Source organism: Pseudomonas sp. GD04158, from assembly GCF_029834875.1.
Classification (GTDB): domain Bacteria; phylum Pseudomonadota; class Gammaproteobacteria; order Pseudomonadales; family Pseudomonadaceae; genus Aquipseudomonas; species Aquipseudomonas hydrolytica.
The window spans coordinates 1-52,063 of record NZ_JAODYT010000029.1 but is presented as its reverse complement, the minus strand read 5'-3'; the positions used below and the strand labels follow the sequence as shown (position 1 = coordinate 52,063).

Annotated in this window: 61 protein-coding genes; 34 read left to right on the top strand and 27 right to left on the bottom strand. The window is 65.5% G+C overall.

What is annotated here, in order from left to right; genetic code table 11:
• Together N7333_RS13140 and N7333_RS13135 are read left to right on the top strand one after the other, a co-directional pair.
• On the top strand, positions 1 to 362 hold a 362-nt coding region (locus tag N7333_RS13140), incomplete at its 5' end, for a LysR substrate-binding domain-containing protein (RefSeq protein WP_279858975.1).
• Between the two features lie 242 nt (positions 363 to 604).
• Entirely contained in the window at positions 605 to 1,603 is a 999-nt protein-coding gene (locus tag N7333_RS13135; protein WP_129481761.1) for an NAD-dependent epimerase/dehydratase family protein, read from the top strand.
• On the opposite strand, the gene N7333_RS13130 is transcribed toward N7333_RS13135, so the two are convergent.
• Positions 1,594 to 1,881 (bottom strand): hypothetical protein, encoded by a 288-nt coding sequence (locus N7333_RS13130; protein ID WP_129481760.1) that lies wholly within the window; start codon positions 1,879 to 1,881, stop codon positions 1,594 to 1,596. The genes N7333_RS13135 and N7333_RS13130 overlap by 10 nt on opposite strands.
• A 348-nt stretch (positions 1,882 to 2,229) precedes the next feature.
• Here N7333_RS13130 and N7333_RS13125 point away from each other — a divergent pair, with 348 nt between their 5' ends.
• Positions 2,230 to 3,078, top strand: coding sequence for an ATPase (locus tag N7333_RS13125; protein WP_129481759.1), 849 nt, complete (start codon positions 2,230 to 2,232; stop codon positions 3,076 to 3,078).
• Positions 3,079 to 3,268: 190 nt separating this feature from the next.
• On the opposite strand, the gene N7333_RS13120 is transcribed toward N7333_RS13125, so the two are convergent.
• Positions 3,269 to 4,318, bottom strand: coding sequence for an alkene reductase (locus tag N7333_RS13120; RefSeq protein ID WP_012017797.1), 1,050 nt, complete (start codon positions 4,316 to 4,318; stop codon positions 3,269 to 3,271).
• A gap of 28 nt (positions 4,319 to 4,346) precedes the next feature.
• Entirely contained in the window at positions 4,347 to 4,643 is a 297-nt protein-coding gene (locus tag N7333_RS13115; protein WP_177491034.1) for a helix-turn-helix transcriptional regulator, read from the bottom strand.
• A gap of 126 nt (positions 4,644 to 4,769) precedes the next feature.
• On the opposite strand from N7333_RS13115, the gene N7333_RS13110 reads away from it, so the two are divergent.
• Positions 4,770 to 5,345, top strand: coding sequence for an ACP phosphodiesterase (locus tag N7333_RS13110; protein ID WP_003246279.1), 576 nt, complete (start codon positions 4,770 to 4,772; stop codon positions 5,343 to 5,345).
• Between the two features lie 73 nt (positions 5,346 to 5,418).
• Here the strand turns inward: N7333_RS13110 and N7333_RS13105 are convergent, their stop codons facing one another.
• A complete protein-coding gene (locus N7333_RS13105) occupies positions 5,419 to 8,133 on the bottom strand; it encodes a cation-transporting P-type ATPase (RefSeq protein ID WP_129481758.1) in 2,715 nt (904 codons plus the stop codon).
• A 131-nt stretch (positions 8,134 to 8,264) separates the two neighbouring features.
• Here N7333_RS13105 and N7333_RS13100 point away from each other — a divergent pair, with 131 nt between their 5' ends.
• The gene (locus N7333_RS13100) at positions 8,265 to 9,113 is read left to right on the top strand and encodes a universal stress protein (protein WP_003246275.1); all 849 of its coding nucleotides are present in this window, start codon (positions 8,265 to 8,267) and stop codon (positions 9,111 to 9,113) included.
• A 29-nt stretch (positions 9,114 to 9,142) separates the two neighbouring features.
• Here the strand turns inward: N7333_RS13100 and N7333_RS13095 are convergent, their stop codons facing one another.
• From N7333_RS13095 to N7333_RS13060, 8 genes are all read right to left on the bottom strand, one after another.
• Positions 9,143 to 10,972: an SLC13 family permease gene (locus N7333_RS13095; protein WP_129481757.1), complete on the bottom strand. Its 1,830-nt coding sequence runs from the start codon at positions 10,970 to 10,972 to the stop codon at positions 9,143 to 9,145.
• Positions 10,973 to 11,004: 32 nt separating this feature from the next.
• Entirely contained in the window at positions 11,005 to 11,301 is a 297-nt protein-coding gene (locus N7333_RS13090; RefSeq protein WP_096825725.1) for a winged helix-turn-helix domain-containing protein, read from the bottom strand.
• A gap of 37 nt (positions 11,302 to 11,338) precedes the next feature.
• Entirely contained in the window at positions 11,339 to 12,715 is a 1,377-nt protein-coding gene (gene nhaD / locus N7333_RS13085; RefSeq protein ID WP_003246271.1) for a sodium:proton antiporter NhaD, read from the bottom strand.
• Positions 12,716 to 12,971: 256 nt separating this feature from the next.
• Complete coding sequence (gene nhaC / locus N7333_RS13080) at positions 12,972 to 14,405, bottom strand: Na+/H+ antiporter NhaC (RefSeq protein ID WP_279858972.1); 1,434 nt, start codon at positions 14,403 to 14,405, stop codon at positions 12,972 to 12,974.
• Positions 14,406 to 14,508: 103 nt separating this feature from the next.
• Positions 14,509 to 17,340 carry a valine--tRNA ligase gene (locus N7333_RS13075; protein WP_012019521.1) on the bottom strand — a complete coding sequence of 944 codons (2,832 nt, stop codon included), beginning with the start codon at positions 17,338 to 17,340 and terminating at the stop codon, positions 14,509 to 14,511.
• Positions 17,341 to 17,506: 166 nt separating this feature from the next.
• Positions 17,507 to 17,950, bottom strand: coding sequence for a DNA polymerase III subunit chi (locus N7333_RS13070; protein WP_129481754.1), 444 nt, complete (start codon positions 17,948 to 17,950; stop codon positions 17,507 to 17,509).
• Between the two features lie 60 nt (positions 17,951 to 18,010).
• Positions 18,011 to 18,430 carry a DNA polymerase III subunit chi gene (locus N7333_RS13065; protein WP_279858968.1) on the bottom strand — a complete coding sequence of 140 codons (420 nt, stop codon included), beginning with the start codon at positions 18,428 to 18,430 and terminating at the stop codon, positions 18,011 to 18,013.
• A gap of 110 nt (positions 18,431 to 18,540) precedes the next feature.
• Positions 18,541 to 20,028, bottom strand: a complete 1,488-nt coding sequence (locus N7333_RS13060) for a leucyl aminopeptidase (protein ID WP_003246262.1) — start codon at positions 20,026 to 20,028, stop codon at positions 18,541 to 18,543.
• A 142-nt stretch (positions 20,029 to 20,170) separates the two neighbouring features.
• Here N7333_RS13060 and lptF point away from each other — a divergent pair, with 142 nt between their 5' ends.
• Together lptF and lptG are read left to right on the top strand one after the other, a co-directional pair.
• Entirely contained in the window at positions 20,171 to 21,289 is a 1,119-nt protein-coding gene (gene lptF, locus N7333_RS13055) for an LPS export ABC transporter permease LptF (protein WP_003246260.1), read from the top strand.
• Positions 21,282 to 22,346, top strand: a complete 1,065-nt coding sequence (gene lptG / locus N7333_RS13050; protein ID WP_003246259.1) for an LPS export ABC transporter permease LptG — start codon at positions 21,282 to 21,284, stop codon at positions 22,344 to 22,346. The genes lptF and lptG overlap by 8 nt, the downstream gene beginning before the upstream one ends.
• Positions 22,347 to 22,406: 60 nt before the next feature.
• Here the strand turns inward: lptG and N7333_RS13045 are convergent, their stop codons facing one another.
• Together N7333_RS13045 and N7333_RS13040 are read right to left on the bottom strand one after the other, a co-directional pair.
• Positions 22,407 to 22,904, bottom strand: coding sequence for an RDD family protein (locus N7333_RS13045; protein ID WP_129481752.1), 498 nt, complete (start codon positions 22,902 to 22,904; stop codon positions 22,407 to 22,409).
• A 104-nt stretch (positions 22,905 to 23,008) separates the two neighbouring features.
• On the bottom strand, positions 23,009 to 23,221 hold the full coding sequence (locus N7333_RS13040; protein WP_003246255.1) for a cold-shock protein: 213 nt from the start codon (positions 23,219 to 23,221) through the stop codon (positions 23,009 to 23,011).
• A gap of 569 nt (positions 23,222 to 23,790) precedes the next feature.
• On the opposite strand from N7333_RS13040, the gene N7333_RS13035 reads away from it, so the two are divergent.
• Complete coding sequence (locus N7333_RS13035; protein ID WP_279858967.1) at positions 23,791 to 24,732, top strand: site-specific integrase; 942 nt, start codon at positions 23,791 to 23,793, stop codon at positions 24,730 to 24,732.
• Here the strand turns inward: N7333_RS13035 and N7333_RS13030 are convergent, their stop codons facing one another.
• Together N7333_RS13030 and N7333_RS13025 are read right to left on the bottom strand one after the other, a co-directional pair.
• Positions 24,733 to 25,056, bottom strand: a complete 324-nt coding sequence (locus N7333_RS13030; RefSeq protein WP_279858966.1) for a hypothetical protein — start codon at positions 25,054 to 25,056, stop codon at positions 24,733 to 24,735. It abuts the gene before it with no gap.
• On the bottom strand, positions 25,053 to 25,907 hold the full coding sequence (locus N7333_RS13025; protein ID WP_279858965.1) for a DNA adenine methylase: 855 nt from the start codon (positions 25,905 to 25,907) through the stop codon (positions 25,053 to 25,055). Before N7333_RS13025 ends, N7333_RS13030 begins: the two co-directional genes overlap by 4 nt.
• 74 nt (positions 25,908 to 25,981) lie before the next feature.
• On the opposite strand from N7333_RS13025, the gene N7333_RS13020 reads away from it, so the two are divergent.
• Positions 25,982 to 26,650 (top strand): hypothetical protein, encoded by a 669-nt coding sequence (locus N7333_RS13020; RefSeq protein WP_279858964.1) that lies wholly within the window; start codon positions 25,982 to 25,984, stop codon positions 26,648 to 26,650.
• A gap of 287 nt (positions 26,651 to 26,937) precedes the next feature.
• On the opposite strand, the gene N7333_RS13015 is transcribed toward N7333_RS13020, so the two are convergent.
• The 11 genes from N7333_RS13015 to N7333_RS12965 form a co-directional block, all read right to left on the bottom strand.
• Positions 26,938 to 27,549 (bottom strand): hypothetical protein, encoded by a 612-nt coding sequence (locus tag N7333_RS13015; protein ID WP_279858962.1) that lies wholly within the window; start codon positions 27,547 to 27,549, stop codon positions 26,938 to 26,940.
• On the bottom strand, positions 27,546 to 28,091 hold the full coding sequence (locus N7333_RS13010; RefSeq protein ID WP_279858960.1) for a phosphohydrolase: 546 nt from the start codon (positions 28,089 to 28,091) through the stop codon (positions 27,546 to 27,548). Before N7333_RS13010 ends, N7333_RS13015 begins: the two co-directional genes overlap by 4 nt.
• A complete protein-coding gene (locus N7333_RS13005) occupies positions 28,088 to 28,762 on the bottom strand; it encodes a hypothetical protein (RefSeq protein ID WP_279858958.1) in 675 nt (224 codons plus the stop codon). Before N7333_RS13005 ends, N7333_RS13010 begins: the two co-directional genes overlap by 4 nt.
• Before the next feature lie 71 nt (positions 28,763 to 28,833).
• Complete coding sequence (locus tag N7333_RS13000; RefSeq protein ID WP_279858957.1) at positions 28,834 to 29,082, bottom strand: hypothetical protein; 249 nt, start codon at positions 29,080 to 29,082, stop codon at positions 28,834 to 28,836.
• Between the two features lie 3 nt (positions 29,083 to 29,085).
• Complete coding sequence (locus N7333_RS12995; RefSeq protein WP_279858956.1) at positions 29,086 to 29,412, bottom strand: pyocin activator PrtN family protein; 327 nt, start codon at positions 29,410 to 29,412, stop codon at positions 29,086 to 29,088.
• A complete protein-coding gene (locus N7333_RS12990) occupies positions 29,409 to 29,867 on the bottom strand; it encodes a hypothetical protein (RefSeq protein WP_279858955.1) in 459 nt (152 codons plus the stop codon). The genes N7333_RS12995 and N7333_RS12990 overlap by 4 nt, the downstream gene beginning before the upstream one ends.
• Positions 29,864 to 30,070: a hypothetical protein gene (locus N7333_RS12985; RefSeq protein ID WP_279858953.1), complete on the bottom strand. Its 207-nt coding sequence runs from the start codon at positions 30,068 to 30,070 to the stop codon at positions 29,864 to 29,866. Before N7333_RS12985 ends, N7333_RS12990 begins: the two co-directional genes overlap by 4 nt.
• Entirely contained in the window at positions 30,060 to 30,350 is a 291-nt protein-coding gene (locus tag N7333_RS12980; protein ID WP_279858952.1) for a phage antirepressor KilAC domain-containing protein, read from the bottom strand. Before N7333_RS12980 ends, N7333_RS12985 begins: the two co-directional genes overlap by 11 nt.
• Positions 30,351 to 30,360: 10 nt before the next feature.
• Entirely contained in the window at positions 30,361 to 30,957 is a 597-nt protein-coding gene (locus N7333_RS12975; protein ID WP_279858949.1) for a hypothetical protein, read from the bottom strand.
• The gene (locus N7333_RS12970; RefSeq protein WP_279858947.1) at positions 30,954 to 31,256 is read right to left on the bottom strand and encodes a hypothetical protein; all 303 of its coding nucleotides are present in this window, start codon (positions 31,254 to 31,256) and stop codon (positions 30,954 to 30,956) included. The genes N7333_RS12975 and N7333_RS12970 overlap by 4 nt, the downstream gene beginning before the upstream one ends.
• A gap of 241 nt (positions 31,257 to 31,497) precedes the next feature.
• Positions 31,498 to 32,289 (bottom strand): helix-turn-helix transcriptional regulator, encoded by a 792-nt coding sequence (locus N7333_RS12965; RefSeq protein WP_279858946.1) that lies wholly within the window; start codon positions 32,287 to 32,289, stop codon positions 31,498 to 31,500.
• A gap of 111 nt (positions 32,290 to 32,400) precedes the next feature.
• Between N7333_RS12965 and N7333_RS12960 the strand changes: the two genes are divergently transcribed.
• The 25 genes from N7333_RS12960 to N7333_RS12840 all read left to right on the top strand — a co-directional run.
• Complete coding sequence (locus tag N7333_RS12960; protein WP_279858945.1) at positions 32,401 to 32,664, top strand: YdaS family helix-turn-helix protein; 264 nt, start codon at positions 32,401 to 32,403, stop codon at positions 32,662 to 32,664.
• A 407-nt stretch (positions 32,665 to 33,071) separates the two neighbouring features.
• A complete protein-coding gene (locus tag N7333_RS12955) occupies positions 33,072 to 33,587 on the top strand; it encodes a phage regulatory CII family protein (protein ID WP_279858944.1) in 516 nt (171 codons plus the stop codon).
• Entirely contained in the window at positions 33,580 to 33,798 is a 219-nt protein-coding gene (locus tag N7333_RS12950) for a TraR/DksA C4-type zinc finger protein (RefSeq protein ID WP_279858942.1), read from the top strand. The genes N7333_RS12955 and N7333_RS12950 overlap by 8 nt, the downstream gene beginning before the upstream one ends.
• Positions 33,795 to 34,073, top strand: a complete 279-nt coding sequence (locus tag N7333_RS12945; RefSeq protein ID WP_279858940.1) for a hypothetical protein — start codon at positions 33,795 to 33,797, stop codon at positions 34,071 to 34,073. Before N7333_RS12950 ends, N7333_RS12945 begins: the two co-directional genes overlap by 4 nt.
• Positions 34,074 to 34,313: 240 nt before the next feature.
• Entirely contained in the window at positions 34,314 to 36,554 is a 2,241-nt protein-coding gene (locus N7333_RS12940; protein ID WP_279858938.1) for a VapE domain-containing protein, read from the top strand.
• Positions 36,551 to 36,925, top strand: coding sequence for a hypothetical protein (locus N7333_RS12935; RefSeq protein WP_279858937.1), 375 nt, complete (start codon positions 36,551 to 36,553; stop codon positions 36,923 to 36,925). The genes N7333_RS12940 and N7333_RS12935 overlap by 4 nt, the downstream gene beginning before the upstream one ends.
• A 576-nt stretch (positions 36,926 to 37,501) precedes the next feature.
• Complete coding sequence (locus N7333_RS12930) at positions 37,502 to 37,864, top strand: phage holin, lambda family (protein ID WP_279858936.1); 363 nt, start codon at positions 37,502 to 37,504, stop codon at positions 37,862 to 37,864.
• Positions 37,857 to 38,231 (top strand): HNH endonuclease signature motif containing protein, encoded by a 375-nt coding sequence (locus tag N7333_RS12925; protein WP_347815290.1) that lies wholly within the window; start codon positions 37,857 to 37,859, stop codon positions 38,229 to 38,231. The genes N7333_RS12930 and N7333_RS12925 overlap by 8 nt, the downstream gene beginning before the upstream one ends.
• Positions 38,232 to 38,342: 111 nt before the next feature.
• Positions 38,343 to 38,867: a P27 family phage terminase small subunit gene (locus tag N7333_RS12920; RefSeq protein WP_279858934.1), complete on the top strand. Its 525-nt coding sequence runs from the start codon at positions 38,343 to 38,345 to the stop codon at positions 38,865 to 38,867.
• Positions 38,868 to 38,874: 7 nt separating this feature from the next.
• Positions 38,875 to 40,644, top strand: coding sequence for a terminase TerL endonuclease subunit (locus tag N7333_RS12915; protein ID WP_279858932.1), 1,770 nt, complete (start codon positions 38,875 to 38,877; stop codon positions 40,642 to 40,644).
• Positions 40,641 to 40,820, top strand: coding sequence for a hypothetical protein (locus tag N7333_RS12910; protein ID WP_275861415.1), 180 nt, complete (start codon positions 40,641 to 40,643; stop codon positions 40,818 to 40,820). Before N7333_RS12915 ends, N7333_RS12910 begins: the two co-directional genes overlap by 4 nt.
• Positions 40,821 to 40,822: 2 nt before the next feature.
• Entirely contained in the window at positions 40,823 to 42,094 is a 1,272-nt protein-coding gene (locus tag N7333_RS12905; RefSeq protein WP_279858929.1) for a phage portal protein, read from the top strand.
• Positions 42,091 to 43,053 carry a S49 family peptidase gene (locus N7333_RS12900; protein WP_279858928.1) on the top strand — a complete coding sequence of 321 codons (963 nt, stop codon included), beginning with the start codon at positions 42,091 to 42,093 and terminating at the stop codon, positions 43,051 to 43,053. The genes N7333_RS12905 and N7333_RS12900 overlap by 4 nt, the downstream gene beginning before the upstream one ends.
• 62 nt (positions 43,054 to 43,115) lie before the next feature.
• Positions 43,116 to 44,435 carry a phage major capsid protein gene (locus N7333_RS12895; protein WP_279858927.1) on the top strand — a complete coding sequence of 440 codons (1,320 nt, stop codon included), beginning with the start codon at positions 43,116 to 43,118 and terminating at the stop codon, positions 44,433 to 44,435.
• Positions 44,436 to 44,490: 55 nt separating this feature from the next.
• Positions 44,491 to 44,763 (top strand): hypothetical protein, encoded by a 273-nt coding sequence (locus N7333_RS12890; RefSeq protein ID WP_279858926.1) that lies wholly within the window; start codon positions 44,491 to 44,493, stop codon positions 44,761 to 44,763.
• Positions 44,763 to 45,320 carry a hypothetical protein gene (locus N7333_RS12885; RefSeq protein WP_279858925.1) on the top strand — a complete coding sequence of 186 codons (558 nt, stop codon included), beginning with the start codon at positions 44,763 to 44,765 and terminating at the stop codon, positions 45,318 to 45,320. Before N7333_RS12890 ends, N7333_RS12885 begins: the two co-directional genes overlap by 1 nt.
• A 2-nt stretch (positions 45,321 to 45,322) precedes the next feature.
• Positions 45,323 to 45,652, top strand: a complete 330-nt coding sequence (locus N7333_RS12880; protein ID WP_279858924.1) for a head-tail adaptor protein — start codon at positions 45,323 to 45,325, stop codon at positions 45,650 to 45,652.
• Positions 45,649 to 46,152 carry a hypothetical protein gene (locus N7333_RS12875; RefSeq protein ID WP_279858923.1) on the top strand — a complete coding sequence of 168 codons (504 nt, stop codon included), beginning with the start codon at positions 45,649 to 45,651 and terminating at the stop codon, positions 46,150 to 46,152. The genes N7333_RS12880 and N7333_RS12875 overlap by 4 nt, the downstream gene beginning before the upstream one ends.
• Before the next feature lie 57 nt (positions 46,153 to 46,209).
• Entirely contained in the window at positions 46,210 to 46,809 is a 600-nt protein-coding gene (locus N7333_RS12870) for a hypothetical protein (protein ID WP_279858921.1), read from the top strand.
• Entirely contained in the window at positions 46,806 to 46,988 is a 183-nt protein-coding gene (locus N7333_RS12865; protein ID WP_279858920.1) for a DUF2635 domain-containing protein, read from the top strand. Before N7333_RS12870 ends, N7333_RS12865 begins: the two co-directional genes overlap by 4 nt.
• A complete protein-coding gene (locus N7333_RS12860; protein ID WP_279858919.1) occupies positions 46,988 to 48,484 on the top strand; it encodes a phage tail sheath subtilisin-like domain-containing protein in 1,497 nt (498 codons plus the stop codon). Before N7333_RS12865 ends, N7333_RS12860 begins: the two co-directional genes overlap by 1 nt.
• 54 nt (positions 48,485 to 48,538) lie before the next feature.
• Complete coding sequence (locus N7333_RS12855; protein ID WP_279858918.1) at positions 48,539 to 48,886, top strand: phage tail tube protein; 348 nt, start codon at positions 48,539 to 48,541, stop codon at positions 48,884 to 48,886.
• Positions 48,886 to 49,230, top strand: coding sequence for a phage tail assembly protein (locus tag N7333_RS12850; RefSeq protein ID WP_279858917.1), 345 nt, complete (start codon positions 48,886 to 48,888; stop codon positions 49,228 to 49,230). Before N7333_RS12855 ends, N7333_RS12850 begins: the two co-directional genes overlap by 1 nt.
• 93 nt (positions 49,231 to 49,323) lie before the next feature.
• Entirely contained in the window at positions 49,324 to 51,285 is a 1,962-nt protein-coding gene (locus N7333_RS12845) for a phage tail tape measure protein (RefSeq protein WP_279858915.1), read from the top strand.
• 10 nt (positions 51,286 to 51,295) lie between these two features.
• A partial coding sequence (locus N7333_RS12840) for a DNA circularization N-terminal domain-containing protein (RefSeq protein ID WP_279858914.1) occupies positions 51,296 to 52,063 on the top strand: 768 nt, incomplete at its 3' end.

The following is a 52,063-nucleotide window of genomic DNA, read 5'->3' as shown; positions in this document are numbered from 1 at the left end:
TTGCTGCCGGGGTCACGGCCGAGGCGCTGGCGCGGGCGCCGGCCATCGTCTTCGGCCCGGACGATCAGTTGCAGCATCGCTACCTGGCCGGCCTGGGGGTGACCGGTGGCTTCGCCTATCACCTGTGTCCTTCCTCCGAAGGCTTCGTGCGCCTGACCGAAGGCGGCCTGGGCTGGGGCCTGGTGCCGGAACTGCAGGTGCGTGACGCACTGGCCAGCGGCAGGTTGGTGGAGCTGGTGCCCGAGCGCTTTATCGACGTGCCTTTGTACTGGCATCACTGGCGCAATGGCGGTGAACTGCTGGCCGGGCTTACCGAGCACCTGCGCCGCGCAGCCGGCGGCGCGCTGGTGCAGGCGCCGTAGGGTGCGCCGTGCGCACCAACTGCAGGGTGATGTGACGCAAGAAACTGGCTTGGATTGATTACAGGCGCTGGATGAAGAGGGGTGTCCCGCGATGGGCTGGTGCGCACGGCGCACCCTACGAGTTCATGCACCCGGGCGGCTGAGGCTTGCCGGGTCGTCGTTCTGGCCGCCGCCGACAGCGCGCAGCCGGGGTGGCGCTGCTAAAGTGCGGCAATTACAAGAATCCATGCAGGGGATGGCGGATGAAGATTCTGGTCACCGGCGCGAGCGGTTTCATCGGTGGGCGTTTCGCCCGTTTCGCCCTCGAGCAAGGCCTGGCGGTGCGGGTCAACGGGCGACGTGCCGAGGGTGTGCAGCACCTGATCAAACGCGGCGCCGAGTTCGTCCAGGGCGATCTGGCCGATCCCGAACTGGTCCAGGCCCTGTGCCAGGATGTCGAGATGGTGGTGCACTGCGCTGGCGCGGTGGGTGTCTGGGGCGACTACGCGCATTTCCATCAGGGCAACGTGACGGTGACCGAGAACGTCATCGACGCCTGTCTGAAGCAGAAGGTGCGGCGCCTGGTGCACCTGTCGTCACCGTCGATCTACTTCGACGGCCGTTCCCACGTCGATATCCGCGAAGGGCAGGTGCCCAAACGCTTCTCCAATCATTACGGCAAGACCAAGTACCTGGCCGAGCAGCAGGTGTTCGCCGCGCAGGAGTTCGGCCTGGAGGTCATCGCCCTGCGCCCGCGCTTCGTCACCGGCGCCGGCGATACCAGCATCTTCCCGCGGCTGATCGCCATGCAGCGCAAGGGGCGCCTGGCGATCATCGGCAACGGTCTGAACAAGGTCGACTTCACCAGCGTGCACAACCTCAACGATGCGCTGTTCAGCGCGTTGCTGGCCGCCGGCCCGGCGCTGGGGCAGGTGTACAACATCAGCAACGGCGCTCCGGTGCCGCTGTGGGATGTGGTCAACTACGTGCTGCGGCGGCTGCAGTTGCCGCCGGTGACTCGCCATGTGCCGTATCCGCTGGCCTACGCGGCGGCCTGTGTCAACGAAGGCGTATGCCGGCTGCTGCCCGGGCGCCCGGAACCGAGCCTGCTGCGCCTGAGCGTGGCGGTGATGGCCAAGGATTTCTCGCTGAACATCGACCGCGCCCGCGAATTTCTCGACTACGAGCCCAGGGCCAGCCTGTGGGACGCACTGGATGAGTTCTGCACCTGGTGGCAGGCGCAGATGGGGGCTCAGGCGTAGATGCGCTGACCGCGATAGATGCGCACCGAGCCGGTCTGCGGGGCTACCGGCAGTTCCACCGCGGCCAGCGGGGTGGCGGTCAGGCGTTGTGGCTGGTCGGACAGTTCCGCCAGGCGCCGGCCGACGCGGCGGGTTTCCTCGTCATTGGACTTGAGGCTGCCATCGAGCATGGCGCTGACGGCGTCGGGCTGGCTCAGGCGGATATCCACCGCCAGTTCCTCGCGCAGGCGACGGCGCAGCGTTTTCATGCAATCCAGGACTTCTTTGTTCAGTTCCATTGCCACTTCCCCCCTGTTGGTTGAAGAGTCACGGGTTCGGGCGTCCTCGCCCTCCGTAACCGAGCCAGCCTGTTCCCGGGCTGGTACACCTGTCGGTGCGATGCAGAACTTTCAGGCCGCCTGCTGGCTTGTGGGCGACGCGCGATGAGCTGTCCACGACAGGGTAAAAAGCAAAGTGCGTACCAGTTCAAATTTCGCGGAACTGGCGGGCTGCAGGCGGGTCGATGGCCCTGTCGCGCCCTTCGTCGGTGCGCGGCGCACCTGCTTGGCGCGGCGCTGATCGGCTGATGGCGAATCGGTATACTGCGCGGCACCTTCGCTTATTCCGTTTCAACCATAGGTTCAACCATGCGCAATGATGCCAACGACGAGCTCGACAACCTGCCCAGCCTGACCCCCGAGCGCCGCGAGGATTTCGCCGAGCCGCGTGACGAGCCGGCGCCGCGCAGCTCCAGAGCCGCCAGTGGCAAGGCACCGGCCGCCCGAGCGCCGAGCACCGGGCCGCTGTGGGCGCTGGTGGGTGCGCTTGCCATCGCGCTGGGCGGCCTGGGTTGGTGGAGCCTGCAGCAGATCGGCCTGATGGAGCAGCGCCTGGTGGCAACCCAGGAAAGCTTCGCGCGCATCAGCGAAGAGGCGGCCGGACGTATTCAGGATATTTCCGGCAAGGTGGTGGCCACCGAGTCCAGCGTCACCAGCGGCAGCGAGGCGCTCAAGCTGCAGGTCAAGCAACTGGAGACGCGCCTGGCCGAGCTGGGCAAGCAGCTGCAGCAGAGCAGCACGGCGCAGGCCGCGCTGGACAAGCGTGTCGAGCAGCTGGGCACCGAACTCAAGAACGGTCTGGGCGCCAGCGCCGACTTCGACAAGCGTCTGCAGGCGCTGGCCAGCGAGCAGGCCGCACTGAAATCCGCGCAGGCGGATGCCAAGGCGACCCAGGCCGAGCTGGGCAAGCTCGATGGGCGGATCAAGACCCTCAGCGGCGATATCGAAACGTTGAAGAAGCAGGGCAACCCGAGCCAGGCCATCCGCAATCTGGAGCAGGATCTGCTGGTGCTGCGCAGCGAGCTGGACAACCGCCCGGCGGCCAGCGCCGGCCCCAACACCGCCGAGTTCGATGCCTTCCGCGCGCAGATGACGCGCAACATCAACACCCTGCAGAGCCAGGTGGTGAATCTGCAGCAGCAGATCAACCAGCGCTGAGGCACCGCGTTAAATGCACAAGACCCGCAATGCGGGTCTTGTGCGTTCTGGCCTGGGCGTAGGGGCGCTGTGCGCACCAGCTGTCGCAACGAGCAACTTGTGCGTTCAGGCCTGGGTGTAGGGTGCGCCGTGCGCACCAACCTCGCGACGAGCAGTCTCGGTGCGCGCAGCGCACCCTACGTAAGGCGCGTTACAGGCGCGGATAGTCGATGTAGCCGACCGGGCCCGAGCCGTAGAAGGTTTCCGGGTGCGGCTCGTTCAGCGGCGCGTCCTGCTGCAGGCGCTCCGGCAGGTCCGGGTTGGCGATGAAGGGGATGCCGAAGGCCACGGCATCGGCATTGCCTTGCGCCAGCCAGGCGTTGGCCTGCTCCTTGGTGAAGCGCTCGTTGGCGATGAACACGCCGCCGAATTCCTTCTTCAGTTGCGGCGTCAGGCTGTCGTCGTCTTCCTTCTCGCGGGCGCAGATGAAGGCGATGCCGCGCTTGCCCAGCTCGCGAGCGACATAGGCGAAGGTTTCGGCGCGGTTGGCGTCGCCCATGTCATGGGCATCGGCACGTGGCGCCAGGTGCACGCCGACGCGACCGGCGCCCCAGACGTCGATGGCGGCATCGGTGACTTCCAGCAGCAGGCGCGCACGGTTCTCCAGGCTGCCGCCATAGCGGTCGGTGCGCTGGTTGGTGCTGCTCTGCAGGAATTGGTCGAGCAGGTAGCCGTTGGCGCCGTGGATTTCCACGCCGTCGAAACCGGCGGCCTTGGCGTTTTCCGCACCCTGGCGGTAGGCCTCGACGATGTCGGCGATTTCCTCGGTTTCCAGCGCGCGCGGGGTGACGAATTCCTTGATCGGACGCACCAGGCTGACGTGGCCGGCCGGCTTGATCGCGCTCGGTGCCACCGGCAGCTCGCCGTTCAGGTAGATGGGGTCGGAGATGCGCCCGACGTGCCACAGTTGCAGGACGATCTTGCCGCCGTTGGCGTGTACCGCCTGGGTGATGTTGCTCCAGCCGCGGATCTGCGCATCCGACCAGATGCCGGGGGTGTTCGGATAGCCCACGCCCATCGGCGTGACGGCGGTGGCCTCGCTGATGATCAGGCCGGCCGAGGCGCGCTGCACGTAGTACTCGGCCATCAGGGCGTTGGGCACGCGGCCTTCGTCGGCGCGGCAGCGGGTCAGTGGCGCCATGATGATGCGGTTGTTCAGGTGCAGATCGCCGATCTGAATGGGGTCGAACAGGTTGGGCATGGTGAAACCTCCGGTTGGAGCTGCGGGTTCAGAGTTGCTGGCCGAGATGCGCGACGAAGGCCTGGATCAGCTCCTCGTTGCGCTTGAAGAAGTGCCACTGGCCGACCTTGCGGCTGGTCACCAGACCGGCGCGCTGCAGGGTGGTCAGATGGGCGGAAACGGTGGATTGCGACAGCCCGGTGCGCAGGAAGATCTTGCCGGCACACACGCCGATCTCCAGCGGATGATCCTGTTCGGCGAAGTGGCGCTCGGGCTCCTTGAGCCAGTCGAGGATGTCGCGGCGCACTGGGTGGGCGAGGGCCTTGATGATGGCGTCGATGTCCATGGCGGTGTCGGTGTGTATCGTCATGGGGCGAACCTTATATCGGCTGCAGACGATATACAGATCGATTGCCGCGATAGTCCTTATCACTGGCTTCGATTGTGCGGGCCGTGGCGGTAAGCTCGGGGCATGAACTACCTCGCTCACCTGCACCTGGGCGGCGACGCCCCGCCGCAGCTGCTCGGCAGCCTCTATGGCGATTTCGTCAAGGGGCCTTTGGCCGGGCGCTGGCCGGCGGAGATCGAAGCGGCCATCCGCCTGCACCGGCGCATCGATGCCTTTACCGACAGCCACCCGCTGCAGGCGCGCGCCCGTGCCCGCTTTCCCGCCGCGCGGCGGCGCATGGCCGGCATGCTGCTGGATCTGTTCTTCGACCATTGCCTGGCGCGCGATTGGGCCGAGTACGCCGCGCAGCCGCTGGATCACTTCACCCGCGAGGTGTACCGGGTGCTGGCCGCCGAGGCCGAGCTGCCGGGACGCCTGGCGCTGATGGCGCCGCGCATGGCCGCGCAGGACTGGCTGGGCAGCTATCGCGAGTTCGCGGTACTGGAGCAGGTGATCGCCGGCATGCAGCGACGGCTGTCGCGGCCGCAGTTGCTCGACGGCAGCCTGGCCGAACTCGAGCGTCTATACGAGCCGCTGAGCGAGGATTTTCGCGCCTTCTACCCCGAACTGATGGCCTTCGCCCGCGGCGAGCGGGCGTAGAACGGTTGGTGCGCACGGCCTGGGCGGCCCCGCGACACCCTGCGCTCCGTAGGGTGCGCCGTGCGCACCGCGGTCACCCGCTCGGCTGCAGGCGCAAACGACGAATCACCCACTTCTCCAGCTCGGCGATGCAGAACACCGCCAGCCCGGCCAGCACCACGCGCGCCCACTGCGCCGCATCCAGCGCGGTGGAATTGAACAGCCGCTGCATCGGCGGCGCGTAGGTGTACAGCGCCTGCAGCAGCAGGCAGGCGGCGATCGCCAGCAGCACCGCGCGGCTGCCCAGCAGGCCGTCGAGGCTGAGCACCGAGGCGAAGATGCGTCGGCTGTTGATCAGGTAGAACACCTCGCACATCACCACCGCGTTCAGCGCCATGGTCCTTGCGCTGTCCAGCCCGGTGCCCTGCTGCAGTTCCCAGAGGAACAGGCCGATGCCGGCACCGGCCATCAGCAGCGACACCAGCAGCACGCGCCAGACGAACAAGCCCGACAGCAAGGGCTCGTCCGGCGCTCGCGGCGGACGGTCCATCAGCCCGGCCTCGGCCGGTTCGAAGGCCAGCGCCAGGCCCAGGGTCACCGAGGTGACCATGTTGATCCACAGCACCTGCGCCGGGGTCAGCGGCAGGGTCAGCTGGAACAGGATGGCGGCGATCACGATCAGCGCCTGGCCGCCGTTGGTGGGCAGGGCGAAGAGGATGAACTTCTTCAGGTTGTCGTAGATCGCCCGGCCCTCGCGCACGGCGCCGGCGATGGTGGCGAAGTTGTCGTCGGTCAGCACCACTTCGGCTGCCTCCTTGGCCGCTTCGGTGCCCTTGTCGCCCATGGCCACGCCAACGTCGGCGCGCTTGAGGGCCGGGGCGTCGTTGACGCCGTCGCCGGTCATCGCCACCACCTCGCCGCTGGCCTGCATGGCCTGCACCAGGCGCAGCTTGTGCTCGGGGCTGGCGCGGGCGAATACCTCGACGCCGGGCAGCACCTCGCGCAGACGGCGCTCGTCGAGCAGTTCCAGCTCCGCGCCGGTCAGCGCCGGCAGGCCGACACCGATACCCAGCTGGGCGCCGATGGCGCGCGCGGTTTCGGCGTGGTCGCCGGTGATCATCTTCACCCGGATGCCGGCGCGCTGGCATTCGGCGACGGCGGCGATGGCTTCCTCGCGCGGTGGGTCGATGATGCCGACCAGGGCCAGCAGGCACATGTCCTGTTCCACGTCGGCGAAGCTCAGGCTGCGCTGCTCGGCGCTTACCGTGCGGCTGGCGATGGCCAGCAGGCGCAGGCCGCGGGCCGCCAGATCGGTGGCCTGGCGCCGCCAGTAGTCGGCGTCCAGCGGTTGCACGCCACCGTCGGCATCGCGCTGGCCGCTGCACATCTCCAGCAGGCGCTCAGGCGCGCCCTTGAGGTAGATCACGCCATGGCCCTGGTGGTCATGGTGCAGGCTGGCCATGAAGCGGTGCTCGGACTCGAAGGGGATGGTGTCGCTACGCGGCAACTGCAGGTTCAGCGTCGGGGTGTCCAGCCCGGCCTTCAACGCCAGGGTGTGCAGGGCGCCCTCGGTGGGGTCGCCCTGCAGGCGCCAGGTTCCGGCGGCGTCCTGCTGCAGCTGGGCGTCGTTGCACAGGGTGGCGGCGCGGGCGATTTCCAGCAGCGCGGCATCCGGCTCGACCAGCGCGCCGTCGAGATGGAAGGCGCCCTCCGGGGCATAGCCGACGCCGCTGACGTCGAGCACCCGGCTAGCGCTGACCAGGCGCTGCACGGTCATTTCGTTGCGCGTCAGGGTGCCGGTCTTGTCCGAGCAGATCACCGTTACCGAGCCGAGGGTTTCCACCGCCGGCAGACGCCGCACGATGGCGTTGCGCCCGGCCATGCGCTGCACGCCGAGGGCGAGGATCACCGTCATCAGTGCCGGCAGGCCTTCGGGGATGGCGGCGGCGGTCAGCGCCACCACCATCATGAACATCTCGGCCGGGTCCTGGCCGTGCCAGAAGGTGCCGAGGGCGAAGGTGGCCATGGCGAAGATCAGGATGGCCAGCGCCAGCCAGCGGCTGAACTGCTCGATCTGCCGCAGCAGCGGCGTGGTCATTGCCTGCACCTGCTGCAGCATGGCGCCGATGCGGCCCAGCTCGGTATCCGCACCGGTGGCCACCACCACCCCGCTGGCCTGACCGCTGGCCACCAGGGTGCCGGAATAGGCCATGCAGCGCCGGTCGCCCAGCGCTGCGTCCGCCTGGCAATGGGCCAGGGACTTTTCCACCGGCAGCGATTCGCCGGTCAGCGCCGCTTCTTCCACCAGCAGGTTCTTCACGCTGATCAGGCGCAGGTCGGCCGGCACCTTGTCGCCGGAGGCGAGCAGGACGATGTCGCCGGGCACCAGCTGTTCGGCGTCGATCTCCCGGCGTTCGCCGCCGCGCAGCACCAGGGCGTGCGGCGACAGCAGGCTGCGGATGGCGTCGAGGGCATTCTCCGCCTTGCCTTCCTGGATGAAGCCGATCACCACGTTGATCAGCACCGCGGCGAGGATCACCCCGGTATCGACCCAGTGGCCGAGCAGGGCGGTGACCAGGGCGGCGGCCATCATCATGTACAGCAGCACGTTGTGGAACTGGTACAGCAAACGCAACAAAGGGCCGCGTCGCTTGGGCGGCGGCAGGCGATTGGGGCCATGGCGTTGCAGGCGCGCGCTGGCCTCTGCGTCGCTGAGACCGGTCTGGCTGCTCTGTTGGGCGTCCAACGCTTGTTGCGGAGTCAGTTGGTGCCAGGCGCTGTCAGAGTTTTCAGGGAGCCGAGTGTCCATTCGGGAGCCTCCATCGATGTTCCGCTAGGACCATAGACGGTTTCTTTACGCTCGGCCTGATCTGCATCAAGCACTGAGGGCTTTGCCAGGTGCTCAATGGAACGGGCCAAGAGCCTGTCGAGGAGAACGCAATGATCAAGATTCTGGTAGCCACCGATCTGTCCGAGCGCTCGGCTCACGCCGTGCAGCGTGCCGTGCAACTGATCCGCCGCCAGGGTGGCGGCGAGTGGTGTCTGCTGCACGTGATCGACGACGATGCGCCGGCCGAACACGTCGCCAGTCAGGTGCAGCAGGCCGAGACGCTGCTGCATGCGCAGGCCGAGCGCCTGGCCGAGCAGGCCGGCAGCCGTCCGCACGTGGTGGTGGGCAGTGGCGAGCCTGCGGCGATCATCGTCGAGAGCGCCCAGGGCATGGGCGCCGACCTGCTGGTGGTGGGCGCGCATCGCAAATCGGCGCTGCGCGACTTCTTCGTCGGCACCACCCTGGAGCGCGTGGTGCGCAGCAGCCATCTGCCGGTGCTGCGGGTCAACGGCCCGGTCACCCGCGAGTACCGTCATGCCCTGCTGGCGATGGATCTGTCGCGCACCTCGCAGCAGGCCTTGCGCCAGGCTCGCCAACTGGGTCTGCTGGCTGCCGATGACTTCCATGTGGTCGGTGCAGTGGAGCCGGTGGCGCCGGGCGCGATGATGGAAGCTGGACTGAGCGTCGAGGTGCTGCAGAATCAGCGCGAACTGCTGCGTCAGCAGCTGGTCGAGCGCCTGAGCGAGGACGGAGTGAGCCTGGCGAACGAGCGTCTGCAAGTGCATGTGGGCTCGCCCGAGGGAGTGATCGGCGAGGCGCTGCGCCAATCCGGTGCCGACCTGCTGGTGCTCGGCACCCATGCCCGCGAAGGGTTGTCGCGCTTCTTTCTGGGCAGCGTGGCCAGTCGTCTGCTGGCCACGGTCGACAGCGATGCGCTGGTAGTGCCGCCGGCCGCGTGATTCGCTGAGGGGCCGAGTGTTCGTCGACCTCAGAGCGGAAAGATCAGTGGCACCAGCAGCACGCTGACCAGCATCACCAGCAGGGTGAAGGGTACGCCGATGCGCACGAAGTCGCCGAAGCGGTATTGCCCGGGGCCGAGCACCAGGGTGTTCACCGGCGAGGAGATCGGCGTCATGAAGGCGGCCGACGCCGCCAGCGCCACGGTCATGGCGAAGGGCAGCGGCGAGGCGCCCAGCGCCTGCGCCGTGGCGATGGCCACCGGGGCCATCAGCACCGCGGTGGCAGTGTTGGAGATGAACAGGCCGATCACCGCGGTGAGGGCGAACAGGCTGGCGAGTATCAAGCGTGGCCCGGCATCGCCCAGGCCACTTACCAGCCCCTGCACGGCCAGCTCGACGCCGCCGGTTTGCTGCAGCGCCTGGGCGAAGGGCAGCATGCCGACGATGAGGATCAGCGTCGGCCAGTGGATGGCGCGGTAGGCACTGTCCAGGTCGATGCAGCGAAACGCGCCCAGCAGCAGGCAGGCGATCAGCGCGGCCTGCACGTTGGGCACCAGGCCGCTGACCATCAGCCCCACCATCACCGCCAGGCTGAGCAGCGCGTAGGGCGCCTTGCGCGCGGCTGGCGCCACCTCGGCCACCTCCGCCGGCAGGCTGAGCACCAGAAAATCGCGGCTCAGCCCCTGCAGGCGGTGGATGTCGCGCCAGGCACCGGCCACCAGCAGGGTGTCGGAGGCCTTGAGCTTTTCGTCCACCAGCACGCCTTCCAGCGCCTGGCCCTGGCGGCGCAGGCCGACCACGTTGAGCTTGTGCCGCGAGCGAATGCCCAGTTCCTGAATGGTCTTGCCGGGTAGTTGCGACTCCGGTGGCAGCGCCACCTCGGCCAGGCCCAGCTCATGGGTATGCAGGCTGAAGTACGAATGCGGCAGCGGCATGGGTTCCAGGCCCAGCGCCTGGTAGCTGCCGAGCAGGCCGATGGTGGGGCTGGCGATGTCCACCAGCAGCACGTCGCCCGGCTCCAGCAGGGTATTGCCGCTGGCCATCAGCAGCAGGGTACGCAGGCGCTGGCGGCGCTCGATGGCGATGACATTGATGCCGTGATCGCGACGCAGGGCCAGCTCGTTGAGCACCTGGTTGGCCAGGGGCGAGTCGGCACGCACCTGCAGGCGTCGCTCGCGTTCGCCCAGGCGGTAGCGCTCGGCCAGGTCGGCCAGGGTCAGGCGCGGTGGCTCGGCAGCGTCACCGGCGCCCTTGCGCACCAGCCAGCGCCGCGCCAGCAGCATGTAACCGATACCCAGCACCAGGATGGCCAGGCCGATGGGGGTGAAATCGAAAAAACCGAAGCCGTCCAGACCGGCGCGGCGCAGTTCGGCGTGCACCACCAGGTTCGGCGGGGTGGCCACCAGGGTGAGCATGCCGCTGATCAGCCCGGCAAAGGCCAGCGGCATCATCAGCCGCGCCGGGGCGATGCGCAGGCGCGCAGCCACGCCGAGCACCACGGGGATGAAAATCGCCACCACCCCGGTGGAGCTCATCACCGAACCCAGCCCGGCCACCGCCAGCATCAGCAGTATCAGCAGGCGCGTCTCGCTGCTGCCGGCCCTGGCCACCAGCCAGTCGCCCAGACGGTAGGCGATGCCGGTGCGCACCAGGCCGTCGCCGATGACGAACAGCGCGGCAATCAGGATGACGTTGGCGTCGCTGAAGCCGGCCAGGGTCTGTTGCAGGTCGAGCACACCGGTCAGCGGCAGGGCGACCAGCACCAGCAGAGCGACCACGTCCATGCGTGGCCTGCCGATGACGAAGAGGGTGACGGCGCCGGCCAGCAAGGCCAGCACCCAGAGCAGATCAGGATTCATCGCAATTCCCATGACATACGGGCGCGATTATTTCAGGGATAACCCAGCGTGGTCTTGATCTGCTGCAGGTGGGCGGCGATCCAGCGCTTGTCGATCGGCCCCCAGTCGTGGATCAGGTAGTGGCCGGCGTTGTTGCGCTCGCCCTCGCCCTGCTCGAACCGGCAGTCGATATCCAGTTCCTCCAGCGCGGCGAGGGTGTCCTGCGCGGTGCGTCGCGGCATGCCGGTGGCGGCCATCAACGCCGGGACGCTGGTGGCCTGGCCGCTGTCGATCAGCCAGGCCAGGTAGAGGCGGCGGTAGAAGCTGGTGCGGGTCTTGCTCGTGTGCATGGCGACTTCCTGTTCGGGGCCGAGCGCCGCACCGGGATCAGGCGGCGAACATCAGCATATAGGTGACGGCACCGGCCAGGTAACCGATGAAGGCCAGGCCGGTGATCTTCTTCAGGTACCAGATGAAGTTGATCTTCTCCATGCCCATGGCCGCCACGCCGGCCGCCGAGCCGATGATCAGGCAGCTGCCGCCGGTGCCGGCGCAGTAGGCGAGCATTTCCCAGAAGTTGCCGTTGACCACGAAGTTGCTCAGCCATGGCAGCTCGTCCGCCGCGGCAGCCGCCAGGGCTTCCGGGCTGACCAGCGGATACATCTTCATGGCGCCGGCGACCATCGGCACGTTGTCCACCACGGCCGACAGCAGGCCGATGGAAATGGCGATGCTGTAGACGTTGCCGAGGCCGTCCTTGAGGTAGGTGGCGACCTGGATCAGGTGGCCGGCGCTGGACAGGGCCGACACTGCCAGCAGGATGCCGAGGAAGAACAGCACGCTGGTGATGTCGATGCGGCGCAGTACACCGACCACCGACAGCGGGTCCTTGTCTTCGCTGTTCTTGCTGCGGTGAATGATTTCGGTGGTCACCCACAGTACGCTCAGGCCGAAGAGGATGCCCATGTACGGCGGCAGATGGGTGATGGTCTTGAAGATCGGCACGAAGATCAGCGCGCCTAGCCCTAAGCAGAACACCAGGTTGCGCTCGAACGGGGTGGTCGGGTCGCGGCGGCTTTCGGCGCTTTCCTTCAGGCGCGGCGGGATGACCTCGCCCTTGAGGCGGAAGCTCATGATGATCAGCGGCACCAGCAGGCAGATCAGGCTGGGCACGATCAGCTTGACGACGATACCGGTGGCGGTGATCTGGTTGCCGATCCACAGCATGGTGGTGGTCACGTCGCCGATGGGCGACCAGGCGCCGCCGGAGTTGGCGGCGATCACCACGATACCGGCGTAGAACCAGCGCTCGTGCTTGTCGGCGATCAGTTTGCGCAGCAGCGAGATCATCACGATGGTGGTGGCCAGGTTGTCCAGCGCGGCGGACAGGAAGAAGGTGATCAGGCCCACCAGCCACAGCAGGTGCACGCGCTTGGTGGTGCGGATGCGGTCGGTGATCACCTTGAAGCCTTCGTGGGCGTCGATCAGCTCGACGATGGTCATGGCGCCCATGAGGAAGAACAGGATCTCGGAGATCTCGCCCAGGTGATGGCGCAGCTCCTCGATCACATGATGGCTGTTGGTGCTGGCGCCGGCGGTACCCGTACCGAGCAGCGGCAGGATGCTGTCCGCACCCAGGACCAGAAGAGTCCAGGCCACCACGGCGGTGAGCAGCGCTGAGGCCGCCTTGTCGATCTTCAACGGGTGCTCCAGTGCAATGCACAGGTAGCCGAGGACAAAGACGAGTGCCATCAACGCATACATGATCAGGGTTCCGATTTTTATAAGAGTGGAAGCCCCCGGCGTAAGGCCTCCGGGGGAGGCCGCAGAAGATGCCTGAAAAGTTCGGCAATTGGGAGTGGGCAGCGCTGAAAACACTGCTTTGGAGAAGTCAAACGATACTTTTTGGCGAGATTCTGTAAGAGCCTGGGGCTCCAGCCCTCGTAGATGGCGGGAGCGCGGCAGTTTCTGCTGCATGGCCAACGGCGCTGCGCCCAGCGCGCCGTTAGCCACGGCTCGCTCAGACTTCCTGCGCCTGGCGCTTGGGCGGCAGCACGTAGGCCAGGACGATGGCCAGCACCGGCATGATCAGGTTGAAGAAGCAGTACGGCAGGTAGCTCAGGGTGGCCACGCCGAGGGTGGCGGCCATGTAGGCGCCGCAGGTGTTCCAGGGCACCAGCACCGAAGTCAGGGTGCCGCCGTCTTCCAGGGCGCGCGACAGGCTGGTCGGCGCCAGGCTGCGTTTCTCGTATTCGGCGCGGTACATGCGCCCCGGCAGCACCAGGGCGATGTACTGGTCGGCGGTGATGACATTGGTGCCGATGCTGGTGGTGATGGTGCTGGCGACCAGGCCGCTGTCGCTGCGCACCAGGCGCAACGCGCTCTGCAGCAGGCGTTGCAGCAGGCCCAGGCGCTCCAGCACGCCGCCGAAGCACATGGCGCAGATGATCAGCCACACGGTGGTGAGCATGCTGCCCATGCCGCCCTTGGACAGCAGACCGTCCAGCTCGGCATTGCCGCTGGCTGACTCGTAGCCGGCGAACAGCGCGCTCCACACCGTTTTCAGCGGCGCCAGGACGCCGGCCGCCGGATCGGCCAGGCGGCTCATCACCTCCGGCTGAAACACCAGGGCGGACACCGCGCCGAGCAGCGCGGCGAGAAACACCGCCGGAAAGGCCGCCCACTGGCGCATGGCAAGAAACAGCAGGAAGGCCACCGGCAGCAGCAGATGCCAGCCCAGGCGGAACTGCGCCTCCAGCGCCGCCAGCACCTCGGCGATACGCCCGGTGTCGTGGCTGGCGCCGGCCTGCTGGCCGAGCACGAAGAAGATCGCCAGGGCGATCAGCAGCGCCGGCGTGGTGGTACGCAGCATGTTGCGGATGTGCGCGAACAGATCGGCGCCGGCGGCGGCCGGGGCCAGGTTGGTGGTGTCCGACAGCGGCGAGAGCTTGTCGCCGAAGTAGGCGCCGGAAATGATCGCCCCGGCGGTGATTGCCGGATCCAGACCCAGGCCCGCGGCCACGCCCATCAGGCCGATGCCGAGGGTGCCGGCCACCGTCCAGGAGCTGCCGATGGACAGCGCGGTGAGCGCGCAGATCAGGCAGCTGGTGACGTAGAAGTACTCGGCGCTGATCAGCTTCAGGCCCAGCCAGATCATGGTCGGCACGGTGCCGGCGAGAATCCAAGTGCCGATCAGGGCGCCGACCGCCAGCAGGATCAGGTTGGCCTTCATCGCCATATGGATGCCGGCGAGTATGCCTTCCTCGATATCGGTCCAGCGCAGGCCGTTTTTCAGCCCGACCAGGCCGGCGACGAAGGCGGCGCTCATCAGCGCGATCTGGTTCGGTCCGCTGGAGGAGCCGTCGCCGAACAGGTAGACGGAAAGGCCGAGCAGCACGACGAGCACGCCAATGGGCAGCAGCGCGTCGAGTAGGGAAGGGGAGCGGGCAGTCATGGGGGTACCGGTCAATCGATGAAACGGAGGCCGAGTGGGGCCTCTGCAGAAAAAACAAAACCCGCGCCGGTTAGGGCGCGGGCCTGTGGGTATTGCGCTGGGATCAGAGCGCGGCGATCTTGCCGCGCTGTTCCACCAGCTTGCTCAGCGCCTGCTCGGCCTCGGCCAGCTTGGCGCGTTCCTTGTCCAGCACTTCGGCCGGCGCCTTGGCGACGAAGCCTTCATTGGCCAGCTTGCCGCCGACGCGCTGCACTTCGCCCTGCAGGCGAGCGACTTCCTTGTCCAGGCGCGCCAGCTCGGCGTCCTTGTCGATCAGCCCGGCCATCGGCACCAGCACCTGCATCTCGCCGACCAAGGCAGTGGCGGACATCGGCGCTTCCTCGCCTGCGCCCAGCACGCGGACCGACTCCAGTTTGGCCAGCTTGCTCAGCAGCGGCTCGAAGTCGGCCAGGCGGCGCAGGTCGGAGTCCGAGGCGTTGGCCACGATGATGTCGATACGCTTGGCCATGGAGATCTTCATCTCGCCACGGATCTGCCGTACGCCGAGCATCAGCTGCTTGACCCACTCGATATCGGCCTCGGCGGCGGCGTCGATGCGCTCCTCGGCTGCCACCGGCCAGGGCTGCAGCATCAGGGTGGCGCCGTCCTTGCCGGCCAGGGCCTTGATGCGCTGCCAGATCTCTTCGGTGATGAAGGGCATGAACGGATGAGCCAGGCGCAGGATCACTTCCAGCACCCGTACCAGGGTGCGACGGGTGCCGCGCTGGCGCTCGGCGCTGGCGGTTTCGTCCCACAGCACCGGCTTGACCAGCTCCAGGTACCAGGCGCAGTACTCGTCCCAGACGAATTCGTACAGGGCCTGGGTGGCCAGGTCGAAGCGGAAGGCGTCGAGGTGGCGGGTGACGTCCTGCTCGCAGCGCTGCAGGGCCGAGATGATCCAGCGGTCGACGGCGGACAGCTCCACCGGCTCGCCATTGACGCCGCAGTCCTTGCCTTCGGTGTTTTCCAGGACGAAGTTGGTGGCGTTCCACAGCTTGTTGCAGAAGTTGCGGTAGCCCTCGACGCGGCCCATGTCGAACTTCACGTCGCGGCCTGTCGTCGCGAGTGAACAGAAGGTAAAGCGCAGGGCGTCGGTGCCGTAGCTGGCGATGCCCTCGGGGAACTCGGCGCGGGTCTGTTTGGCGATCTTCTCGGCCAGCTTGGGCTGCATCATGCCGCTGGTGCGTTTTTCCAGCAGCTCGTCCAGGGTGATGCCGTCGACGATGTCCAGCGGGTCGAGCACGTTGCCCTTGGACTTGGACATCTTCTGGCCCTGGCCGTCGCGCACCAGACCGTGCACGTACACGGTCTTGAACGGGATCTGCCCGGTCAGGTGGGTCGACAGCATGATCATCCGCGCGACCCAGAAGAAGATGATGTCGAAGCCGGTGACCAGCACGTCGGTGGGGTGGAAGGTCTTGAGGAAATCGGTCTGCTCGGGCCAGCCAAGGGTGGAGAAGGTCCACAGGCCGGAGCTGAACCAGGTGTCCAGCACGTCTTCGTCCTGACGCAGGGCGACGCCTTCGAGGTTGTGCTTGGCGCGCACTTCCGCCTCGTCGCGGCCGACATAGACGTTACCGGCCTCGTCGTACCAGGCCGGGATGCGGTGGCCCCACCACAGCTGACGGCTGATGCACCAGTCCTGGATGTCGCGCATCCAGCTGAAGTACATGTTCTCGTACTGCTTGGGCACGAACTGGATCTCGCCGCTCTCGACCACGGCGATGGCCTTCTCGGCCAGCGGCTTGGTGGAGACGTACCACTGGTCGGTCAGCCACGGCTCGATCACGGTGCCGGAGCGGTCGCCCTTCGGTACTTTCAGCGCGTGGTCTTCGATCTTCTCCAAGAGGCCCGCGGCTTCGAAGGCAGCGACGATGCGCTTGCGCGCCTCGAAGCGGTCCAGGCCGGCGTATTCGGCCGGCAGGCTGCCGTCCACCTCGCTATTGACGCTGCCGTCGAGGTTGAACACCTGGGCGCGCGCCAGCACGGCGGCGTCGGCGTCGAAGATGTTGATCAGCGGCAGGTTGTGGCGCTTACCCACTTCGTAGTCGTTGAAGTCGTGCGCCGGGGTGATCTTCACGCAGCCGGTGCCGAACTCGGGGTCGCAATAGTCGTCGGCGACGATCGGAATGCGGCGGCCCACCAGCGGCAGTTCGACGAAGCTGCCGATCAGCGCCTTGTAGCGCTCGTCTTCCGGATGCACGGCCACGGCGCTGTCGCCAAGCATGGTTTCCGGGCGGGTGGTGGCGACGATCAGGTAGTCCTTGCCGTCGGCGGTCTTCTTGCCGTCGGCCAGCGGGTAGCGCAGGTTCCACAGCGAGCCTTTCTCGTCGTGGTTTTCCACTTCCAGGTCGGAAATGGCGGTGTGGAACTTGGTGTCCCAGTTGACCAGGCGCTTGCCGCGGTAGATCAGGCCATCCTCGTGCAGGCGCACGAAGGCTTCCTTGACCGCTTCGGATAGACCGTCGTCCATGGTGAAGCGCTCGCGCGACCAGTCCACCGAGCTGCCCAGGCGGCGGATCTGCCGGGTGATGGTGCCGCCGGACTGGTTCTTCCACTCCCAGACCTTCTCCAGGAACTTCTCGCGGCCCAGGTCGTGACGGCCGATGCCCTGAGCGGCCAGCTGGCGCTCTACCACCATCTGGGTGGCGATACCGGCGTGGTCGGTGCCCGGCTGCCACAGGGTGTTGCGGCCCTGCATGCGGCGGAAGCGGATCAGCGCATCCATGATCGCGTTGTTGAAGCCGTGCCCCATGTGCAGGCTGCCGGTGACGTTCGGCGGCGGGATCATGATGGTGTACGGCTCACCGCTACCTTGTGGGGCGAAGTAGTTGTTCTGCTCCCAGGTCTGGTACCAGTTGGATTCGATGGCGTGCGGCTGGTAGGTCTTGTCCATGCGCGGCGGGACCCTTGTGACGGCTGATCGGAAAAGCCGGCAAGTATACCGCGTCTACAGGACAAGCCATAAGTCTCGCGCTGCTGGGCGGCTGAAACCGCCATCTTTGGCATGGCGGATGCGGTCGTCGGGTGCGCCGGGCGCACCAGCTATTGGCCGTGTGCTGTCAGGGCTTGCGCGGCGGCAGCAGGCGCGGCAGGCGCGCTTCCAGGCGACGTTTGAGCTCGGCTTCGATCTGCGGCACGAAATCGTCGATGACGTCCTGCAGGATCAGCTGGGCGGCGGCGCGCAGCTCGGCATTGAGGTGTTGTAGTTCGCGGGCACTGTCATGCAGGCGCGGCTCCAGGCGTTCGCGCAGCGGGCCAGCTGCCGGCGAGGCGGCCGCAGCAGTCTGCGTGGCTGGCGCCGGTTTGGGCGTCGGCGTGACATGAAAGGGCGGCGGCGGGCCGGGCGGCGCGCTGACGATATCGGACAGCACCGGAATGCTGTCCGGGTCGAGCGAGTCGATCAGCAGCGGCGGTTCCTGGCTTTCGTCGCCCAGCAGTTCGCGAATCGACTCCAGGTCGTGCAGCAACTGAGCGGGTTTTTGCGGAGGTTTGGGGGTGTCCATGGCGGTCGGCACAGCGGGCGAAAGGGCAGGGTGGCCTGTGTTGTGAGCGTCGATCGAAGGTTAAAGTTCGACGCGTTTGGGATCATACCCGCGCTGGCGATAGTTACGGAAATTCTCGCGACAGGCGCTCAGCAGTTCCGGCTGCTGGTTGACGATCTCGATGATGCGGGAGAAGCGTTCGACATGCGGAGACAGGCTGCTGCCAAGGTTGATCAGCACGCTTTGCTCGTGGCTCGGCACTTCGTCCACGCCCAGTACCACCGGTGCCTGCGGCGCGTCGCGGTGCAGGTCGTGGGGCACGAAGCGCTCGGCCTTGAAGCGCCACAGCAGTTCGTCGAGCTCGATGCACTGCGCCTCGTCGCTGCCCCGGACGAACACCGGCAGGCCGGCGCCCCAGGCCTTGAGCGCTAGTTGGCAGGCCGCGCGCAGGCGACCTTCGGCGTCGCTGGAGGAGAGAACGTAGAACTCGATTCTGGGCATCTGGAGGCTTTCGACGTTGAAGGGCGGCTGTAGGAGCGAGCGCCAGGTTCGCGAGTGGCGCTCGCTCCTACGGGGACCGTCGCCCGGACTGCATCCGGGCTGGCGGTGCATCAGACCTTGGCGCGATCCAGCAGGTACTGGGTCAGCAGCGGCACGGGGCGACCGCTGCCGCCCTTGTCCTTGCCGCCGCTGATCCAGGCGGTGCCGGCGACGTCCAGGTGCGCCCAGTGGAAATTCTTGGCGAAACGCGACAGGAAGCAGCCGGCGGTGATGGTGCCGGCCTTCGGCCCGCCGATATTGGCGATGTCGGCGAAGGGGCTGTCCAGCTGCTCCTGGTACTCGTCGTACAGCGGCAGTTGCCAGGCACGGTCGTCGGCGGTTTCGCCGGCCTTGAGGATCTGCTTGATCAGTGCGTCGTTGTTGCCCATCAGGCCGGAGACGTTGCTGCCCAGGGCGACGATGCAGGCACCGGTGAGGGTGGCCACGTCGATCACCGCCTGCGGCTTGAAGCGCTCGGCGTAGGTCAGGGTATCGCACAGCACCAGGCGGCCTTCGGCGTCGGTGTTGAGGATTTCCACGGTCTGCCCGCTCATGGTGGTGACGATGTCGCCGGGGCGGGTGGCGCGACCGCTGGGCATGTTCTCGGCGCAGGCCAGCAGGCACACCAGGTTGATCGGCAGTTGCAGCTCGAGCACGGCCTTGAGGGTGCCGAACACGCTGGCGGCGCCGCACATGTCGTACTTCATCTCGTCCATCCCGGCGGCCGGCTTGATGCTGATGCCGCCGGTGTCGAAGGTGATGCCCTTGCCGACCAGGGCAAAGGGTTTTTCGTCCTTCTTGCCGCCCTGGTAGTGCATGACGATCATCCGCGGCGGCTGCTCGCTGCCCTGGGCCACGGCGAGGAAGGCGCCGGCGCCGAGCTCCTTGAGCTTCTTCTCGTCGAGGATGTCCACCTTGAGGTTCTTGTGCGCCTTGCCCAGGGCCTTGGCCTCTTCGGCCAGGTAGCTGGGATGGCAGAGATTCGGCGGCAGGTTGCCGAGATCCTTGGTGAAGGCCACGCCAGTGGCGATGGCGCGGGCATGCTGTAGAGCGCGCTCGGCATCGGCCAGCTCGGCCTTGTCGGCGACCAGGGTGATTTTCTTCAAGGCGCGCGGATCGGCCTTCTTGCTCTTGAACTGCTCGAACAGGTAGTCGCCGTCGGCCAGGGTCTCCACGATCAGACGGGTCTTGCCATAGGCGTCGCGGCCCTTGACCTTTAGCTCGCCGAGGGCCAGCAGGGCGTCGCTGCCGCCCAGGCCCTTGAGCACGCCGTGCACGCTGGCAACCAATTTGCGCAGTTGGCGGTCGGATAGATCGCCCTTGCCGCAGCCCACCAGCAGCACGCGCTCGGCCTTGAGCCCCGGCAGGCTGTGCAGCAGCAGGGTCTGGCCCGGCTTGCCGGCGATGTCGCCGCGCTTGAGCACGGCGGAGAGGGCACCATTGCTGGCCTGGTCGACGGCCTTGGCGGCTTCTCCCAGTTTGCGGCCTTCGCCGATGGCGACGACCAGGGTGGCGGTCTTCAGGGTTTCCGGGCGTGTGCTTTTGACGAGGAATTCCATATGAGCTGTCCCCAAGACAAAGAGTCGGGTTTGACGGATAATGGCCGCCATTTTTCGAGGGTCCACCCTGCGGTGGGCCGGCAAGTAGGTGCGGCTAGTTTGAGCGCTCGCGCCTGAGCCTGACAACCCTGGAGCGTCCGGTTTGATCGTCTTCCGTTATCTGTCCCGCGAAGTGCTGGTGACCCTCAGCGCGGTGAGCGCCGTGTTGCTGGTGATCATCATGAGCGGCCGTTTCATCAAATACCTGGCGCAGGCCGCGCAGGGCGCGCTGGATCCAGGCGTGCTGTTTCTGATCATGGGTTACCGGATTCCCGGCTTCCTGCAGTTGATTCTGCCGCTGGGGCTGTTCCTCGGTTTCCTGCTGGCCTACGGGCGTCTGTATCTGGACAGCGAGATGACCGTGCTGTCGGCCACCGGCGTCAGCCAGCAGCGTCTGACCGCCTACAGCATGGCGCCGGCGCTGGTCGTCGCCCTGCTGGTCGGCTGGCTCAGCCTGGGTCTGGCACCGCAGGGGGTGGCCAGCGTGGCGCGTATCCTCAACGAGCAGGATGCCCTGACCGAACTCGATACCCTGGTGCCGGGGCGCTTCCAGTCGATGAAAGATGGCTCGCGGGTGACCTATTCACAGGAGCTGTCGGCCGATCGCAGCGAGCTGCGCGGGGTGTTCATGTCGGAGAAGCGTTTCTCCAGCGACGGCAGTTCCGAGCGCGGCATCACCGTGCTGCTGGCCGAGAGTGGGCGTCAGGAGATTCAGGCTGACGGCAGCCGTTACCTGATTCTGGAAAACGGCTACCGCTACGACGGCGAGCCAGGCGAGGCCGATTACCGCGTCATCCAGTACGACACCTATGGCGTACTGCTGCCCAAGCCGGAGGTGGCCATCGAGGCCAGCGAGCGTGAAGCGATGCCGACTCGCGAGCTGTTCGGCAGCGATGACCCGCGCGTTCAGGCCGAGCTGCAGTGGCGTCTGTCGATTCCGCTGCTGGTGTTCGTGGTCACCCTGCTGGCCGTGCCGCTTTCCAAGGTCAATCCGCGTCAGGGGCGCTTCCTCAAGCTGCTGCCGGCGATCTTCCTTTATATGGCATACCTGGGCCTGTTGATCGCCGCCCGTGGCGCCTTGGACAAGGGGCGGCTGCCGCCCGCGCTGGGGTTGTGGTGGGTACATGGCATCTTCCTGGGGATCGGCCTGTTGTTGCTCTATTGGGAGCGTCTGAGTCTGTGGTGGGCCAGCCGCCGCGCTGCGGAGGTGGCCCATGGCTAAGCTCGATCGCTACATCGGTGCCCAGGTCTTCTTCGCCATCCTCACGGTGCTGGGCATCATCCTGGGCCTGGCCCTGCTGTTCGCCTTCATCGACGAGCTGAGCGACCTGAACAAGGGCGACTATGGCCTCGGCCAGGCGCTCTGGTACGTGCTGTTGACCGCACCGCGCCGCGCCTACGAGATGTTGCCGATGGCGGCACTGATCGGCTGCCTGATCGGTCTCGGCACCCTGGCCAGCAACAGCGAGCTGACCATCATGCGCGCCGCGGGCGTGTCCATCGGTCGTATCGTCTGGGCGGTGATGAAACCCATGCTGGTGCTGATGCTGGCCGGCATCCTGATCGGCGAGTACGTTGCGCCGCTGACCGAGAACCAGGCCCAGGCCGACCGGGCCCTGGCCCAGGGCGGTGGCGCGGCGCAGAGTTCCAAGCGTGGCATGTGGCACCGTCAGGGGCAGGAATACGTGCATATCAACGCCGTGCAGCCGGGTGGCCTGCTGCTCGGGGTAACGCGCTATCGTTTCGACGATGAGCGTCGTCTGCAGTCGGCCAGTTTCGCCCGTCGTGCCGAGCACAGGGGCGATCACTGGGTGCTGCGCAACGTGCAGACCACCTTCCTGCATGACGATCGCTCGGAAGTGGTCAATCAGCGTGAAGAGCGTTGGGATATCGAGCTTAGCCCGCAACTGCTCAGCACCGTGGTGATGGAGCCCGAGTCGCTGTCCATCACCGGTCTGTGGCAGTACATCCACTATCTGGCCGAGCAGGGGCTGAACAACGCCCGTTACTGGCTGGCGTTCTGGACCAAGGTGCTGCAGCCGCTGGTGACGGGGGCGCTGGTGCTGATGGCGATTTCCTTCATTTTCGGCCCGCTGCGTTCGGTGACACTGGGCCAGCGCGTGTTCACCGGCGTGCTGGTGGGCTTCATCTTCCGTATCGCCCAGGACCTGCTCGGGCCGTCGAGCCTGGTGTTCGGTTTCTCGCCGCTACTGGCCGTGCTGGTACCGGCGGGCATCTGTGCACTGGCCGGAGTCTGGTTGCTGCGCAGGGCGGGCTGAGTACACAGCGCGCATGAAAAAGCCGGTTCAGTGAACCGGCTTTTTTGCATCTGCCGCGCGTTACTTCTTGTGGATGTTCTTGGGTAGTTGCACCACGCGGCTGTCGGAATAGATGTCATGCCAGGTGCGGCCCTGTTTGTCCCACAGCAGCCAGAGAAAGCCCAGGCCGGCGAACAGCCAGGAGCCGATGGCGACCACGAAGCGCAGCAGGGCCTGCCACAGGTCGATGGCGCTGCCGTCGGTGTTCTGGATGCGCAGCCCCCAGGCCTGCATGCCCAAGGTCTGGCCGTTATGGGTCCAGAACTTGGCGAAGAAGGCGAACAGCGCCAGCAGCACCAGGCTGGCGAGCACCGGGTCATGGTCCAGCGCGCCGGCCTCGGACATGGCCAGCAGCGTGTCGCCACCGTGGAGCAGGCGCAGAAAACCTTGCTGGTAGATCAGGGTGACGACCATGATCAGGGCTACGCAAAGCAGGAAGTCGTAGAAGATCGCCGCCAGGCGACGAATCAGCCCGGCTGTGGGGAAGTCTCCCTGCGGGCGTAGCTGGTGCTTCGGCATGATGGGCTCGCTGTGACGAAAGGGCGCGTCATTCTAACCGCGACTTTTCTGCGAGCATAAAAAAACCCCTGATCGAGATCAGGGGTTCTTCAAAGCAGCGGCAATCAGCCCAGGATCTGAACCTGGTCGGCCTGCATGCCTTTTTGACCTTGCACAGCGATGAAGCTGACTTTCTGGCCTTCTTTCAGGCTCTTGAAGCCGTTACCTTCGATCGCGCGGAAGTGCACGAACAGATCCGGACCGCTCTCGGGAGTGATAAAACCAAAACCTTTCTCGTCGTTAAACCACTTGACGGTACCGTTCTGACGATTCGACATGTCTTTTTCCTTGAAACTAGAGTTGATGACAGCCTCCAAGTATAGAGGGCTGAGACTGGTTGCAAGGAGTAATAGAAGTCGAGCGGGATGTAGCGGATCTAGATGATCTGCTGCACCAGAGTCACGATTCACAGCGACCCATGCAAACAGTTCGATCACTCTACGCTAACTTTTACGCAATTGCCAACCCCCGCCGGAAAGGTCGCCGGCCAGGTTTTACGGGGCTTGCCGAGGCACGGAGAGCGTGCGCCAGTAATGTCGTTGCAACAATCGCCGGCGTTGTTCGCACAGATATGAAAAAGCCCGCAGGACCTAAGTCTTGCGGGCTCTTGAAACGGTTGGTGCCCCGGGGGAGACTCTAAGTCGGATGGCAGTTAGCGGCAGTTTCTGCCAGTTCCGTGCAGCCCCCGTATTAGAAGGGTTTCGCTGTTTTGCATCGCCGCAGCTAAGGGCAGTTTCGGGCAGTTACGTGTTAGTGTTTACGCCAAAATTACGCCAAACAGGGGGCGGGCGTGGCGTCGTACAGGAAGCGTAGCGGGGGCTGGCGGGCTGAGATCGTAAAGCGTGGCGTGCGGGAGTCTCAGACGTTCCCGACCAAGGCCCAGGCGGTGGCCTGGGCGACTCAGCGCGAGGCTGAGATTCTGGCCGCGATCCCTGGCCATTCGTCCGGCAGCAATTCCACTCTGGCAGATGCCATCGGCCGGTACAAGGCCGAGGTGACGCCGACCAAGGAGGGCAAGCGCTGGGAGGAAGTGCGCCTGGACAAGCTGCTCAATGAACTGGAGTTCGTAGGCGAGCGCCTGGGCGACGTGACGGCGGACCAGATCGCCGAATGGCGTGACGCCCGCCTGAAGCTGGTTGAAGGCCCGAGCGTGCGGCGCGAGATGACGTTGCTGTCTAGCGTGTTCGAGCAGGCGCGCACTGAGTGGAAGTGGTGCAGGCATAACCCGGTGCGTGAGGTGAAGCGCCCAGGCAACAACCGGCCGCGTGATCGGCGCATCAGCGCCGAGGAAGAAAAGACCCTGCTCGATGGCATGGGCTATGTAGAAGGGCGGCCGCCCACCACCAAAACGCAAGAAGTGGCCTATGCCTTTCTGATCGCCCTGGAAACGGCGATGCGCCAGGGCGAGATCCTGGGGCTGACCAAGCCGGCAACGCGGCTCGCTGATCGCTATGTGCGGCTGGCCAAGACCAAGAACGGTGACGCGCGCAATGTGCCGCTGACCAAGCGCGCGGTGCAGCTGCTGCAGATCCTGCTCGATGCGGCGAAGGGGCGGGACAATCTCTTCACGGTCACCTCGGCGAACGCTGATGCGTTGTTTAGGAGGGTGCGGGATAGGCTGGAGATCGATGACCTGCGCTTTCACGATACCCGGCATGAGGCTACGACGCGCCTGGCCAGAAAGCTCGATGTGCTGGATCTGGCCCGGATGACCGGGCATCGTGATCCACGTTCGCTGATGGTGTACTACAACGCCACGGCCACCGAAGTGGCCGGGCGATTGGATTGATCAGGCGGCCTTGCGGCCGGTCCTGCCAACGGGGAGTTTCGAGGCGTTCTTCCTGGCCCATGCGCGCACGTCGACGGCAAACCACCGCTTGGCCGCGCGCGGGCCGGTGTCGCAGGGCTGCAGCGGCGCAGGGAAGTCCGGCCGGGTCACGACCCGGCGCTCTGTGGTGTCGACGGCCAGCTTGAGGTAGTCGGCGATGTCCTCGGTGGTCCACAACTGATCCTCTGCCGGCACCTGGGGGCGCTTGAGCTGGGCGACCAGATCCTGCAGGGCGGCGAGCAGGCTGGCCTGATCCCCGGGCAGCTGGTTGATAGGGTCGTTCATGCCGCGCCCTCCAGCGGGAGCCCGCGCTGCTGCAGTGCAGCCATGCAGGCGGGGTTGATCCATAGGCACTCTGTGCGGGTGTCGCCGCCTCGGCCGGCACTGATGCGTGCTGAGGTGCTATTCATCGTCCAGCCCTCGAGGCGTTCCATGTACAGCTGGCTCGGGTAGCCGCTGAGCACCACCATGCCCTGCAGCTGGTTGAGGGTGGCCAGCAGCTCGGCGTGCTGGTTGTCGTCCAGCTCGTGCCGGTAGTAGCGGCCCTTCTGCGCGCCACGCACGCGGGTGTCGTGCATGTACGGCGGGTCGACGTAGTGCAGGGCCTGGGGCGAGTCGTGCGCGAGCATGATGTCGATCGCCGGCCGGTTCTCGATGAGAACGCCGGCGAGGCGCTTGCCGATCGCAGCCAGTTGCTCCGGGTAGCGTGCCCATAGCTGCTGGGCCGTGCCGTACTGGCGATAGCAGTCGATGCGAAAGCCCGTGGTGCCCTTGCTCGCGCCGGCCGATCCGAAGCCCATCTGTGCGCGGATCACTGTGCGGCGTGCTCGCTCCACTGGCTCTTCGGTGTAGATCCATGCCAGCTCGAACTCGTCGCGAGCGTAGGGCGTTAGTACCAGTAGCTCGGCTAGGGCCTCGCGCTGGTTGGCGTTCTGCAGCACACGGAACAGGTTGACGATATCGCCGTCTAGGTCGTTGTAGACCTCGCCGTGGCTGCGAGCCTTCTGCATCAGGACGCCGGCAGCGCCGCCAAACGGCTCGACGTAGACCTGATGGGGCGGGAAGTGCTCAATGACCCAGGGCGCCAAGCGGAACTTGCCGCCGTGGTAGCGGATGACGGGGGCGTTGATGGTCATGCTGCACCCCGCTGGACATGGTGGCAGGGTGCCGGCAAGCTCGCGCGGTTGTTTCCAGCACGGGGCTGAGGGGTATGGCGCGTTTTGAAGTTACGCAGAAGATGGAGGAATGGAGTCTGTGGGCTATGTGGTGGTTGCTGGTCGGCGGTGCCACTTTGTGGCTGCTGGTTGGCTCTGTCGGCTACTGGGTAAAGCATGGCTGGTTGCCAGAAGACGCTTCCGGCTGGGTTCAGGCCATTGGTTCGATAGTCGCTATCGCAGTCGCTGTCATTGTCCCCATTCACCTGCGGGTGCGTGAAAGGGCTGACAGAGTCAGCGAGAAGCACGAGCAAGATCTGGCGCGATCTGAACAACTCATAGCTCTTTGTTCTGAGGGTATCAGCGTCATTGGTAGCTTCGATGCAGAGGCGGCATTCGCTGACTACGACATAAACAACGCTCTCCGACGCGCCGTTCTGAGTGATCTTCTCGACCGTCTGAATGAAGCGCAAAAGACAGAGTTGAATGCTGAAAGGATGGGAGTAGGCATGCAGCTTCGCTTCTGTATCCACGATTGGATGAAGTATTTCGGGGGCGATGAAGTGACCGATCTCGGCAGGCTTCATGACCGCGTAAATCGCTTTGCTCCCCGGCTTGAAGGCATAAAGATCAGTGCGCAAAACATCCTGCAGGCACAAAGAGGGCTTCCGCTGATCGATTTGCCTGCGCCCCCTGGGCCTCCAGAGGGCGACATTCCTTTCTAGAATCATGTGCTTATACCCCTCGACAAGCTGCGCGTGCTGGCAATTTTGAGAGCGGAGCGATGGGCTCAACTCGCGGGCGCGGCGCACGCCTGTCGTGGGGTGTGCAGCTGCTGCGCAGCTGGCGGGCAGGGGGTGGGATGATGTCGCGCCTTCGGCGCGGCGGTTTATAGCGCCCCCGCGCGAGTCCTGCAGGCGGCCGGCCGGCGCCGTGCACAGCAGGTTCAGCGGGTGACGGCCGCCGCCGTGCTGTTGCACGGCAGTGGCTACGGTGGTGGCGGGGGCTTGGGTCATTGGTCGCCCCCTTGCTGCGGCTGGTTGAGCCCTTCGGGCGAGCCGGATTGGTGGCGATCGATGCGCTCGATCTCGGCCAGGATCAGGGCTGCGGCACGAACATAGTTCGCGCGTGCATCCTTGGGCTTCCACCATTTCGCCGCGAACGGCCAGATGTATGGTGCATCGTCGTTGGTGCCATTAAGAATGTATGCGGCAGCGGCTCGTGGCAGTTCCGCTGCGCAGTACAGGTCATCGTGAGCAGGCGTCCAGGCCTCGACATTGATCTGCCGGATGCGCTCTGCCAGGACATCGAGTGCGGCAGCAGTTGGCGCGGGGGCTAGTAGATCGGCCCGCGCCTTCCAGCCTTGCCAGGCCTGTTCGACGGCGGCGATCAGGTAGCCGCCGCCACAGTGGGTGCGCTGGAAGCCGTTGTGCTTCCAGCCGCTGACGTACCACGCCTCGAACGCCTCGCGTTCGTCATCCTCGCGGCTCTGTGGGTTGCGGGTGCTGTTCAGATCCTTCATCAGATCCAGCCAGTCGAAGAGGCCGGCCGGAGCCTCGTAGTAGGCCGCCATTTGCTCGACTCTTTCGATGTCGATGTACGCGATAGTGGTCTGCTCGGTCATGCTGCAGCCCTCGCGCGGTGGGTGGTGGCCAGCAGTTCCATCAGGCGGTTGAAGTAGGCCTGTGCGGCCTCGGCCTGGCTCATGGGCTTGATGCGGAACTGCGCGGGGTGGGTGCCGACCAGGCACGGCCAGGCGTCGGCGTGCGCCGGCATCAGGTCGCGCTTTTCGGTGGCGAGGGCGATCAGGTCGCCGTCATGCACGCAGGGCGGCAGCACGGGCTCGATGTCGAAGCGGTGGCAGATGGCGTGCCAGACGCGCATTTCGATCTGGCGGTACTCGGGCAGGGCCTGCTTGAGCGGGCTGACCAGATCGCCCACATAGGCCTCGGTGGCGTCGTGCAGCAGGGCTTCCAGCTGGTACTGCGCCGGCACCAGCTCGGCGACGACGAGGCAGTGCTGGGCGACGCTGTAGAAGGACTTCACGTGGCCGTTGAAGCGGCACTGCATGCTGAGCGCGTGGGCGATGTCGGTCGGGTCGACCATGTGGGCGGCCGGTTCGAGGAGGTCGAAGCGCTTGCCGGTGCGGGTGATGATCCAGCTCATGCTGCGTTCTCCACTGCTTCTGCGGCCTGTTTCGCGATTCCTGCGCGCAGCATCTGGCGAAGGTGAGGCGGCCAGGTGTCGGCAGCCGTGAGTAGAGTGGGCATCTCGATCTGAACAAGGCTCATGTCGGGGATGTAGTGAACGGCGTTATCGTTCAGCCACTCGATCAGCTCGCTGTCGGGGTGGGGCTGGGTGTTGGCCTGGGCCTTCTTGATGCGGTCGGCGATGTCCAGTACCTGGGCCATCAGGTGGCGGCTGAAGCGGGCGTGGTCGTGCGAGCCGAGGCCGGCGAAGGTGCCCGCTGCCAGCTCCAGCTTGTTGGCCACGGCCAGCAGAACGGCATGGTCTTCGTCGCTGAGTGGGGCGGCGGCGGCGAGGCGGTTGAGCAAGCCGCGCTCGACCTTGCCGTGGTCGTCGGCTTCCGCCTTGATGTTGGCGCGCAGGGTCATGGCCTCGCGGGTGCGGGCGTCAAGCAGGTCGCGGTGCTCGGCCAGCGCCTCGCGCAGTGGATGCACGATGGCTTTGCAGTGTTTGGCGGCGGTCTCTCGGCCTTGCTTCTCGCCAGCGTCGCGGCCAGCGCGCAGGCCGATGCAGTAGAAGATAAAGCCGGCGATGGCGGCGCAGCTGAGTGCGGCGAAGATGCCGTAGATCTGCGGGGTGGTCAGTTCCATGGTGGTGCTCCTCGTGTTTGCCGGGCGCTGGTGGTGGCAGCGGGTGCGGCGGTCAGGTGGTTTTGGGTGGATCAGGCAGCCTGGGCTTCGGCTCGGCAGTCGATGTCGCATGCCTTGCAACGTGCGCCCAGGCCGGTGGTGGAGCTCTGGTTGAGGTGGAAAAACTCGGTGTCGGCCGGCCAGTACTCGTTGCACACGGTGCAGCGCGCCTCTAGACCGAGCGGCGTGGCCTGGTACTGGCCGGTAGCAAGCCGGCGCATGAGCGCGCCCTTGCGGGGGATCGGGCAGTAGGCAAGGTGTGCCTTGTGGGGCCGTGCCATGGTTCAGCTCTCCTGCTCTTTGCCCAGCGCCTTGGCCAGGTCGTCGTCGGCTTGGCCGGCGCGTTGGTCGATGTGGGCGGCCAGGTGGTGGATCTCGATGTAGCGCAGGGCCTTGGTGCTCTCCTGCAGGGTGGTGACCGGCAGGGGGATGGCGGCGGTGCCGACCTGGCGGCCAAAGCGATCTGCGTTGAGGTTGCGGAACAGTTCGGTGCGCACGGCTTCCAGCGGGATCAGGACGGTGCCGAACATGCGGAAGAGCATGTCCAGCGTTGTCGGCCTGGGGGCTGGCAGCAGGCGCAGGGGCTGCTGTTGGTCGTTGGTCGGGCTCATGCGCGGCGGGCCTCACGCGGCAGTAGGCGCAGCGGGTTCTTGTTGGGGTGGCGCGCCTTGGGCTTGGCCGGCCCGACGTGGATGCCGAACGCGGCGATGGCCTGGTTGAGCTGGCTGAGCACGCCCTGGGCGGTGGAGCCGAACCCGGTGAAGCGGATCTCGTCGGCCTTGCCGATGGCTTCGATGGAGGCGAACAGCTCGATGCCGCTCAGGTTCGGGCCGAGGCGCAGGGCGGTGCGGTGGGTGAAGCCGTCGCCCAGGCCCTCGGTGAGGCGCGCCACGGCGCCTTCGAGCTGCATGTGCTGCAGCTGCAGGTCGGTGGCCTGGCCGAGGCGCAGGCCGGCAGCGCTGGCCGCCAGGTGCAGGGCGCTGCTGATGACTTCGCTGTTGCGCTCGGCTTCGGGCAGGCGCAGCAGCTCGATCAGGGTGTCGTCGAGTAGCTTGATGTCTTTCATTGTTGGCTCCGGGCTGGGTGTTCCCAGGCGATGCGGCCCATGGTGCGAACGAGTTCGCGCAGGTGTTCGGGCACGTGGTTGGCAATGGCTGCTTTGCGCTCGTCCTTGGTGGGCAGCTTGGAAATAACGGCCACCCACTGGCGGGCAGAGGTCGGGGTGATCTGCCGCCCGTCCGGGGTGGTGTAGATGAGGTCAGGCGACATCGCGCGGGTCCTGCTGCGGCTCCGGCATCGGGCGCTCGATGCCGAGTTTCTCGGCGAGCCACGGAATGCCGGCGTCGGTTACGCGGGTGGTGCGCGGGAACTGCATGCCGTGCTCGGGGTGGTGGTAGCGGTGTTCGCGCGTGACCAGATAGAGCTTGGTCAGCTCCGGGTTGGCGGGCAGGTTGTAGCGGTCGAGCAGGCCCTTTTCGCGCATGCGGCGCATCAGATCGCGGTGCCCAATGCCGAGGCGCTGGGCGGTGTACTTGAGGGTGTTGGACATGGCGGCTTCCTCACGCTGCGGCCGCGCGCTGGGGCGTGGCGCCGATGTGCAGATCCTCGATGCTGATCAGCAGGCGCTTGAGGCACGTGCGCTGATCGCCGCGCACGGTGAAACACTTGGTGCGCGGGCGGGCGGTGCCGATGCTGGCGATGACGGTCACGCCCTCGGCCGGGCGGGTGCGGTGCACGGCCACGAGGATCGGGTGCTCGTGGCCGGTTTCGAGGCTGGTAAAGCCGCCGTAGCGCACCATGTGCTTGAGCCGGCCGAGCTGGGTTTCGTCAAGCAGGGCGGGCGGCTCGGGCAGCAGTGGCTCACGGGTGACGCGTGGCGGTGCCAGCTCGCCGCCGTCTACGCGGCCGTTGGCGATTGCGTCGATGAAGTCCGCGACCTGCAGGTGCTTCTCGGGGTGGGCGGTTTGCACGTCGAGGCTGTGCGCCTGGTCGCCCATCTGGATGCGCACGGTGGTGTTGGGTTGGCCGCGCTCGATCCGTACGCGGGCCTCCAGCCGGTGGCCGTAGGCAGAGCGCAGGGCGTGGGTGAACGTGCCGGATAGGTTGAGCTGGGCAGCGAGGCGCTGCAGGCCGTCTTCGGGGAGGGTGAAGTTCATGCGGCCACCTCGTGCGATGGGGTAGCAGGCATATCGAGGTAGCCCTGCAGCCAGGTGAGGGTGCTTGCTAGCTTGGATTGGCAGGCTTGTGGCGACAGGTACTCGGAATGCCAGTATCCGGTGCGGCGGTCGGCTTCGTGACTTGTGTCCTGATAGTTGGTGTCAGCCGAGCAAACTCGAACGCAGAACGCGCTGACGTGGCCTTGTAGGTCTACAAAGGCGTGCCACTTGCCTTGCTGATTGATGATCAGCGCGCTGCTGACGATCTGCAGCAGCAGTTCTTCGATGGTGGGTTTCATGCGGCGCGCCCTCCATCGTTCGGATCGAAGGGGGCCGGCGCGGTGCGGGGCTTGGGTTTTACGCGAGAGAACTGGCAGCCGGCTGCCTGGGTGGCGCGGCGCAGTTCGAAGATGCGCTCAGTCGGGCACGACGGGAGCGCGTGAACAGATGCAGACATGGTTTACCTCGGCTCTGTGGTGGAGAGACGAGGCAAAAGATAACTGCGGTTTTAATCCTTGGCAATTACCAAGGTAATAATTTTTAAAGCAGCGGTGGTGAGTTGAGGTGGTTGAGGGTTGACCACCAGAAGATCCAGCCGATGATCTGGATGCGCTGCTCCATAACCTGGTCGAATGTGTAGTCCTCGTCCGGGTACTCTTCTCTGTTGTAGCTGCGCAGCCTGATTCCGCCGCCTGGCAGGCGGTACAGGAATTTCACGCGCAACTGGCCGTCGTGGTCGATAGCGTAGATCTGGCCGTCGACGATGCGGGTAGTGCCCTTGTCGACGCCGATGGTCGCGCCATTGAGGATCAGCGGGAAGTTGCTATTGCCGGTGTTGGTGGCGCAAGCCGCCATAGCTGGATCGACGCCGGCCATGCGCAGGGTGTAGGCGGAGAACCTGATTTTGCGGTCTGGCACGATCTGCACCGAAGACCGGCCATGGCCGGATGCCAGTTCAACTTCCTTGTAGATAGGCAAGGCAACCTCGTCATCATCAAGCGGCGTGTTGTCGTCCCAGGGCGACAGTTCATCAAGCATCACAGGGCCGCCATCCTTGGGGCGTATTCGGTATACGTTGCTGCTCTCGGCCGCTCTCAGCGGGGGCACTTTGCCCAGCTCCAGCCAATCAACATCAACGTCGAGCGCTCGCGCAATGGCCGGCAGGAACTTGCTCTTGCCGGTTTTGCTTTTGCCTGACGTGAGTTTCTGCACGGCGGTCTGCGAGCAGCCGGCGCGGGCAGCCAGGGCGTCCTGCACGATGCCGCGCTGCTTCATCGCGTAGCTGAGCCGGTCAGCGAGGCTTGGGAGTTGTGATGCGTCTAGGTAGTCCATGCCTTCGATGCTAAAACCTCGGTTATATATTCGTCCAATCACCTTGGTGTTGACGGATTATGTCTGTGGTTATAATCTCGCTAGCGTTCCTACCACCACAGAGCATTTCCGATGGAGCCCACCACTACTGATGCCGATCTGTGCCGCGAGGCGCTGAACAAGGTCATGGGGCTGTGCGGCAACAGCCAGTCCGAACTCGCCCGCCGCGTCGGCGGCACCGTCAAGCAGCCTCATGTGTGGAAGTGGCTCAAGTCTGGCCGTGTGCCGCCTGAGCGTGTTCCTGCTGTATGCCGGGCTGTCGACTACAAAGTGTTGCCGCACGAGCTGCGGCCCGATCTGCCCGAGCTGTTCCCGGTGCCAGCTCAAGCTGCATAGAAAAAAGGCGCCGTAAGGCGCCCTGTTTCCCGGCCGCCGTTGTAGCGGTGGCCGCCAGAGCCCTAGGGCTCTGTGTTGCCTGCCTCTCCACCACAGATCAGCAGGCGTATGGACCACCTGACGAAGGGAGGACCATGGCGCGGACTATATCAATAGCCCTCGCCCTGGTCACTGGCAGCTTGCTTAGGCTGCTGCCACCTCCCTGGCGCGTGCCACCACCACGCGCCGCACCCGGGCCGGGATGCCTGGGGTTGTTCGCCCGCTGCCGCCACCGGCGGGCGAGCTGCAAGGGGCAGGGCCTGTGCGGAGCATGGGCCTTGCCTGGGGTGCGGTCGGTTCGCCGGCTGCATGCGACCACCTGACGACTATGAAGCCCCGCCTTTGGGCTGGCTTCGGGAGTTTCTGCCATGCCTTACCGTTCCCGCTGGAGCAGTGTCGAGCGCGCGAAGCGTTCGATTCTGACTCTGCCTCAAGCGCTGCACCACGCAGCGCACGATTACCCGGGCGGCGCCACCGCCATCGCCGCCGTTGATGGCCAGGTCAACCCGACCACCCTCAATCACAAGCTGTCTCTCACCAACCGCACGCACACGCCGAACATCAATGACCTTGAGCTGGTGCTGGATCTGACCCGCGACCCGCGCATTGTTGACGCCATCCTGCATCCGATTGGCTGGGTGGGCGTTGATGTGAGCGACCTGCGCGAGACGGATACGCCCCAGGCGCTGCTGGCCAGCCTGGGCGACATGCTGCGGCGCGAGGGTGAGCTGATTTCGCAGCTGACCAAGGCGCTGGACGATGACCACCTGAACTGCGATGAGCTGGCCGAGTTCGAGCAGCTGGCCGAGCGCCTGGTGCAGGGTGTGTTCAAGCTGGGTGCGGTGGTGCGCCGCAAGCATGAGGAGGGGCGCGCCGATGGCTGATGCAGTCGATATCGCCAATGACCGAATTCTGGACGAGCTGGACCGCCGCCTGGCGAACCATGCGCTGGCCAGGGAATGCCCGGTTGCAGAGCAATGCGAGGACTGCGGCGTGCCGATCCCGTTCGAGCGCGTGCAGGCGCTGGCCAAGCTGCCGTGCCTGCGCTGCGTTGACTGCCAGGGCTATCGCGAGCGGCAAGGGGGTGGGCGATGAGGGCGTCCATTCGTTTGCTGCTCAAGGCCGATACTGTTGAACAGCTTGTCAGCGATGAAGATCTTGAGTCCGCATGGGGTAACGCCAACTTTGGCGGCATGGCCAAGCGCGAGGTAATCCGCCTCGGCACGCTCAAGTGTCTGGCTGGCTGGCATCAGGGCTACACCTCGAAAACCATCTGCACTGAGCTGGGCTTGATCGATAGCCAGTATCGGGTCACGGCTAAGGGCCGGGCGTATATCTGGCTGGCCTGCAAGCGCGGGGGTGATGTATGAGCGTTGCGTGGCAGGCCGACATTTTTTGTGATGGCCGTACTCTTCTCAACATGACGACTGATGGCTGCGAATGGTTCATTGAGCAGGGGGAGGTTCAGCACGACGATAAATCGGGTCTGGCGGCAGGTGCTTGGATTGTGGCCAAGGCCAATGGTTGGACGCGAATTAGAGATACCAATGGTGGACCTATGATGCACCTCTGCCCTAAGTGTTCGGCTGAGCGCTCGAAGGGGGTAGCCAATGGCTGACCGTCACGAACTACTCGACGACGTGCTGGCCCAGCTGCATGACGCGGGGCTCGATCCCGATCTGCCGCTGATGCTGGACGTGCGCACGCGCTGCCGGGCTGCCGGCGACAAGGGCAAGGCGAAGACCGGCTTCTATGTGATCTATGAGCACTCGAACGCCGGACGCACCTATTACGCGGGTGCGTTCGGCTCGTGGCGCGAGGGCGAGAAGGGGGACTTCCATAAGCTGAAGCCTGTGGGCGGGCGGATGAGCGAGGAAGACCGCAAGGTCATCAAGGCCCGCATCGAGGCGGCGAAGGTGAAAGAGGAGGCCAAGCGCGCCGCCCGCGCAGCGAGTGCTCGCCGGCGGGCTGCGCGGACCTGGGAGTCCCTGCCGGAGCGCGGGCGCTGCGGCTATCTGGAGCGCAAGGCGGTGCCGGCTGTTGGGCTGCGCTACGGGCGCAAGGGCGATACGGCGCTGGTGCCGATGATGAACGTGCACGACAAGGTGGTCGGCCTGCAGGTGCTGTTCGGCACGCCAGATGCGGACGGACTGAGCAAGCGCTTTTGGCCGGCCGGTGTTGACCCGGTCGGGGCGTTCCATCTGCTGGGGCCGCACCCGGAGCCGGGTGAGCCGGTGCTGATCTGCGAGGGGTATGCGACGGCGGCCTCTGTGCACCTGGCTACTGGTCTGTGCGCCTGCGCAGCCTTCACTGCGGGCAATTTGATGCCGGTAGCCGAGGCGCTGCGCGAGCGCTTCCCTGGCCGGCAGTTCCTGTTCTGCGCGGATGACGACTGGAAGACGAAGACGGCGAAGGGCGAGCCGTGGAACCCTGGCATCGAGAAGGCCGAGCACGCGGCGCATGTGGTCGGCGGGCGGGTGGTGTTCCCGGTGTTCAGCGGGGAGCGCGACGATAAGTGGACCGATTTCAACGATCTGCAGCTGGCCGAGGGGCTGGATGCGGTGCGGCGCCAGGTGCTGGCGGCGGTGCGCCCGCCTGCCGATGCCGAGTGGAAGGCGGCGCTGCACCGTAACGGGAAGGGCGCGTTGCTGTCGGTGGTGGCCAACGTGGTGCTGATTCTGGAGAACGACGAACGCTGGAAGGGCGTGATCGGTGAGGATCTGTTCGCGGGCCGCACGGTGAAGCGGCGGGCGACGCCCTATGGCGGCCGTGCCGGCGAGTGGTCTGACCTCGATGATACGCGCACGGCGATCTGGCTGGCCGAGCAGTACGGGCTGCAGGTGAAGTCGCTGTCGGTGCTGGAAGCTGTGGCGGTGGTGGCCAACCAGAACCCGTTCCACCCTGTGCGCGATTACCTGCATAGCTTGAAGTGGGATGGCCGGCCGCGGTTGCGGACCTGGGTGAAGGATTACCTGGGGGGCGTTGCGCTGGCGGGGAACGATGACTATCCGGGCATCATGGGGATGCGCTATCTGGTGTCGGCGGTGGCTCGGGTGATGGTGCCGGGGGCGAAGGCTGACTGTGTGATCATCCTCGAAGGTGAGCAGGGGCTGAACAAGTCGTCGGCGCTGCGGGTGCTGGGCGGCGAGTGGTTCATGGATACGCCGATCCCGCTGGGGGAGAAGGAGGCTTACCAGGCCATCCAGGGGATGTGGATTATCGAGCTGGCCGAGCTGGATGCGTTCAACAAGGTGGAGAGCACGAAGGCGAAGTCGTTCTTCGGCGCCGAGGTGGACATCTTCCGGCCGAGCTATGGGCGGCGGAACATCCGCCTGCCGCGCCAGTGCGTATTCGCGGGCTCGACGAACCAAGATGAGTACCTGCGCGACCCGACCGGGAACCGCCGCTACTGGCCGGTGCTGTGCATGAAGGTGAACCTGGCCGGCCTGCGCGAGGTGCGCGACCAGCTGTGGGCCGAGGCGCTGCACCTGTACGAGGCCGGCGAGCCGTGGTGGCCGCAGGATGACGAGAAGGAAATGTTCCAGCAGGAACAGGACGTGCGCTTTCAGGGCGACGCCTGGGAGCCGAGGATTGTGGATTACCTGCAGCGGAACCCGTGCGAGGCTATTGGCGGGGATGTGCTGCTGGAGAAGGCGTTACTGCTCGACCCTGGCCATTGGGGTCGGCCTGAGCAGACGCGGCTCGGGCAGATCATGCACCGGCTCAAGTGGCGACGAAAGCGCATGGCGCCAGAGGGGCGCGGTGGGGTGCGGCCGTACAAGTACGAGCGGCCGGAGAGCTGGAAGACGCCGGGCCAGATGCCGCTTGAGCAGCGGGAGTCTTTCGTATGATCCGGTATATCGATGAGGCCTTGCAGCTGTGGGCGGCCGAGCTGCACCCGCCGCATGGGGTGGAGCGGATCGGGCCGGGCGCCGGTGGGTGTTCGCTGGCGGCTCTGATAGACTCGCGCGGCGTGCTGATCCGCAGTACGCGTGGCAGCCGTGTGCTGCTGGAGCAGGCAGCCGAGATCGAGCTGCTGGTGAACCGGCATCTGCCGGATAAGGAACGCCAGGTGGTGATCGAGCACTACACCAACTATGACAGCCGCGATTCGCAGAAGTGGGCGGCGTGCGGCTGCAAGCGAACGCAGTACTACGAGCGATTGCATCAGGCGCATGAGAGCCTGGAGCGAGAGCTAATCAACCGGAAGCGCGCCGCATGAGGCGCGCTTTTCGTTTGTGCCCCACCTGGCCTACCACGTTTCGTATGTGGGCCACGCTTGAGCCCGCGTATTTGCTGGGCGTGTCCTACCTCCCCACCTTCGCCCCGTGCACGTATGTGCAGGCACGACGCGTGTATACACGCGCACGCGTGCTCGCGCGCTCACACAATCTATTATTTCCTTTGGAAAGGTGGGGAGGTGGGGAACAGTCAGTAGGGATGCGGGGTGTAGCGTTGTCTCACCTTGAAATGCGGTGGGGCATGTGGGGTTGCGCCTGCGGCGCGGTAGCCGGGGTTTGTTATATGGTCGTCGCATTCCGGGCGCTTTATCGGTGCATTGCTGGTGCATTGCTGGGGTGGCAGTGTTCTGCCCTTGCTGCCACCGGAATCGAGGGGTATAAATCAGCCATCTTCGAAGAAGTCCGCTAAGGCGGGCTCACCGCAAACCCGGCCACCGCGCCGGGTTTTGTGTTTATGGCGCCCCGTGGTTGCGGCGCCTTGCCCAGGGACGGGCTACCCATTCGAGCCTCGGCAGTTGCCGGGGCTTTTTTGTTTCCGCCATCTGGAGAACGGCGCGATGGATAAAGATCCAGGCCTGTGGGCCGAGTTCCTCGCCTGGTTGCTTGAACCATCCCCGACCGTACAGGGGTTCGTTATGGCTCTGGTGATTGCTTGCTTGCGTGTGATCTACGACCGCAAGGAAAAGGCGTGGCAGCGCATCGCGCTGGAAGCTGGGCTGTGCGGCCTGCTGACGGTGGCCGGTACTTCGCTGGCCGCGCTGGCGATTGCGTTCTGGTGGCCGACCTTCCAGGCGCCGCTGGCTCAGATCGCTGTGGGCATCGGCGGCACCATCGGCTTCTTCGGTGTCGAGGCGGTGCGCAGGCTGGCCATCCGGCTGCTGCGTATCCAGTTGAATGATGTGGGTGCGCCGCGTGAGTAAAACCAAGCCGCTCACCGCGGCCGCCAAAGGGTACGGCTACCGATGGCAGCAGGCCCGAGCGGATCACTTGCGGCGCAATCCGCTCTGTGTGTTCTGTCGTGACAAGGGCCGCGCTGTGGCCGCCAGCGTGGTCGACCATATCAAGGCGCCGCGCTTGGGTGACGCCAAGTTGAGCGGCGACCCCGAGCGCATTGCCGAGGCCTGGCGCCTGTTCTGGGATCGCGGCAACTGGCAGTCGCTGTGCAAGCCGTGCCACGACTCGACCAAGCAGCGCCTGGAGAAGTCGGGCAGGGTCGCCGGCTGCGACGCATCGGGAGTGCCGGCCGACCCGAAACACCACTGGAACCGCCCCGCCCCTCTGGGGTAGGGGGGGGTGAAAAACATCCGTCGGCCCTCGCTCTAGACCGATCGCCCAACTCCGTGTGCAACGCCGGGAAAAATGGGGGGGTGGGGGCTTTCGACCTTGGAGGATTGATCGATGGCCGGGAATGCCAATTCAGGCCGCCCGCCGTTGCCGGCTACCGTGCACCTGCTGCGCGGTGACCCCAGCAAGCAGGGCATGGCCGCGCTACAAGCGGCTGCGCAGGCACCCGCTGTGCCGGTACAGGCTCCGCCGAGACCAGATTTCCTGAGCGTCGAGGGCGCCCAGGAATGGGACCGTGTGACCGAGGCTCTGCTAGCGCTGGGCTGGGTCAGTGAGCTGGACATGATGGCGCTTGCCTCGTACTGCGAGGCGGTGGGCGACTGGGTGCGGTTCCGCCGCAAGATTGCCGACCTGAACGCCGAGATGGAGGGCGACGGCGACGTGCAGACGTTCAAGACCGGCGCCCAGCAGATCAGCATCTGGCGGCAGCTGGCCAACGATGCCGAGCGCCGCGCGAACCAAGCGGGGGCGCTGTTCGGCTTTTCCCCGGTTGCGCGCCGCGCCATGAAGGCGCTGGTGCCTCAAGGCGAGTTGTTCCCCAATGCACCAAGAGACGCTGCTGATAGGTACTTCAGCTGATTGCCGCGTGCGTGGCTTCGCCGTCGCCGTGCTGGCTCGCCAGATCGTGGCCGGCCCGGACGTTCGCAACGCCTGCCAGCGGCACCTGAACGATCTGGAGCACGGGCACCAGCGCGGCCTGGTGTGGGATCAGGCCGCAGCCGACCGCGCCATCGGCTTCTTCGAGGACGTGCTTTGCCTCAACGGCGGCGACTATGAGGGATCGCCTTTCCAGCTCGCGCCGTGGCAGGCGTTCGTCGTGGGCAGCCTGTTTGGCTGGTACGTTGACGACGGCGTGCGCCGCTACCGCCTGGCCTATATCGAAACGGGCAAGGGCTCTGGCAAGTCGCCGCTGATCGCAGGTATCGGGCTTTATGGCTTGGTGGCCGACGGCGAGCAGCGCGCCGAGATCTACGCCGCCGCGACCAAAAAAGATCAGGCGATGATCATGTTCCGCGACGCGGTTTCGATGGTCACCATGTCGCCCAAGCTGGCCGCGCGCATCGAGCAGAGCGGCCGCAACGAAAAAATCTGGAACCTGTTCTACCCGAACACCAACAGCTTTTTCCGGGCCATCAGCAACGACGATGGCCAGTCGGGGCCGCGCCCGCACATGGGCCTGCTGGACGAGGTGCACGAGCACAAGACGGCCTCGGCCGTCGAGATGATGCGGGCCGGCACCAAGAACCGGCGCCGCGCCCTGGTGGCGATGATCACCAACAGCGGGTCGGACAAGAACAGTGTGGCCGGCCAGTACCACGATTACGGCGTGCGCGTGTGCCGTGGCGATGTCATCGACGACACCTTCTTCGCGTTCATCTGCTCGCTGGACGAGGGCGACGATCCGCTGACCGACGAGGCCTGCTGGCCGAAGGTCAACCCGTCGCTCGACTTCATCCCTGAGGGGCGCACCGATGGCATTCCGGGGCGTCGCTACCTGCGCGAGCAGGTGGTGGCGGCGCGCGGCCTGCCGGCGAAAGAGGCCGTGGTAAGGCGGCTCAACTTCTGCGAGTGGACTGCTGCAGAAAACCCATGGATCAGCGGCGACGTTTGGTTGGGCGCTGCAGAGCGCGTGCCGATGCGGATGCTACGCAATCGGCCGTCTGTGGCTGGGCTCGACCTTGCCAGTACCACCGACCTGACATCGTTCGTGCTGCTGTTCTACCCGACCGAGGCCGACCCGCACTGGCGGCTGTTGCCGTACTTCTGGATACCCGATCACGACCTAGAAGGCCGTGAGAACCGCGACCGCGTGCCATACCGCGTGTGGATCGCCGAGGGGCATCTGGAGACGACGCCGGGCCGGGCCATCAGCAAGCTGCATGTGCTGAGGCGCCTGCAGACGATTTGCGCGTACTTCGACGTGCGCAAGATCGGCTACGACCGCTGGCGGATCGAGGATCTCAAGCAGCTGATGATCGAGCACGACATCGAGTTGCCGGAGATGGAGCCATTCGGCCAGGGCTACCAGAGCATGTCGCCGGCCGTGGACGAGTTCGAGCGCCGGCTGCTGGGTATGCCGCCCCAGGTGCTGGACGAGGACGGCAACCCGCTCGACATCGACCTGAGCGAGTTCGAGGTGGTGGAGACGTTGCGGCACGACGGCAACCCGGTGTTGACCATGTGCGCTGCCAACGCCGTGACCACCTCTGACCCGGCGAACAATCGCAAGGTTGACAAGGCGAAATCGAACGGCCGCATTGACGGCATCGTGGCCTCTGTCATCGCAACCGGCATCAGCGGCTCGGCGCCGCCTGGTGGTGGAACATCCATCTACGACAAGGGCGTGGGCATATGAGCACCCTGGTGCAGATCCTTTCCTGGCTCGCCGGGCTGGTGGGCTTCGGCCTGCTGGTTGCGGGTGTGGCTCAACTCAACGTGCCTGCGGCGTTCATCGTCGCCGGCCTCGGCCTGCTGGCCTGGTCGCTGCTTGCTGACCGAGCAGCGGCTGCCATCAAAACCAAAGGGGGCTGAGCATGTTCTTTTCGAGCCTGCGCGGCACCGGTCAGCAAGGCACGCTGGAGAGCTTCGGCGACTTCTGGCGCGGCCTGATCGGCTCTGGCGGTGGCAACAGCGCCGGGGTATCGGTCACGCCCGAGACGGCGCTGGGCGTGCCCATCCTGCACAACTGCGTCACCCTGCTGGCCGAGACGCTGGCACAGCTGCCGCTGGAGGTCTACGAACGCAAGGACAAGGGCCAGCGCGAGCCGGCCATTAACCACCCGCTATACGACGTGCTTCGCTACCAGCCCAACGGCTTCCAAACGCCGTTCGAGCTGACCGAGTGCGAGCAGATGGCGTGCGGCCTGCGCGGCAACAGCTTCACCTGGGTGGACCGGCGCGAGGACGGCAACGTCAAAGAGCTGTGGCCGCTGGATAACAACAAGGTGCAGGTGCTCAAGGGCGCCGACCTGTTGCCTTACTATCGCGTTGGCACCGCTGACCCGGTGCCGGCGCGGATGATTCACCACGTGCGTTGGACATCAACCAACCATTACGTGGGCCTGTCGCCCATCGAGCTGCACGCCGAAACGGTGGGCATGGCCCAGGCCATCACCCGCTACACCGGCAAGTCGTTCGCCAATGGCGCCACGGTATCCGGTGTCATCGAGCGGCCTCGCGAGGCGCCCGCGATCAAGGATCAGGCGAGCATCGACAAGCTGGTTGAGCAGTGGGGGCAAAAGTACAGCGGCATCGACAACGCCAAGAAGGTTGCGCTGCTGCAGGAGGGCATGACGTTCAAGCCCATCTCGATGACCAACGTCGATGCCGACGTGGTGAACGTGCTCAAGCTGACCGGCACCAACATCGCGCGGATCTACAAGATCCCGCTGCCGATGGTGAATGACCTGGAGAAGGCGAACTACAACACCATCGAGCAACTGCTGATTCAGTTCGTGGTGTTCGCCCTGCTGCCGTGGGCCAAGCGCCACGAGCAGGCGATGATGCGCGACTTCCTGCTGCCGCAAGATCGGCGGCGGTACTTCATTGAGTTCAACCTATCCGGCCTGATGCGCGGCGACCAGAAAAGCCGCTATGAGGCCTACGCCATTGGCCGCCAGTGGGGCTGGCTGTCGGTGAACGACATTCGCCGGCTGGAGAACATGCCACCCGTTCCGGGCGGCGACCTGTACCTGCAGCCGCTGAACATGGTGGACGTGAGCAAAACCGCCGACCTGACCAACCCCAACGTGCGCGCGCAGCTGGAGCTGCAGCACGCCGAGATCACGAGGATTCTCAGCCAATGAAACGCCACCTGAGAGCGTCCAGCCTGCTGTTCAATCAGCCGCTGCTGGTGACGCCCGACATGCTCGACCTCGGCGTGAGCTGGGCGAACCGGGTCATGCACCTGAACATCATCAACATCGGTGCCGGCGCTGGCGGTGACGCCAAGCTCTGGCACGACGACGATGACCACGCCTACGCCACGCGGATGGAGCGAATGGAGGAAAGCCGCCGGCAGGCCATCGGCCGTACCGGCGTCGAGGTCATCCCGGTGAGCGGCATTCTGGTGAGCCGTGGCGCGCACCTCGACGCCTGCGAGGTCATGACCAGCTTCGAGGATCTGCGCCGCCAGCTGCGCACGGCGGTGGCAGACCCCATGGTCGAGCGCATCGTGCTGGACATCGACAGCCCTGGCGGCTCGGCCGTTGGTGCCTTCGAGCTGGCCAGCGAGATCCGCGCCATGACCCAGCAGAAGCCCATCACCGGCCTGGTCAACTTCATGGCCTACAGCGGTGGCTACCTGCTGGCCTCGGCCTGCAGCGAGGTGGTCATGAGCCAGACCAGCGGTGTCGGCTCCATCGGTGTGATCGCCAAGCACCTCGACCGCTCCGCGATGGAGGAAAAGGCCGGGGTCAAGGTCACCACCGTGTATGCCGGTGCGCATAAAAACGACCTGAGCCCGCATGAACCGCTCACCGATCAGTCGCTGAAGTTCCTCAACGACCTTGTGCAGGAGAGCTACCAGATGTTTGTAGGCGCCGTGGCCGAGTATCGCGGCCTGAGCATCGAGCAGGTCAAGGCCACCGAGGCGGCGCTGTACCAAGGCCAGCACGGAATCGCCGCTGGCCTCGCTGATCGCATCCAGAGCCCACAGGATGCCGTCGATCACCTGGCTCGCGCCGTGGCCGAGAGCCGCGCAGGGCGTGGTGCTGGCGGTATCTCGGTACGCGCCCGCGCTGCTGCCATTCAATCCCAACTCTGACCGCGTTCGCGGCAGTCACCCAAGCCCGCCTAGTGCGGGCTTTTTCATGCCCAGGAGGCACCATGTCCAAAGTTCTACAACTGCGTAGCGAACGCGCCGAGCTGAACACCAAGCTGCAGGCGCTGGCGAAAATCGAGGCCGAGGGCGGCAGCCTGAACGCCGAGCAGCTGACCGAGTTCACCAGCCTGGAAACTCAGATCGCGGATCTGTCCGCCAAGATCACCCGCGCCGAGGCAGCCGAGAAAGCGGCGGCCCTGGCTGCGGTGCCGGTCGACGAGGGTGCGCAAGGTGCGCAGAGCCCGCCTGCGGGTCGTGTCGAAGGTCCGTTCACGCCCAAGCCTGTGCCGGGCATGAAGGCCGGCCAGATGGTGCGCCTGCTCGCTGCTGCGCAGGGTAACCAGCAGGTTGCCGCGCAGATGGCGAAGGACGGCAACTTCCCCGTCGACGTGCATATGGCGCTTTCCACCGTGACGCCAGGTGCTGGCGGTGTGTTGGTGCCCACCAACATGGCGGCCGAGGTGATCGAGGCGCTGCGCCCGGTTGCTGTGCTGCGCCGTATGGGTGTGACCAGCCTCCCGCTGGTCAATGGCAACCTCACCATGCCTCGCATCACCGGCAACACCGTGGTGACTTACATCGGCACCGAGACGGATATCCCGGTCACCGGTATGACCTTCGGCGACACCAAGCTGTCGGCCAAGAAGGCCGCAGCCTTGGTGCCTGTGTCTAACGACCTGATCCGGGTGCAGGGCGTTAACCCGCGTGCCGATGCCATCGCGGCAAATGATCTGGTGACCAGCATGGGGCTGTCGCAGGATCTTCACTTCATCCGCTCCGACGGTTCGGGTGATCTGCCGAAAGGCCTGCGCCACTGGGCTATTCCGCAGCACGTTGTGCCGGCCCCGTCCACTGCTACGCCGACTTTGCAGCAGATCGATCTGTTCCTGGGTGGCCTGATGCTTCGCATCGAAAGTGCCAACGTGGTCATGAACTCCTGCGGTTGGCTGATGAACCCGCGCACCCTGCGCTGGTTGCAGTCGCTGCGCGATGGCAATGGCAATAAGGCCTACCCGGAGATCGAGCAGACCCTGCTCAAGGGCTATCCGGTGGGCCTGACCAACCAGATCCCGGTGAACCTGGGCGATGACGGCGATGAGTCCGAAATCTACTTCGTCAACTTCGCTGACATGATGATCGGCGAAGACATGGACATCATTCTGGACTTCAGCAAAGAGGCTGCCTACCAAGTGGGCGGCCAGTGGGTCAGCTCCTTCCAGCGTGACCAGACCTTGGTGCGCGCTATCGCGCGCCATGACTTCGGCCCGCGCCACGTCGAGTGCATCGCGGTCGGTATCGGCGTGAAGTGGGGCGCAGGCATGTGACCCGCTGCCCTGCCTTCGGGCAGGGCTCCCTGTTCCCCATTTTCAAGGTGATGACATGAGCAACGAAAAAGTAATGGTGGTGTTCACCAAGTCCTGGCGCGGCTACTCCAAAGGCGAGAAGGCGGGCTTCGACGATGGCCAGGCCAAGGCGCTGGTGGATGGCAAGGTGGCCGAGCTGCTCAAGGGCGGCAAGGCAGGCGCTAAGCCGGCTGCGTCCAAACCTTCCACGGCTAAGCCGAAACCCGGCGCCGACGATGACACCCCGCCAGCCCCGGACACCCCGCCCGCTGATGACGATCAGGCTGACGACAACGAGAAGAAACCCTAATGGCCCGCCGCATCGCGTACACGGGGGCGGCAGCGATCACCGTGGCCGAGGTGGCGGCGCAGTGCCGGGTAGAAGCCGAGGATCTGCAGGTGGATCTGGTCGAGCAGGTCATCATTCCTGGCGTTACGGCTCAGGCTGAATCGAAAACCGGGGCCGCTATCCGCCAGGCGGTGTATGAGGAAGAGTGGCCCGAGGCCTACGGCTCGGGCCGCCCGCTCGACGTTGGCCAGGCCGACCAGGTGCTGAGCATCGGGCGCGCGGAGAGTGACGGAAGTATCACTGACCTGCTGCCTTTGCCCGTGCATCGGTTGGAGATCGGCCAGCGCGAGAGCTTCTTGCACTTCCCGCAGGGCCGCCCGCCGGGCCGGCTGGTGATTCGCTACCGTGCCGGCGTTGACCTGGCCGCATACCCGGGTGTGCGTAAATGGTTGCTGATGCATGCTGCTACAGCTCACCAGTTCCGCGAAACGATGGTTACCGGTCACGTTCTGCATGAGCTGGCGGCGTCCTATCTGGATGCCCTGTTGGCAGACGTAGCCGTACCGCCGAGGTTTTGACTATGGCCTGGAAAGAGCCGGGTGCAGGCGAGCTCAATCGCCGTGTCACCGTGCGTAAGCGTGTGGATTATCCCGAGGATGATGGTGGCCTGGAGTCGGCCTATCCAGTCCAGATCCCGCGGTGGGCGAAAATCGAGCCGGTTGGCACCGCGGTGTATTCGGATGGTGTGCAGACCGACGCGCGTATCACTCATCGCGTGATCCTGCGTTACCTGCTGGGGGTTACCGATTCGCACGAGGTCGTGCGGGGCGAGACCGTCTACCGTGTGCGCCGGGTCACTGCCATGAACGGCGGTAACCGCTTTACGGTGCTGGAGGTTGAAGAGCTATGAGCGAACTTCCAACGCTGGCCGCCTACATGCATATCGATGGATGGGAAACCTTCGAGCGCGAGGTGTTCAACAAACGCAAGGTGCGGGCAGGCTTTCGTCGTGCCGGGCAGATCGTTGCGGCAGAGGCGGAAATGGCCATTCGCCTGGCGCGTGGTTCGAATGGCTACCCGGTTAACCGGAGTGGTCGCCTGGTCAAGTCCATCCGTTACAAGGTCAGTCGCCCTGGCTTCCTGGTGAAGATCGCGCCGACGCGCACTTCGGACATGCCCGAGTACTACCCCGCTTATTTGCATTACGGCGTGCGCAAGGGGGCTCGGGTGCGTGGCAAGGCCAATGGCCGCCGCCGTCGAGGCGAGCGTCAGGCCGCCATCGCTGCCCGCAATTCGGGTGACTGGCGGATCAAGCCTCGCGCGAACTACATGGTCAATGCCCTTGAGGACAGCGCCCCGCGTGTGCGAACCGTGCTGCAGAAGGCCTTCGGCAGCGCGCTGTTCAGTTAGCGCGGGAGTTAGCCCCGAGCCTCGCTTCGGCGGGGTTTTTAATGCCTGGAGGAAACCATGCAAGTGACCCCGCTTGTGCGCCACCTGCGCGAGCGCTGCCCGTCGTTTGGCGGCCGCGTCGCCGGTGGCATCGACTGGGAAAGCATCGAGTCGAGCGCCAAGCTGGAAAGCTTGCGCGCGCATGTGGTGCTGACCGATGAAGATGCCGACGCCAGCTTTACCGAGAACCTGGTGATGCAGAACGTCGACGAACAGTTCGACGTATGCGTCGAGTTCCCGCAGTCCGCTGGAGACGAGCGAGGCCAGGCGGCCGGCGATCAAGTCGACGCGATCCGCCGCGAGCTGTGCCGCGCCCTGGTCGGCTGGAGGCCGGGGCAGGAGTTCGACCCTATCCAGTACGGTGGCCGTGAACTGCTGGTGAACAACCGCGCTAAGGCGGTCTATCGGTTTTCGTTCGTGACTGGCTACCAGCTCGGCCGCAATCGCGCGAGCGACCCGGCCGAAACCTGGCAAGAGCTGGAGCAGGACGGCCTGCCGCCGCTGGAACGCCTGAACATCGACGTGGATTTCATCGACCCACTGGTCGACCGGAACCTGTCGCCAACCGGCCCGGACGGGCGCATTGAAATCAAGACAACCGAGGAACTGCAAACGTGAGCCGACTCTATGTGAAGCCCGCGCCCGGCCGCACCGTGCCCGACCCCGAGCGGGGCGGCTACCTGCCCGAGGCCGGCGAATCCGTGCCGCGCACCGCCTATTGGCTGCGCCGCCTGGCCGATAAAGACGTGACCGAAGCCAAGGCCCCGGCCAAGGCGAAAAATGGGGGTGAAAGCTGATGCCCGTTTCGTTTAGTGCTATCCCGAGCGACCTGCGTGTGCCGCTGTTCTACGCCGAGGTCGACAACTCCATGGCCAACAGCGGCGCGACCACGCTGCGGCGGCTGATCGTCGGCCAGGTCAATGACAGCGCCGAGCATGAAGAAATCGGCCGCCTGGTGCTGGTGTCGCGTACCAGCGAGGCCATGGCCATCGGCGGCGCCGGCTCGGTGCTGGCCGCCATGCACAAGCGCTTTCGCCAGGTCGACAGCTTCGGCGAGGTCTGGTGCCTGCCGCTGAAGGTGGAAACCGGCGCCGCTGCCACCGGCACCGTGACCGTCACGGGCGCCGCCAGCGAAGCCGGCCTGCTGAACCTGTACGTCGCCGGCCAGCGGGTACGTGCCACCGTGGCCAAGGATGCCGACGCCACTGCCATCGCCGCCGCCCTGGCCGCTGCGATCAATGCCGCGACCGATCTGCCGGTGACGGCCTCGGCCGCTGTGGGGGTCGTCACCCTGACCGCCAAGTTCAAGGGCGACCTGAGCAACGACATTCGCCTGCGCATGAACCGCCTTGGCCGCGCGCAAGGCGAAGTCACCCCTGCCGGTGTGTCCGTGGCGCTGGTGGCGATGGCTGGCGGCGCGGGCGCGCCCGACATGGCTGCCGCCCTGGCCGCACTGGGCGACGAGCCGTTCGAGTTCATCGCCCAGCCCTGGACGGATAGCGCCACGCTCGACGCCTGGAAAGAGGTCATGAACGACACGGCGGGCCGCTGGTCGTGGCTCAAGCAGATTTATGGCCACGTCTACACCGCCAAGCGCGGCACCCTGGGCCAGCTGGTGACGGTCGGCCAGGCACGCAACGACCAGCACATGACGCTGCACGGCTTCGAGGCCGGCGTACCCCAGCCCTGCTGGGAGGTGGCCGCCAGCTACGCCGCGCGCACCGCTGTGTTTATCAGCGCCGACGTGGCCCGGCCAACGCAGACCGGCGAGCTGGTCGGCATCGAGCCCGCCGACCCGTCCGACCGTTTCATGCTGACCGAGCGGCAATCGCTGCTGCAAAGCGGGGTGGCGACGGCGTACTACGAAGGCGGCGCCTACCGCATCGAGCGGGCGGTGACGACCTACCAGAAGAACGCCTATGGCCAGGCCGATGACTCGTATCTGGACAGCGAGCCGCTGCACCAGTCGGCTCATGTGCTGCGCCGCCTGAAGGCGGTGATTACCAGCAAGTACGGGCGCCACAAGCTGGCCAACGATGGCACCAACCTCGGCGACGCCGGCGGCATGGTGACGCCGAAGGTGATCCGGGGCGAGCTGGTGGGCACCTATCGCGCCCTGGAGCGCGACGGGGTGGTCGAGAATACCGAGCTGTTCAAGGAACACTTGATCGTCGAGCGCGACCCGAACAACCCGAACCGCCTGAACGTGCTGTTCCCGCCTGATCTGGTCAACCAGCTGCGCGTGTTCGCGCTGCTCTACCAGTTCCGCCTGCAGTACCCCGACGCGGCCTGAGCCGTGACCGTGCAACAGCCCGCCGCCTGGCGGGCTTTTTTTGGAGTGTAGGAAATGGGCCAGAAGGTAGCGGGCACCGTTTACATCAAGATCGACGGCGCGCAGCTGGTGATTACCGGCGGGGTGGAAGCGCCGCTGAACAAGTACAACCGCGAAACCATCGTGAAGGGCTATTTCAAGGAAGAGGACGTGATTCCCTTCCTGAAGGTCGACGCGGTGAAAACGCCCGGCGTCGACTGGGCCAAGATCGCCGCCGGCGCCAACATGACCGCGACCGCCGAGTTCAAGGACGGCTCCACCTATGTGCTTACCGGCGCCTATGTGGTCGGCGATCTGAACGTGACGGGTGACGACGGCAAGGTCGCCATCGAACTCAATGGCAGCGAGGGGGATTGGCAGTAATGGAAAAGACCGAATTCAAGCTGTCGCAGCCGATCAGCGCGCATGGCGAAACGGTAACGGTCTTGCAGGTTCGCCGGCCGACCATGACCGAGGTGCGCAACATCAAGGGATTCCCCTACGTGCTGGGCGAAAACATGCTGCCCGTGGCGGATACCGAGAAGGCGGCCAAGTACATCGCCGTTTGTTGCGCTATTCCACCGTCGTCGGTGGATCAGCTCGGCCTGTTCGACTTCAACAAGCTGAGCTGGGAGGTGATCGGTTTTTTCGTGAATCCGGCCGCGTCCTCGACGACCTCGCCGCCGGTGAGCGCCTCGCCTTCGACCTCGCCCACTACTGGCGAGTAGACCCCGAGGCGATGTTAAACCGCCCGCTCGACGTGCTGTTCGCCTATGAGCAGCACGCCTTGCGGCAGATCGAAGAGCGGAGGCGCGCAGCCGATGGCTGATAAATTCCAACTAAAGGCGCTGATTACCGGCGTCGACAAGCTGTCGCCGATGCTGACCGGCGTGCGCAAGAACGCGACCCAGCTGCGCAAGCAGCTGAAGGCATCCGACCTGGGCAATATCGGGTTTTCCGACGTGCTGCAGGGCGGCGCAATCGCGGCGCCTTTCGTCATGGGGGCGCAAGCTGCGATGCGCTTCGAGTCTGCCATGGCCGACGTGCGCAAGGTGGTCGATTTCGACACGCCGGCGCAGTTCGAGCAGATGGGCCTGGATGTTCGCAGGCTATCAACCGAGCTTCCCATGGCAGCCGAAGGCATTGCGCAGATCGTCGCCGCCGGCGGCCAGGCCGGTATCGCTCGTGAAGAACTGGGCCGCTTCGCCGAAGATGCCGTGAAAATGGGTGTGGCCTTCGACCAGACGGCCGAGCAATCCGGCGAGATGATGGCCAAGTGGCGTACTGCCTTCAAGCTGTCTCAAGAGGGAGTCGTCGAGCTGGCGGACCAGATCAACCACCTGGGCAATACCGGTCCGGCCAACACCCGGCAGATATCTGCCGTTGTGACCAGCATTGGCCCGCTGGGGGAAATCGCAGGCCTGACCTCTGGGCAGATTGCCGCACTTGGCGCGACGCTGGCGGGTGTTGGCGTATCGCAGGATGTGGCCGCGACGGGTATCCAGAACTTCATGCTGGCCATGACCGCCGGCACGGCGGCGAGCAAAAAACAGCAGGATGCGTTCAAGGCTTTGAGGCTGAGTGCCGCGGACGTGGCGGCAGGGATGCAAGCCGACGCTGAAGGGACGATCAAGCGGGTGCTCACCGCGGTCAGCAAGGTCGACCCAGGCAAGCAGGCGGCGGTGCTGACGCAGCTATTTGGCAGGGAGTCGGTAAAGGCGATTGCACCGATGTTGACCAATCTGGATCTGCTGGCCGGCAACTTCGCCAAGGTAGGTGATGCTACCGAGTACGCCGGTTCGATGAACAAGGAATATGAGGCCCGCGCCAAGACTACGGAAAACAGCCTGCAGTTGCTGAAGAACCGGGTTGTGGATCTTGGTATAAGCGTCGGCGCGGCCCTACTGCCACCGTTCAACGACTTCATGGAAACCATGGGGCCGGTAATCAGTGGTGTGTCCGATCTGGCCGCCGCCAACCCCTGGCTGGTCAAAGGCATCCTTGGCGCTGCGGTTGGCTTCGGCGTGCTGCGCCTGTCGGTGATGGCCTCGACCGTCGCCCTAGGGCTGATGAACGCCGTGGCGAGCATGAGCCCGATTGGTCTGGTGGTGCGTGGCATCGCCCTGGCGGCGGGCTTCCTGCTCGCCAACTGGTCGGCGGTGGCGCCGTACTTCTCGGCCATGTGGCAGTGGATCAAGGGCGTTTTCGTCAGCGGCAGTGCGCAGATCGTCAGCTTCTTCACGGCGGCCAGCGATCAGGTCATGGGTGCCGCCGGCGCGCTATGGGGGCTGTTCAAGACGGTGGCGGGCTTTACCCCGCTGGGTCTGATCGTCAGCAACTGGGAGCCGCTGGTGGGGTTCTTCTCCGGGCTGTGGGATCAGGCCGGGGCGGTGTTGTCGGCGGGCCTCGATCTGTTCAAGGCCGTGGCGGGCTTTTCCCCGCTGGGCCTGATCATCAAGAACTGGGAGCCGATAGTCGCCTGGATGAAGGGGCTATGGGATCGGGTGCGGCCGTTCGTCGAGCCGATCATGGCGGCGGCAAAATGGGTGTTCGGTGGCGACGACAAGGCCCCGGCTGCGTCTGCCGCTGTGCCGGCTTCCGGCCCCGGCTCCACCTCGCTCGCGGCGCAGGCCGCCGCCGCCAACGCGACGAGCCTGCAAGGGCAAATGGTGGTGCGCTTCGAGGGCGCGCCGCAGGGCATGCGGGTCGAGCCCGCGCAAACCAACCAATCGGGCTTGAGCGTGACGCCGCAGGTCGGCTACCGCTCGCTGGCCATGCGCTGAGGGCTTAGCTATGACAACGTGGCGCGACCAGCTGCAACCCGCGTCGTTTCGCGGGGTGCGCTTCGAGGTCGACAGCGATCGTTCGCCGGTGGGCCGGCGCACGCAAACGCATGAGTTCGTGCAGCGTGACCAGCCCTTCGTCGAAGACCTTGGCCGGCAGACGCGCGAATACAAGTTCGCCGCGTTCGTCATCGGTGCCGACTGCTACGCCAAGCGCGACGCGCTGCTGGCCGCCCTGGATCAGCCAGGCCCCGGCGAGCTGGTACACCCGCACTTCGGCAAGCTGAACGTCACGGCCGCCGATTGCTCGGTCAGCCACGAGCGCCGAGAAGGCGGCCTGGTGCGCTTCGACCTGGCGTTCGTCGAGGCGGGCGAAAAGGGCTTTCCGGTCGGCACCGCGAACACGGGGCGGCAGTTGCTCAAGGCCAAGGGGGGCTTGCTCGACCTGGCCGGCGACAAGTTCCTCGCGGCGATGGGCCTGGTCAATGCCGGGCGGGCCAAGATGAGCGCGCTACAGAACGCCCTGGCGGTGCCCTTCAGCATTGCCCAGGGCTACTTCGGCGAAGCCATGCGCGGGGTGGGCAGCGTCTCGGCCTTTGCCGACCTGCTGGTCAGCAGCCCGGCGGCCTTCCTCGGGCTGTTTTCCTCGCTGTCCGGCGGCGCGTCTGGCCTGGCCAGCAGTTTTACCGGCTATGGCGCGGCCGTGCAGGCGCTGCCGGACAAGGCCAGCGCCGCCGCCGGGCTGAGCAGCAGTTATGCCTATACCGGCGACAGCACC

Coding starts and splice junctions, on each gene's coding strand:
- N7333_RS12930 (WP_279858936.1), top strand. CDS start 37,502: ATGGATAAAGATCCAGGCCTGTGGGCCGAGTTCCTCGCCTGGTTGCTT.
- N7333_RS13005 (WP_279858958.1), bottom strand. CDS start 28,762: ATGGAACTGACCACCCCGCAGATCTACGGCATCTTCGCCGCACTCAGC.
- N7333_RS12880 (WP_279858924.1), top strand. CDS start 45,323: ATGGCCTGGAAAGAGCCGGGTGCAGGCGAGCTCAATCGCCGTGTCACC.
- lptG (WP_003246259.1), top strand. CDS start 21,282: ATGGCTAAGCTCGATCGCTACATCGGTGCCCAGGTCTTCTTCGCCATC.
- N7333_RS13065 (WP_279858968.1), bottom strand. CDS start 18,430: ATGCCCAGAATCGAGTTCTACGTTCTCTCCTCCAGCGACGCCGAAGGT.
- N7333_RS12875 (WP_279858923.1), top strand. CDS start 45,649: ATGAGCGAACTTCCAACGCTGGCCGCCTACATGCATATCGATGGATGG.
- N7333_RS13115 (WP_177491034.1), bottom strand. CDS start 4,643: ATGGACATCGACGCCATCATCAAGGCCCTCGCCCACCCAGTGCGCCGC.
- N7333_RS12850 (WP_279858917.1), top strand. CDS start 48,886: ATGGAAAAGACCGAATTCAAGCTGTCGCAGCCGATCAGCGCGCATGGC.
- N7333_RS12920 (WP_279858934.1), top strand. CDS start 38,343: ATGGCCGGGAATGCCAATTCAGGCCGCCCGCCGTTGCCGGCTACCGTG.
- N7333_RS12910 (WP_275861415.1), top strand. CDS start 40,641: ATGAGCACCCTGGTGCAGATCCTTTCCTGGCTCGCCGGGCTGGTGGGC.
- N7333_RS12955 (WP_279858944.1), top strand. CDS start 33,072: ATGCCTTACCGTTCCCGCTGGAGCAGTGTCGAGCGCGCGAAGCGTTCG.
- N7333_RS13090 (WP_096825725.1), bottom strand. CDS start 11,301: ATGCACACGAGCAAGACCCGCACCAGCTTCTACCGCCGCCTCTACCTG.
- N7333_RS13135 (WP_129481761.1), top strand. CDS start 605: ATGAAGATTCTGGTCACCGGCGCGAGCGGTTTCATCGGTGGGCGTTTC.
- N7333_RS12950 (WP_279858942.1), top strand. CDS start 33,580: ATGGCTGATGCAGTCGATATCGCCAATGACCGAATTCTGGACGAGCTG.
- N7333_RS13075 (WP_012019521.1), bottom strand. CDS start 17,340: ATGGACAAGACCTACCAGCCGCACGCCATCGAATCCAACTGGTACCAG.
- N7333_RS13000 (WP_279858957.1), bottom strand. CDS start 29,082: ATGGCACGGCCCCACAAGGCACACCTTGCCTACTGCCCGATCCCCCGC.
- N7333_RS12975 (WP_279858949.1), bottom strand. CDS start 30,957: ATGAACTTCACCCTCCCCGAAGACGGCCTGCAGCGCCTCGCTGCCCAG.
- N7333_RS13105 (WP_129481758.1), bottom strand. CDS start 8,133: ATGGACACTCGGCTCCCTGAAAACTCTGACAGCGCCTGGCACCAACTG.
- nhaD (WP_003246271.1), bottom strand. CDS start 12,715: ATGTATGCGTTGATGGCACTCGTCTTTGTCCTCGGCTACCTGTGCATT.
- N7333_RS13100 (WP_003246275.1), top strand. CDS start 8,265: ATGATCAAGATTCTGGTAGCCACCGATCTGTCCGAGCGCTCGGCTCAC.
- N7333_RS12970 (WP_279858947.1), bottom strand. CDS start 31,256: ATGAAACCCACCATCGAAGAACTGCTGCTGCAGATCGTCAGCAGCGCG.
- N7333_RS13015 (WP_279858962.1), bottom strand. CDS start 27,549: ATGACCGAGCAGACCACTATCGCGTACATCGACATCGAAAGAGTCGAG.
- nhaC (WP_279858972.1), bottom strand. CDS start 14,405: ATGACTGCCCGCTCCCCTTCCCTACTCGACGCGCTGCTGCCCATTGGC.
- N7333_RS12890 (WP_279858926.1), top strand. CDS start 44,491: ATGAGCAACGAAAAAGTAATGGTGGTGTTCACCAAGTCCTGGCGCGGC.
- N7333_RS13025 (WP_279858965.1), bottom strand. CDS start 25,907: ATGACCATCAACGCCCCCGTCATCCGCTACCACGGCGGCAAGTTCCGC.
- N7333_RS12940 (WP_279858938.1), top strand. CDS start 34,314: ATGGCTGACCGTCACGAACTACTCGACGACGTGCTGGCCCAGCTGCAT.
- N7333_RS13045 (WP_129481752.1), bottom strand. CDS start 22,904: ATGCCGAAGCACCAGCTACGCCCGCAGGGAGACTTCCCCACAGCCGGG.
- N7333_RS13130 (WP_129481760.1), bottom strand. CDS start 1,881: ATGGAACTGAACAAAGAAGTCCTGGATTGCATGAAAACGCTGCGCCGT.
- N7333_RS13040 (WP_003246255.1), bottom strand. CDS start 23,221: ATGTCGAATCGTCAGAACGGTACCGTCAAGTGGTTTAACGACGAGAAA.
- N7333_RS13010 (WP_279858960.1), bottom strand. CDS start 28,091: ATGAGCTGGATCATCACCCGCACCGGCAAGCGCTTCGACCTCCTCGAA.
- N7333_RS12965 (WP_279858946.1), bottom strand. CDS start 32,289: ATGGACTACCTAGACGCATCACAACTCCCAAGCCTCGCTGACCGGCTC.
- N7333_RS12995 (WP_279858956.1), bottom strand. CDS start 29,412: ATGAGCCCGACCAACGACCAACAGCAGCCCCTGCGCCTGCTGCCAGCC.
- N7333_RS12905 (WP_279858929.1), top strand. CDS start 40,823: ATGTTCTTTTCGAGCCTGCGCGGCACCGGTCAGCAAGGCACGCTGGAG.
- N7333_RS13095 (WP_129481757.1), bottom strand. CDS start 10,972: ATGAATCCTGATCTGCTCTGGGTGCTGGCCTTGCTGGCCGGCGCCGTC.
- N7333_RS12935 (WP_279858937.1), top strand. CDS start 36,551: ATGATCCGGTATATCGATGAGGCCTTGCAGCTGTGGGCGGCCGAGCTG.
- N7333_RS13060 (WP_003246262.1), bottom strand. CDS start 20,028: ATGGAATTCCTCGTCAAAAGCACACGCCCGGAAACCCTGAAGACCGCC.
- N7333_RS12985 (WP_279858953.1), bottom strand. CDS start 30,070: ATGTCGCCTGACCTCATCTACACCACCCCGGACGGGCGGCAGATCACC.
- N7333_RS13110 (WP_003246279.1), top strand. CDS start 4,770: ATGAACTACCTCGCTCACCTGCACCTGGGCGGCGACGCCCCGCCGCAG.
- N7333_RS12900 (WP_279858928.1), top strand. CDS start 42,091: ATGAAACGCCACCTGAGAGCGTCCAGCCTGCTGTTCAATCAGCCGCTG.
- N7333_RS13125 (WP_129481759.1), top strand. CDS start 2,230: ATGCGCAATGATGCCAACGACGAGCTCGACAACCTGCCCAGCCTGACC.
- N7333_RS12860 (WP_279858919.1), top strand. CDS start 46,988: ATGCCCGTTTCGTTTAGTGCTATCCCGAGCGACCTGCGTGTGCCGCTG.
- N7333_RS12990 (WP_279858955.1), bottom strand. CDS start 29,867: ATGAAAGACATCAAGCTACTCGACGACACCCTGATCGAGCTGCTGCGC.
- N7333_RS12870 (WP_279858921.1), top strand. CDS start 46,210: ATGCAAGTGACCCCGCTTGTGCGCCACCTGCGCGAGCGCTGCCCGTCG.
- N7333_RS12855 (WP_279858918.1), top strand. CDS start 48,539: ATGGGCCAGAAGGTAGCGGGCACCGTTTACATCAAGATCGACGGCGCG.
- N7333_RS12895 (WP_279858927.1), top strand. CDS start 43,116: ATGTCCAAAGTTCTACAACTGCGTAGCGAACGCGCCGAGCTGAACACC.
- N7333_RS12885 (WP_279858925.1), top strand. CDS start 44,763: ATGGCCCGCCGCATCGCGTACACGGGGGCGGCAGCGATCACCGTGGCC.
- N7333_RS13120 (WP_012017797.1), bottom strand. CDS start 4,318: ATGCCCAACCTGTTCGACCCCATTCAGATCGGCGATCTGCACCTGAAC.
- N7333_RS12980 (WP_279858952.1), bottom strand. CDS start 30,350: ATGTCCAACACCCTCAAGTACACCGCCCAGCGCCTCGGCATTGGGCAC.
- N7333_RS13030 (WP_279858966.1), bottom strand. CDS start 25,056: ATGAACGACCCTATCAACCAGCTGCCCGGGGATCAGGCCAGCCTGCTC.
- N7333_RS13020 (WP_279858964.1), top strand. CDS start 25,982: ATGGCGCGTTTTGAAGTTACGCAGAAGATGGAGGAATGGAGTCTGTGG.
- N7333_RS13070 (WP_129481754.1), bottom strand. CDS start 17,950: ATGGACACCCCCAAACCTCCGCAAAAACCCGCTCAGTTGCTGCACGAC.
- N7333_RS12945 (WP_279858940.1), top strand. CDS start 33,795: ATGAGGGCGTCCATTCGTTTGCTGCTCAAGGCCGATACTGTTGAACAG.
- N7333_RS12845 (WP_279858915.1), top strand. CDS start 49,324: ATGGCTGATAAATTCCAACTAAAGGCGCTGATTACCGGCGTCGACAAG.
- N7333_RS12960 (WP_279858945.1), top strand. CDS start 32,401: ATGGAGCCCACCACTACTGATGCCGATCTGTGCCGCGAGGCGCTGAAC.